The sequence below is a fragment of the Mycobacterium sp. E3339 genome (assembly GCF_001666915.1).
Lineage (GTDB): Bacteria > Actinomycetota > Actinomycetes > Mycobacteriales > Mycobacteriaceae > Mycobacterium.
In genome coordinates this window covers 1-44,339 of record NZ_LZIZ01000166.1, presented here as the reverse complement: position 1 = coordinate 44,339, position 44,339 = coordinate 1, and the positions used below count along the sequence as shown (strand labels likewise).

Below are 44,339 nucleotides of genomic sequence, written 5' to 3'. Positions count from 1 at the left end.
GTCCGCGGCCGCGTAGAACACCGAATGCGTGCCCGCGGGCAGGGTCAAAAAGTCACCCTTCTCCCATCCGACCAGCTCGCCGTTGACCGCCGCGAAACCCCGCCCGTAGAGCACGTAGTACAGCTGGGAGGTGGCGTTGGGGCTGGTGTCGACCCGTTCGCCGGGGCGGATGCGCACGAAATTGGCCAGCAGCGCGGGGCTGGTCGCCGCGCCGGTCTCGATCCGCAGCTCCTTGGACAGGTCCAGCGGGATCACACCGGTCGGCCGATCGGTGTAGACATCCGCGTCGAACCGGGTAATCGGCACCTGCGGGACGTGTCCCGAGCCGATCGGGTTGGCGGCCTTGGAGTACTCGAAGAATTCGGCGTCGCCGGTCCAGTCCTGGAAGCGGCCTTCGAACCCGTACTCGGCCACGTTGACCATCGGCGCGGGGACCGTCGGATCCAGGTTCGGGGTCAGGGTTTGTTCGGTGACGGACATTTGCACGGCTCCTGGGCTTCTTCGGCTCGTCTCATGTTTCTTTCGTATCTATCTTGTATCTCAGTTGTCGCCCTGTCAAGGGCTGCGGTGGTGTACCGTCACCACACTGCTGGGATACGACTTAGCTACCGGAAGGCTGCAGTGGCAACGAGCGAGCCGCGGCCGGGCACGGCCAAGGACCGGGCGCTGGACTACGTGAAGACGCGGGTGCTCACCGGCGCGTTCCCCGGGGGCGAGTTGATCAGCGAGGGGGATGTCGCGACGGCGCTGGGCATGTCGCGCACCCCGGTGCGCGAGGCGTTCCTGCGGCTGGAGGCCGAGGGGCTGCTGCGGCTGTACCCGCAGCGCGGCGCCCTGGTCGTCCCCGTCTCCCCGGACGAGGTTCGGTCGGTGATGGAGGCACGGCTGGTGCTCGAGCAGTTCGCCGCGACCAAGGTGGTGGGCCGCGGACCCGCCACGTGCGCAGCGGTTTTCGAGAAGATGTCGGCGGAGCTACGACGGCAGCGGGAAGCCGTCGACCGCTCCGATTGGCCCGAATTCCTCGACGCCGACCGCGCCTTCCACGCCATCACGCTGACGGAGTCGGGAAACACCATCCTGTCGGGCTTCTATGCGTCGCTGCGGGACCGGCAGATGCGGATGATCGGCGAATCGGCGCTGCGCGATCCCGACCGGGTGGCGGCGATCCTGGACGAGCATCGCGAAATCGCCGAGGCGCTGCGCGACGGCGACGGTCAGCGCGCGCTGCGTGCGGTGCAAACCCACCTGGCGGGCACGGTGCGCGCCATCGGGCTGGCGGCGGACCTGATCTGAGTTCCGCGCGAATTGTGTTAGAAGTTCCTCTTTTCGGGAAATCCTCTCGAAGATGGCGCCCACCCCGGGAGCCGTTATGACAGGAGCTGAAGTGATCACATCCATAATCCTCGCCATCGTCGTGGGCGCGATCATCGGTTTGGTCGCGCGTCTCGTGATGCCGGGTAAGCAGAACGTCGGCATGATCATGACCGTGGTGCTCGGCGCCGTCGGCGGTCTGATCGGGTCGTGGGCCGCCAGCCAATTCGGATACCACAACGCCAACGGTGGTGTGGCCTGGGTGCCGTTCTTCATCGGCGTCGGCGCCGCCATCGTCCTCATCGCGCTGTACGAGGCGCTGACGGGCCGCCGCACCGGCACCCGGCTCACCCGCTGAGCCGAAAGCTGCGCCGCCCGACCGGTTTTCGGTTGGGCGGCGTCAGCCGGCTATCAGCACCGCATAGCGCGGTTTGATGACGTCGTCGATGATGGCCAGCCGCTCGTCGAAGGGAATGAAGGCGGATTTCATCGCGTTGATGGTGAACCGCTCGAGATCACTCCAGCCGTAGCCGAAAGCCTCGACCAGGCGGCACATTTCAAGGCTCATCGTGGTATCGCTCATCAGCCTGTTGTCGGTGTTCACGGTCACCCGGAACCGGGTGCGGGCCAGCAGGTCGAACGGATGCTCGGCGATGCTGTTCACGGCGCCGGTCTGCACATTGGAGCTGGGGCACAGCTCCAGCGGAATCCGCTTGTCCCGCAGGATGGCTGCCAGGCGGCCCAGCCGGACCCGGCCGTCGCCGAGCACGTCGATGTCGTCGACGATGCGCACCCCGTGACCAAGCCGGTCGGCACCGCAGAACGCGATCGCCTCATGGATGGACGGCAGCCCAAACGCCTCGCCGGCGTGAATCGTGAAGCGCGCGTTATGGTCTCGCATGTACTCGAAGGCGTCCAGGTGCCGGGTCGGCGGATTGCCCGCCTCGGCGCCGGCGATGTCGAACCCCACAACTCCCTTGTCCCGGAACCGAATCGCCAGCTCGGCGATTCGGCGCGACACCGCGGCGTGCCGCATGGCGGTCACCAGCAGTCGCACCACGATCGGCCGGCCGGCGGCGGCGCAGGCCTTCTCGCCGTCGGCGAAGCCGGCCAGCACGGCCTCGACGATCTCGTCGAACGACAGCCCGCGGTCGATGTGTAGCTCCGGCGCGAACCGGATCTCGGCGTAGACAACGGAATCGGCGGCCAGGTCTTCGACGCATTCATAGGCGACGCGATGCAGTGCCTCGGGTGTCTGCATCACCGCCACGGTGTGCGAGAACGGTTCGAGGTAGCGCTCCAGCGACCCGCTGTGCGACTGGGTGCGAAACCAGGTGGCCAGCTCGTCCACGTCGGTGGTGGGCAGCCCGTCGTACCCCGTCTCCTCGGCGATCTCCACCACCGTCGACGGGCGCAACCCCCCGTCGAGGTGGTCGTGCAGCAGCGCCTTGGGCGCCTTCTTGATCTGCTCGAGGCCCAGCTTCATCGTCTAATTCAACCCCGTGGTCACGGTGCGATCCGATCGATGATCAGCGGGCGCGGCGCCGGTGGCGTGTCGCCGACGCTGAAGCCGCCGTCCAGTTCGGCCAGCGCGGCGCCGAGGCGCTCCGGGGTGTCGGTGTAGAGGGTGAACAGCGGCTCGCCGGCCGCGACCGGCTCGCCGGGCCGGCGGTGGATCCGGATACCGGCGCCGGCCTGCACCCGTTCGCCCGGACGGGACCTGCCCGCACCGAGCCGCCACACCGCCAGCCCCACCGCCATCGCGTCGATATCGCCCATTGTGCCGCCCCGGCCGGCGGTCACGGTGTCGGAATGCGCACCGATCGGCAACGGAACCGACAAATCACCGCCCTGGGCGGCGATCAGGCGGCGAAACCGGTCCATCGCGGTGCCGTCGCGCAGGGTCTCCGCCGGGTCGTGGCCGTCGACGCCCGCCAGTTCGAGCATCTCCCGCGCCAGCCGCACCGTCAGCTCGACGACGTCGGGCGGGTCGCCGCCGGCCAGCACGTCCAGTGATTCGGCGACCTCCAGGGCGTTGCCGACGGCCGCGCCCAGCGGGGCGTTCATGTCGGTCAGGAGCGCGCGCGTCGGCACCCCGTGCGCCTCGCCCAGCCCGACCATGGTGTGGGCCAGTTCGCGGCAGCGCTCCGGGGAGTCGAGCAGCGCACCGGAGCCGACCTTCACATCGAGCACCAGCGCCCCGGCCCCCTCGGCCAGCTTCTTGCTCATCACCGAGCTGGCGATCAGCGGCAGCGACTCGACGGTGGCCGTGAGGTCGCGCAGCGCGTACAGCTTGGCGTCGGCCGGCGCCAGCTCGCCGGCGGCGAAGATGGCCGCGCCCACGTCGCGGAGTTGGTCGCGCACCCGCCGGCTGGACAGGGCGGCGGTGAACCCGGCGATGGACTCCAGCTTGTCCAGGGTGCCGCCGGTGTGCCCCAGCCCGCGCCCCGACGCCTGGGGCACCGCGGTGCCGCAGGCGGCGACGACGGCCACCAGGGGCAGGGTGATCTTGTCCCCGACGCCGCCGGTGGAGTGCTTGTCGACGGTGGGCAGGTGCAGGTCGCGAAAGTCCAGCCGTTCACCGGAGGCCAGCATCGCCGCGGTCCAACCGGCGATCTCGCCGCCGTCCATGCCGCGCAGGAAGATCGCCATCAGCAGCGCCGACATCTGTTCCTCGGCCACCCGGCCGTGGGTGTAGGCGTCGACGACCCACTCGATGGCGGCGTCGGACAGCCGGCCGCCGTCACGCTTGGTGCGGATCACCGTCGGCGCGTCGAAAGCGTGGTCGGTCAACGGGGTTCCCGCGGCAGGTCCGCGCTGAAGGCGTCGGGCAGTAGCTCGCCGAGGCGGCGGGGCCCGGCCGGGTGGTCGATCAGCAGCTGCGGGCCGCCGTGCTCCAACAGCAGCTGGCGGCACCGCCCGCACGGCATGAGCGCGCGACCCTCGCCGTCGACGCAGGCCAGCGCGATCAGCCGGCCGCCGCCGCCGGCGTGCAGGGCGCACACCACGCCGCATTCGGCACAGAGACCAAGGCCATATGAGACGTTCTCCACATTGCAGCCGGTGACCACGCGGCCGTCGTCGACCAGGGCGGCGGCCCCCACGGGGAACCGCGAATACGGCGCGTAGGCCCCCGCCGCAGCGTCGATCGCCTTGTGGCGCAGCGCATTCCAATCGACATCTGCCATATCGCAACCCCGCTCAGCCATGGGCAATCAAGACCGCCAGCCTAACTCTGACACGAGCATTCGCCGGGCGGGCTGGTCGGCGCGGGCGGCGCCCCGCGCGGGTTAGGCTGAATTGCCCTCCCTTGATGTCAGAAGGCGGTGAGGACTGGGTGAGCACACAGACGACAACCGCGGATCCGGCAACGCAATCTGCACCCTTGCGCAAGCGGCGACCACCGCGGACCCTGTATCGGGGCGACCCGGGCATGTGGTCGTGGGTGTTGCATCGCATCAGCGGCGCGACGATCTTCTTCTTCCTGTTCGTCCACGTGCTGGACGCCGCGATGCTGCGGGTCAGCCCGCAGACCTACAACGCGGTGATCCACGACTACCAAACCCCGGTCGTCGGCCTGATGGAGTACGGGCTGGTGGCCGCGGTGCTCTTTCACGGGCTGAACGGGATCCGCGTCATCCTGATCGACTTCTGGTCCGAGGGCACCCGATACCAGAAGCTGATGTTCTGGATCGTCGGCGTCGTCTTCCTGCTGCTCATGGTCCCGGCCGGCGTGGTGACGGGCATTCACATCTTCGAGCACCTGCGATGAGCTCCCCCGACCTGCAGCTGGGCCGCGGCCAGGTGGCCCCGGTCCGCCAGCGCAGCCACGACCGGCCGGCCAGCCTGGACAACCCGCGCTCGCCGCGGCGCCGCGCGGGCATCCCCAACTTCGAGAAGTTCGCCTGGCTGTTCATGCGGTTCTCCGGCGTCGCGCTGATCGTCCTGGCCGTCGGGCACCTGTTCATCATGCTGATGTGGGACAACGGCGTTTACCGCATCGACTTCAACTACGTGGCGCAGCGCTGGGCCTCGCCGTTCTGGCAGTTCTGGGATTTGGCGCTGCTGTGGCTGGCGCAGCTGCACGGCGGCAACGGCCTGCGCACCATCATCGACGACTACAGCCGCAGCGACCGCACCCGGTTCTGGCTGAACAGCCTGTTGCTGTTGTCGATGGGGTTCACGTTGGTGCTGGGCACCTACGTGCTGGTGACATTCGACCCGAATATCGGAGCGTGACGCCGTGATCCAGCAACACCGATACGACGTGGTGATCGTCGGCGCCGGCGGTGCCGGCATGCGCGCCGCGGTGGAGGCGGGTCCGCGCGTCCGGACCGCGGTGCTCACCAAGCTCTATCCCACCCGCAGCCACACCGGCGCCGCCCAGGGCGGGATGTGCGCGGCGCTGGCCAACGTCGAGGACGACAACTGGGAATGGCACACCTTCGACACCGTCAAGGGCGGCGACTATCTCGCCGACCAGGACGCGGTGGAGATCATGTGCAAGGAAGCCATCGACGCGGTGCTCGACCTGGAGAAGATGGGGATGCCGTTCAACCGCACCCCCGAAGGCCGCATCGACCAGCGCCGGTTCGGCGGGCACACCCGCGAACACGGCAAGGCCCCGGTGCGCCGGGCGTGCTACGCCGCCGACCGCACCGGCCACATGATCTTGCAGACGCTCTACCAGAACTGCGTCAAGCACGACGTGCAGTTCTTCAACGAGTTCTACGCGCTGGACCTGGTTCTCACCCAGACGCCGAGCGGCCCGGTGGCCAGCGGCGTGGTGGCCTACGAGCTGGCCACCGGCGAGATCCATGTGTTCCACGCCAAGGCCGTGGTCTTGGCGACCGGCGGCTCGGGCCGCATGTACAAGACCACCTCCAACGCGCACACCCTGACCGGCGACGGCATCGGCATCGTCTTCCGCAAGGGACTTCCGTTGGAGGACATGGAGTTTCATCAGTTCCATCCGACCGGACTGGCCGGGCTGGGCATCCTGATATCCGAGGCCGTGCGCGGCGAGGGCGGCCGGCTGCTCAACGCCGACGGCGAGCGGTTCATGGAGCGCTACGCCCCGACCATCGTCGACCTGGCGCCGCGCGACATCGTCGCGCGGTCAATGGTTTTGGAGGTGCTGGAAGGCCGCGGCGCGGGCCCGAACAAGGACTACGTCTACATCGACGTGCGCCACCTCGGCGAGGACGTGCTCGAGGCGAAGCTGCCCGACATCACCGAATTCGCCCGCACCTACCTCGGCGTCGACCCCGTGCACGAGCTGGTCCCGGTCTACCCGACTTGTCACTACGTGATGGGCGGCATCCCCACCACCGTCACCGGACAGGTGTTGCGGGACAACACCGCCATCGTCCCCGGCCTGTACGCCGCCGGCGAGTGCGCCTGCGTGTCGGTGCACGGCGCGAATCGGCTGGGCACCAATTCGCTGTTGGACATCAACGTCTTCGGGCGCCGCGCCGGCATCGCCGCCTCCGACTACGCCGACGGGCACGACTTCGTGGACATGCCATCGAATCCCGAGGCGATGGTGGTCGGCTGGGTCCGCGACATCCTCAGCGAGCACGGCAACGAGCGCGTCGCCGACATCCGCGGCGCGCTACAGCAGTCGATGGACAACAACGCCGCGGTGTTCCGCACCGAGGAGACGCTCAAGCAGGCGCTCACCGACATCCACGCCCTCAAGGAGCGGTACTCCCGAATCACCGTGCACGACAAGGGAAAGCGCTTCAACAGCGACCTGCTGGAGGCCATCGAACTGGGCTTTTTGCTGGAGCTGGCCGAGGTCACCGTGGTCGGGGCGCTGAATCGCAAGGAATCCCGCGGCGGTCACGCCCGGGAGGACTACCCGAACCGTGACGACGTCAACTACATGCGCCACACCATGGCCTACAAGCAGGGCACCGATCTGCTGAGCGACATCGCGCTGGACTTCAAGCCCGTCGTGCAGACCCGCTACGAACCCAAGGAACGGAAGTACTGATGTCCGACAGCGTCGACGTCGAGGTGGACCGCGGACCGGAGCCGCCGTTGCCGCCCGTCCCCGAGGGCGCCGTGCTGGTGACCCTCAAGATCGCCCGGTTCAACCCCGACGACCCCGACGCCTTCGCGGAAACCGGTGGCTGGCAAAGCTTTCGAGTGCCCTGCCTGCCCAGCGACCGGCTGCTCAACCTGCTGATCTACATCAAGAGCTACCTGGACGGCACGCTGACCTTCCGGCGCTCCTGCGCGCACGGGGTGTGCGGCTCGGACGCCATGCGCATCAACGGCGTCAACCGGCTCGCCTGCAAGGTGCTGATGCGTGACCTGCTGCCCGAAAAGCCGGGCAAGCAACTCACCATCACGGTCGAGCCGATCCGCGGACTACCGGTGGAGAAGGACCTGGTGGTCAACATGGAGCCGTTCTTCGATGCCTACCGCGCGGTCAAGCCGTACCTGGTCACCAGCGGGAATCCCCCTACGCGCGAACGCATTCAGAGCCCCACCGACCGTGCCCGCTACGACGACACCACCAAGTGCATCCTGTGCGCGGCCTGCACGACGAGCTGCCCGATCTTCTGGCACGAGGGCAGCTACTACGGGCCGGCGGCGATCGTCAACGCGCACCGGTTCATCTTCGACAGCCGCGACGAGGCCGCCGCCGAGCGCCTGGACATCCTCAACGAGGTCGACGGCGTGTGGCGGTGCCGCACCACGTTCAACTGCACGGAGGCCTGCCCGCGCGGGATTCAGATCACCAAGGCGATTCAGGAGGTCAAGCGCGCGCTGATGTTCACGCGCTGATCACCTACGCGGGTCGCACAGCTCGTGATGACTGCTCCGGTTGCCGCCCAACCGCTTTGCCTCATACATCGCGGCATCGGCGGCGGTGACCAACTCCCCCAGCAGCGATTGCGGTTCCGAGGCGCTGTCGTCGAGGTGGGCGCAGGCCGTGCCGATGCTGGCGGTCACTCCGGCGGCCGACGCCGCGATGGCGCGACACATCCGCGCGGCCAGCGACTCGGCGTTGCACGCCTTGGCGGTGCCGGCCAGCAGGAACTCCTCACCGCCGCTGCGCGCCACCACCGAGTCCTCGGAGGCGGCCGACAGGGCCTGGGCGACCTGGACCAGCGCCCGGTCCCCCGCGGCGTGACCGTGCCGGTCGTTGATGTCTTTGAAGTGGTCGAGGTCGATCAGCATGACCACCAGGTGGGAGTCGATGCCCCGCCGGGCCAGGATCATGCCCAACGCCTCGTGCTGGAACGTGCGCCGGTTCAGCAGGCCCGTCAGCGGATCGCGGTCGGCCTGCAGCAGGTCCCCCGTCAGGGCGCGCATCAGAATCCGAATGGCCAGCGGCAGCGCGATGTTGACCTCGATCACCAACCACAGATCCACCCCGGCGAGGCTCGGGTGCCCGGACCTCGCCAGCGACAAGGCCTCCCACGACCCGACCGCGGCGGCCACCGCGAAGTTGTACAGCACGAATCCCGTGGTGTGGAAGAACGCCATGTACGCGCCGAAGGTCGCGAAGGCGATGCAGCCGATCAGCGCGGCCAGCGGGTTCGGATGCGCCAGGCAGGCCAGCGCGACGGAGGTGTTGCAAATCAGGGCGTACGCGAGGGACTGCCCGCGCGTCGGCCAGCGCCATGCCCACAGCAGAACGCCCGCCACCCCTCCGGTGACGGCCGTCCACATCATCGCCACGGGCACCGATCCGCGGGGACCGTCCGAGCCGGCCAGCAACGCGATGAGGCACAGCACCATCGACGCCGAGATGAGCGCCATCACGGCCCGAGTGGCCCCGCTGATGCCCCGCGACGCGAGATAGCCGGAGAGCCAGTCGTACTGATCGGCCCGCCGGCTAAACAGCGCGGTCACCGTTGACTCGCAATCGCCACCACCGCTCATCGACGTCGAAAGGCTAGCCGCATGCTACGGCTCTCCCGCCCTCCCCCGAGGCGGATTGCCGCGTCTGTGCGCGCGAGGCCGTCACACTTTCGCGTGCCATCCCGTCTGAGGGATATGACACAGAAAACGCGCATCGAGCCCCTGTCCCCCAACCGCGCCGGGCCGCTGACCCGCGCCATGTACCGGATCGCCAAGCGCCGCTACGGCCAGGTACCCGAGCCCTTCACCGTGACCGCCCACCATCGCAAGTTGATGGTCGCCGGGGCCGTGCACGAGACGATGCTCGACCGGGCGTCCAAGACGCTGCCGGTCGGCGTGCGCGAGCTGGCGGTGCTGTGGACCGCTCGCAGCATCGGCTGTTCCTGGTGCGTCGACTTCGGGTCCATGCTGCAGCGCCTGGACGGCCTGGACATCGAACGGCTCAAGGACATCGACAACTACGCCACTTCGACGGCGTTCACCGACGACGAGCGCGCCGCGATCCGCTACGCCGACGCGATGACGACCGATCCGCACACCGTCACCGACGAGCAGGTGGCCGACCTGCGCGCCCGGTTCGGCGACGCGGGCGTGATCGAGCTGACCTATCAGATCGGCGTGGAGAACATGCGGGCCCGGATGAACACCGCGCTGGGCATCACCGAGCAGGGCTTCAGTTCCGGGGACGCGTGCCGGGTTCCGTGGGCGGGCGACGATCGCGCGGCGGCTACCGGTCGCTGACCCCCGGGGCTACATTGGCGGCATGCGCGTCTGGGACTTGGGTCCGGGCCGGCTCTTGGTGGCAGGCGTGTTTTCCGACCTCGCCCTCCACCATCACCCCGCGGTTCAGGTCACGGTCGGCGGCCACGGGCCCGTGACGCTCACACGCGACGGCGACGGCCCGCAGGCTTGCCGACTGGTGGTGGTCGGCAGCGGAAAACGCCATGCGGTGCGATCGGATTCGGCCTCCGACGCGTTGACGCTGTACCTCGGGCTGCAGACGGTTGCGGGCTTCGCCCTGCACACGTTGAGCCACAACCGCGGTCGGGGCAGTTGGGTCGTAGACGACGGGGCCGGGCTGGCCGTGTCGACGGCGCGTGCGCTCAAGACGGACGGCCCGCATGCCGCGGCCGATTTCCTGGTCGACGGGCTGTGCGGGGCGGCGTGCCGAGGTGTTGGCGCCCCGGCGGCCATTCATCCCCAACTGCGTCGGGCGATCGAGGTCGCGTCGAGCCGAGTGCCGAACCGAGTCGACGTGGCATCGCTGGCCAATGCCGTTGCCCTGTCACCGGATTACCTCGGCCGGCTGTGCCGAGAGCAGACCGGGGCGTCGATGTCGGCCACCATCCGCTGGACGCGGCTGGTGACCGCGGTGGCCCACCTCGTCGCCGGCCGCTCGGTCACCGATGCCGCCCATCTGGCCGGGTTCGCCGACGGTGCGCACGCCAATCGGGTGTGCCGGGAGATGACCGGCGCGGCACCGCGCGAACTCGCCCGAGCGGTTCGCGCCGCGACCTGACGGATCCGTACAAGCGTTCCCTTCGCCGCCGATCCACGCTGAACATGTCGGCGAGCGAAGGGAGTCAATCATGGCCACGCCGTCGCGCATCCGCGTTCAGGCCGCGGCGATCCGCGCCGTCTTCGGGTTACCGGCACCGGCCCGACGGTTGTTGGCGGGCTCGCCCATCCGAATCGACGGGCAGCAGCTCGATCTCGACGCGCAGCTCGTCATCCGCCTCAAAAACCGTTCGGGCTCAGACGTTTTCACCGATCCGATCGATGCGGCCCGGGCGCGATACGACCAGCTGCCCCGGATCGTCCGGTACCGCACGCCCCGGCCTGTCGAGGTCCGCGAGGTCGCCATCCCCGCCGCGCACGGCGACATCCCGGCCACTCTGTACACCCCCGCGGACGCGCCGTCACCGTCCGGCCTGCTGGTCTACTACCACGGTGGCGGCTTCTCGGTCGGGTCACGCGTCAGCCACGACCCGGTGGCTCGATACCTGGCCCACCACGCGGGCGCGCGGGTGCTCTCGATCGAATACCGGCGCGCGCCGGAGCACCCATTCCCCGCCGCCGTGCACGACGCGATCGCCGCATTCGAATATGCGCTCGCATCGGCGGCGGAGCTGGGCGCGGCCCCCGACCGGATCGCGGTCGGGGGTGACAGCGCCGGAGGAAACCTCGCGGCGGTGACCACGCAGCACGCCGCGCAGCGCGGCGGCGGTATCCCGGCCTTCCAGCTGCTGATGTATCCGCCCACGGATCTCGCCGCGCGGCGACGCTCGCACGACCTGTTCGCCGACGGGTGCTCCACCTTCACCGACCGGAACCTGCGCTGGGCGCTGGGCAACTACGTCCCCCCGGCGGTCGACCGAAGTGACCCGCGCCTGTCGCCGCTGCGCGGTGACGTCACCCAGCTGCCACCGGCCTACGTCGCCAGCGCCGGTTTCGACCCGTTGCGCGACGACGCCGTGGCCTACGCGGACAGGCTGCGGGCCGGGGGCGTTGCGGTGACGCTCAGCCGGCAGCCCGACCTGCCGCACGCATACCTCAACTTCGTCGGGCTCGGGGGCCGGTTCGCCGAGGCCGCCGCCGAGGCCGCCGCGGCGCTGCGCCTCGGCCTGGCGGCCGCCGCAACCCGGAGCCGATGACCAGCGCTCCCCCGATCGACGGACCCGGGGTCGTCCGATGTGGGGAAGGCCGGCTCCCCCACCGCGGGGGCCGGACGGTGGAAAGACACGGCGCGGCCGAGCGGGGATAGTCATATGTGCCCGAAGACGGACGCCACCGGACTTGGAGAATCGACATGGACCAACTCGTTAGCTCCGATCGGTGGGCGCCGCAACGACGGCTCGGCGTCGTGGATGGGTTGGGCCCCCGCACCACCGCCCGGTTCTACGCGATGCTGTGCGAGAACCATCGGGCGCTGACGGGAGGTTCGTACCCGGACGTGGTCGTGCACACCATCGGTGTGCAGCGGCGCCTGGTGGACGCCACCACGGCCGGCTCGCCTCGGCCCGGGCACCAGGAAGCGTTGCGGGACCTCGTGACCCGGACCTCTCGCTCCCTCGCCGGAACCGGCGCGGACGTGATCGCCGTCGCGTGCAACGCCACCACGGTCGACCCCGCGCTAGGCGCACTGACATGCATCGGCATGGTCGAGGCGACCGGCCGGAAGCTGCAACGCCTGAACGTCCGCCGGGTCGGTCTCGTCGCGTCGAGCATCATGGTGTCCTCCGCGGCCTACGAGCGCGGCCTCGGCGAGGCCGGCATCGCCGTCGTCGCCCCGGCCCCGGGCGATCAGGAGATCGTCGACCGGTTCATCGAGTCGCTGCAATGGTCCACGGCTCCCGTCCCGGTCCCCGAGGAATTCCGCCGGGTCGTCGCCGGGCTCGCGGAGAATGTGGACGCGCTGATACTGGACTGCAATGAGCTCTACGGCGTCGTCGACGCCGAGATGGCGGGCAAGCCCGTCGTCGACAGCGTGACCGCGCTGGTCGAGGAAGCGTCCCGCCTACTGGTGGATCCGGTCGCCCGCGCAACCCCGCCGACCGACATTGAATCCATTGCCGCGGCGCGGCCGTCCCGCCGCTGGGCGCTGTCGCGTTGGCGGCCGCACCGGCCGCAGCGCGGCGCCGGCGAACTCATTCGAATCCGCGACATCGCTTAGGGCACAAGCCTTTTCGTTGCCCACGCCGATCGCGAGAGTTCGCGGCGGCAATCCTTGATGCCGGCCGCCGCCGTCGGGGGCCCCGGCAATCGCCCCCGTCCGGGCAGTGCGACATTGAAGGCATCGGCGCCCGCCGTCCCCGCGAAGAGGGCCGCGGATGAACTTCGGCAGAGTCGGTGAAAACCGCTCGCCCATCGTGATATACAGCCATTACTCCTGGGCTCGTCGCTAGTCATCGCTGGGTCGGCCACGGCGGACGGGGGGCCGGCTTGCCGGGGCATACAGGTTGCGGAACTGGGTGCGAAGCCAAACGGAGGGGTATGAAGTCGCCCTTGGACTGGTCGCTGATCGACTTCCCGGCGCAGGCGCTGATCGCCGTGTCGGTGCTCGGCCTTCTGGTCGCGCTGTTGTGCAGGCGGGGGCGCCAGTGGTGGCTACGGGCGGTGCCGCTGTGCGTGGCCATAGCGGTGGCGGTCGCGGCGGCCGGCTATTACACGGTGAACTACCGCTGGCATCCCTACCCCGACGTCATCCCGTGGACGCTCTTCGCCTGGGGCGGGGTCGCCGCCCTGGTGTTGTGCCTGTCGGCTGCCAGGATGCGCCGGTCCGGCTGGCCGGTGCGCGCGCTGATGGTGCTGGGCGTGCTGTGGTCGGTGGTGGTGATCGCCGCGCAGGCCAACATTCACTACGCGGCGTTCACCACCGCACGCAAGCTGGTGAACCCGCTGCTGCACCCCGTCGGCGACCTGTCCTCGGTCGCCTCGAGCCAGGCCAGCGCGGTGCGCGCCGCGGCGGGCAGCACGCTCGAACAGCTGTGGCAGCCGCCGGCGAACATGCCCGCGGACGGCCAGGTGGTGAAGGCGTCGATTCCGGCGTCCAGCCGGTTCAGCCCGCGTGAGGCGCTGATCTACCTGCCCCCGGCCTACCTGGCCACGCCGCGGCCCGAACTGCCCGTGCTCGTACTGCTTCCCGGCGACCCCGGAGCGCCGCGCGATTGGATCGACAAGGTGCACGTCGACGACGCGCTCGGCCAGTTCGCCGCGCGTCACAAGGGCCTGGCCCCGGTGGTGGTGATGGCCGACCAGCAAGGTGTCGCGGAAAACAATCCGAGCTGCGTGGACTCCGCCTGGGGCACGCCGCAGACCTACCTGGCCGAGGACCTTCCCCGCTGGGTATCGGCGAACCTGCAAGTGAGCCGGGACCACCGCCAGTGGGGGATCGGCGGCCTGTCGTCGGGCGGCACCTGCTCGCTGCTGGTAGGGCTTCGAGCCCCCGAGGCCTATGCCAACGTGGTGGACATGTCCGGCCAGCGGGAGCCGATCCTGACCAGCCACGCCGAAATCGTCGCCAAGTTGTTCAACGGCGACGAGGCCGCCTACAACAACGTCACACCAAAGGACATCATGGCCAAGCGGCAGTATCCGGACACCAACGCGCTGATCACGGCGGGCTCCGATGATGGGGTCTACAACCCCCAGCAGCGGGAGATCTACGCGGCCTGCCGGCAGGCCGGCATGAACGCACAGTGGCAGGAATTTCCCGGAGGACACACCTTCGCCGTGTTCCGGGCCTCGTTCGAAGCGGCGATTCCGTGGCTGGCGGCGCGCACGGGGCTGACCCAATGACCGCCGCGGTGCTCGACAAACCGACGACGGTGCTCGACAAGCGCGCCGTCGTTCAGCACAACGCGCGGCGGGCGTTCGCGCTGCTGCGACAGTCGCCCGTCACCGTCGGCCTGGTCGTCACGCTGTGGGTGCTCGGCGCGGTCACCCACGCGTGGTCGGTGTGGTCGAACAACACCGAGAATGCGCCGGGCATGCCCCACGGCCTGGTGACCAAGGTGGCCATCGGCACATCCCAGCTGGAGCGCGGCTTCTGGTGGACGCCGTTCACCGCGGGGCTGTGGAACGTGTCGCTGGCCGCCTACGTCGTCGCCACGCTGTTCACGGTGGCCGTGGGCGTCCCCGCCGAACGGTTGCTCGGTCCTCGCCGCACCGCCGTATTCCTGGTGACCGGCCAGGTGCTGAGCAGCCTGCTCGGTGTCGGCGCCGTCGCGCTGCTGTCACGCACCGGCGACTCCTGGTTGACCAACCTCGACAAGGAGGTCGCGGTCGGCACCACGCCGGCGCTGGTCTGCCTCGCGGTGGTGATGACGTTCAAGCTGTCGGCGCTGTGGCGCCGCCGGCTGCGGCTGTTGATGTTCAGCGGCGTGGTGGTGTTCGCGCTGTATTCGGGCACCCTGCTCGACGTCTTGCGGGTTTTCGGCGCGGTGGCCGGACTGCTGTTGGGCTGGCTGTTCTACCGGTCGGAGGCGCGCGCCGCCGTCTCGCCCCCCTCCCGCTCGGAGGCCAGGGTGCTGGTGGCCACGCTGGTCGCGGCGACGGCATTCGGCCCCCTGCTGACCCTGCTCGGTTCCACCGGCGCCTGGCTGGCCTACCCCGGCTACGGCCCGCTGCGAATCTTGCAGTCCCTGTTCGCCTCTCCCGCCGAGGACAGCGAGCGCATGCGGCAGCTGTGCGTCGATCCCGGGTTGAGCGAGGCGTGCCGGCTGGCGGTCTCGCAGACCCTCGGGACCGGGGTGGGTTCGGCGATCACCTCGGTGGGGCCGGCGCTGCTGCTGCTCGCGGCCGCGGTCGGATTGCGCCGGGGGCGCCGCTTCGCTTGGTGGCTGGCGTTGCTGCTGAACGCGGCGCTGGTCGCGGGCAGCGCCTGGTTCGCCGTGCTGTGGACCCGCGACGCGGCCGACGCGGGATCTTTCGTGCACGACGCGGACGACACATACTCGTTCGCCCACGATACGTTGATTCTCATCGCCCCAATCGTGGTGCCCTGCTTGATGATTGCGCTGTTGTTGTTCACCCGGCCCTTGTTCACGGTGACCGCGCCGCGCGCCACCTATCTGCGGCTGGGGCTGGGCCTGGCGGCCACCGCGTTGCTCACCGCCGGCGGCTATCTGCTGGTTGCATTTTGGGAGCGCAAGGAATTCGATCCCCCGCCGAGCCTCGCCCAGCTGGTCTCCGACCTGCCCACCCGCTACCTGCCGCCGGCCTACGAACTGGCGCACAGCGCAAAGTTCCTGCCCAACAGCGGGCTTGCGCTCCTGGCCTGGGAGTTCTGCGGCGCGGTGTTCTGGGTGATGCTGCTGGCGGGGTTGGTGGTCAGCTTCTGGCGGGCGAGCGTCGTAGTCGACGACGAGGCGGCGACCCGGGCACGAAACCTGATGGTGGCCAACAGCGGATCCTCGCTGGCGTACATGAGCACCTGGCCGGGCAACGCGTATTGGTTCACCGATGACGGACGGGCGGCGTTCGCCTACCGCGTGGTGGCCGCGGTCGCGCTGACCACCGGCGGCCCGCTGGGCGACCCCGGCGCGCAGGACGACGCGATCCGCGGGTTCGAGCGGTTCTGCGACCGTAACGGCTGGACGGCCTGCATGTACAGCATCACCGAGGACGTGCGCGACCGCGCGCTGGCGCTGGGCTGGTCGGCGGTGCAGGTGGCCGAGGACACCGTGGTGCCGTTGGCCGAGCTGGAGTTCAAAGGCAAGAAGTGGCAAGACATTCGGACCGCGCTGAACAAGGCGGCCAAGGAGGGCATTCGCGCCGAGTGGACGAGCTATCCGGAGGCGCCATTGTCGATACGCGACCAGGTGCGGGTGATCTCCGAGGAATGGGTCGCCGACAAGGGCATGCCCGAAATGGGTTGGACGCTGGGCGGTTTGGACGAGCTCGACGACCCGGACGTGCGCTGCCTGATCGCCGTGGACGAGCAGTGGATCGTGCACGGCATCACCAGCTGGTTGCCGGTCTACCGGGACGGGCAGACGGTCGGCTGGACGCTGGACTTCATGCGCAGGCGGGGCAGCAGCCCCTTCAAAGGCGTGATGGAGTTCTTGATCGCCTCTGCCGCACAGAGCTTTCGGGAGGAGGGCGCGGAGTTCCTCAGCCTGTCCGGCGCCCCGCTGGCCCGGCTGGCCCGGGGCAACGAGGTCACGGCGTTGGACCGCATCCTCGACGTCACCGGCAAAGCCCTGGAGCCGGTATACGGCTTCCGCTCGCTGCTCAGCTTCAAGGCCAAGTTCCAGCCCGAGTACCAGCCGCTGTACATGGCCTACCGCGACCCGTCGTCGCTGCCCGCGATCGCCAACGCGATCAGCCGCGCCTACCTACCGAACCTCACCGCGCGCCAAGGGATCCGGCTGGCGCGCAAACTCGCCCGCAGATAGTCGCCCGCCATGGCGACTCCGGCGTCAGGGGCGCCGCAGCGGAGAGCCGGTGAACTTGTCCGGGTTGGCGATATCCCATAGGGCGCTGACCTTCCCGTCGCGCACCGTCACCGCCGTGATCCGCGGCAGCATCTCGCGGTACCCGTCGGCCGCGGGCAGCCCGGCGGTGTAGATGCCCAGCTCGCCGTTGACCAGCCCCAGCTCGTACGAGGTGAACATGCCCGGGCCGTAGCGCTGCGCCAGGCCCAGCATGAACCGGACCACCTTGTCGGGGCCGCGGATGGTCTGAACGGCCGTGGGCGCCTTGCCATTCGAATCGCCGGTGAAGGTGACGTCGGGATGCAGCAGCGAGACCACGGCGTCCAGGTCGCCGGCGGCCATGGCGGCCATCAGCCGGCCCACCACCTCGTCGTGCGAGGGGTCGGGCCTGGGCGGCGGCTCGGCCGTCACGGCCTTGCGGGCCCGCGACGCCAGCTGCCGGGCGCCGGCCTCGGTGGTGCCCAGCGCCTCGGCAACCTCCGCGAAGGGCACCGCGAACCCGTCGTGCAGCACGAACGCGACCCGCTGATCCGGCGACAGCCGCTCCAGCACCACCATCGCCGCGAACCGGGCGTCCTCTCGGGCCACCACGGCCGACAGCGGGTCGGTCCGGTCGAAACCGGTGACCACCGGTTCCGGCAGCCAGTTGCCGGTGTAGGTCACGCGCCGGTGCGCCGCCGAGCGCAACTTGTCCAGGCCCAGGCGGCTCACCACGGTGGTCAGCCAGGCCCGCAGGTCGTCGATCTGGCTGCCCTGCCCGTCCCAGCGCAGCCAGGCCTCCTGCACGATGTCCTCGGCGTCGGCCACGGTGCCGGTGAGCCGGTAGGCGACCGCCATCAGGTGCGGTCGCAGGGCTTCGAATTGTGAGACCTGTTCGGTCCCGGTCATATCGCGAGCCTAGCGCGGCGACGGCGAGCGCCGAAACGGCGCGAGTAAGGAGCCACGCCATCAGACCTAGCGCGGCCGAAACGGCGCCAGAAAGGAGCCGCGCCAACGGACCGGCGCGGCTAGTCTCGCAGACACCATGACAGAACACCTGTGGCTGCACTTCGCCCGGCACGGCGCCGGAATCAACCCGCCGGTCATCGTCCGCGGCGACGGCGTGACCATTTTCGACGACCGCGGCAAGAGCTACCTCGACGCCCTGTCCGGGCTGTTCACGGTGCAGGTCGGGCACGGCCGCACGGAACTCGCCGAGGTCGCCGCGCGGCAGGCCAGCACGCTGGCGTACTTCCCGCTGTGGGGTTACGCCACCCCGACCGCGATCGAGCTCGCCGAGCGGCTCGCCCACGACGCCCCGGGCGACCTGAACCGGGTGTTCTTTACCACGGGCGGGACCGAGGCCGTCGAGACCGCGTGGAAACTGGCCAAGCAGTACTTCAAGCTGACCGGCAAACCCGGTAAGCACAAGGTGATTTCGCGGTCGATCGCCTACCACGGCACCACCCAGGGCGCCCTGGCCATCACCGGCCTCCCGTCGTACAAGGCGCCCTTCGAACCGGTGACGCCGGGCGGCTTCCGGGTACCCAACACGAACTTCTACCGCGCGCCCGAGCCATTCGCCAACGACCCCAAGGCGTTCGGGCGATGGGCCGCCGACCGGATCGCCGAGGCGATCGAGTTCGAGGGCCCGGAGACCGTCGCCGCCGTGTTCCTCGAACCGGTGCAGAACGCGGGCGGTGCCATCCCCCCTCCCCCGGGCTATTTCGAGCGGGTGCGCCAGATCTGCGACGAGCACGACGTGCTGCTGGTGTCCGACGAGGTGATCTGCGCCTTCGGCAGGATCGGCTCGATGTTCGCCTGCAGTAGTGAGCTCGGGGACTTCGGCTACGTGCCCGACATGATCACCTGCGCCAAGGGCCTGACGTCGGGCTACTCACCGCTGGGCGCGATGATCGCCAGCGAGCGATTGTTCGAGCCGTTCAACGACGGCGCCACCGTCTTCCCGCACGGCTATACCTTTGGCGGACACCCGGTTTCGACGGCCGTCGGGCTGGCCAACCTCGATATCTTCGAGCGCGAGGGCCTCAACGATCGGGTCAGGCAACACGCGTCCGCGTTCCGCGCCACCCTGGAGAGGTTGTACGACCTGCCCGTCGTCGGCGACGTCCGCGGCGAGGGCTACTTCTACGGCATCGAGCTGGTCAAGGACAAGGCGACCAAGGAGACGTTCAGCGCCGCGGAATGCGAACGGGTGCTGCACGGCTTCGTGTCCCCCGCGCTTTTCGAGGCGGGCCTGTACTGCCGCGCCGACGACCGCGGCGATCCGGTCGTGCAGGTGGCGCCGCCACTGATCAGCGGTCAGGACGAATTCGACACCATCGAATCGATCCTGCGCGACGTGCTCGGCAAGGTGTAGCCGCCTTTTCCGAGCGCGGGCAAACATAACGATTAGCGGAAATACAAGTCGCCGCCGGCCGCCGGAGGTGTACGTTCGCCGCGATGGGCGCTCTTGGCCGAACCTCTTAAAGGAGCCGCGGCAGGGTGAAGAACGGACCGGGGGCCAGACCGGCTGGCAAAGCGCCGTTGCTGCCGCGGACGATCACCCGTCTCGCGGTGCCGATCGTGCTGTTGTGGCTGGGGCTCACCGCGATCCTCAATATCGCCGTCCCGCAGTTGGAGGCGGTCGGCAAAACCCACTCGGTGTCGCTGAGCCCGAAGGACGCGGCCGCGGTTCAGGCGATCAAGCACATCGGCCAGGTGTTCGGCGAGTTCGACTCCAACACCGCGGTGACGATCGTGCTGGAAGGCGACAAGCCCCTCGGTAGCGACGCGCACCGGTTCTACGGCGAGCTGATACGCAAGCTGTCGGCGGACACCTCGCACGTCGCGCACATTCAGGATTTCTGGAGCGATCCGCTGACCGCGGCGGGATCCCAAAGCGCGGACGGCAAGGCCGCGTACAGCGTCGTGTACCTCGTCGGCAACAACGAAACCCAGGCGTACAACTCGGTTCACGCGGTCCGGCGCATCGTGAACGGCACACCGGCGCCCCGCGGGGTCAGGGCATACGTCACCGGCCCGTACGCGCTGATCGCCGACCAGACCGAGGCCGGCGACAAGAGCGTCGCCAAGGTCACCCTGATCACCACCCTGGTGATCGCGGCGATGTTGCTCTTCATCTACCGATCCGTGGTCACCATGGTTTTCGTCCTGGCCATGGTCGGCGTCGAGCTGGGGGCGATCCGCGGGGTCGTCGCGTTTCTGGCCTCCCACAACGTCGTCAGCCTGACGACCTTCGCGACGAACCTGTTGACCCTGCTGGCCATCGCCGCCAGCACGGACTACGCGATCTTCATGCTCGGCCGCTACCACGAGGCGCGTCACCTCGGTGAAGACCGAAAGACGGCCTTCTACACCATGTTTCACGGCACCGCCCACGTGATTCTGGGCTCGGGCCTGACGATCGCCGGCGCCATGTACTGCCTGAGCCTGGCCCGGCTCCCGTATTTCAAGACGCTCGGGGCCCCTTGTGCCGTCGGCATGTTGGTGGCCGTGCTGGCCGCGCTCACGCTCGGCCCGGCGGTGCTGAGTGTGGCCGGCTTCTTCAAGCTGCTGGATCCCAAGCGTCGGCCGAACACTCGGTGGTGGCGGCGGGTGGGCACCGCGATCGTCCGCTGGCCCGGCCCGGTGCTCGCCGCCACGTGCGCGGTGGCGTCCGTCGGCCTGCTGGCCCTACCGAACTACAAGACGACGTACGATCTGCGCGGATTCATGTCGCCGGACATGCCGTCGCTGGTCGGGGACCGGGCCGCGGGCCGGCACTTCTCGCAGGCCCGGCTGAATCCCGAGGTGCTGTTGATCGAGACCGATCACGACATGCGCGACCCGGTCGACATGCTGGTGCTGGACAAGATCGCAAAGGCCATCTTTCACAGCCCCGGTGTCGCACAAGTGAAATCGATAACCCGGCCGCTGGGGACCCCCATCAAGCACACCTCGATCCCGTACATCCTCAGCATGCAGAACGTGGTGAACGACGAGAACACGCAGTTCATGAACGGCCGGCTGGAGGACATGGTGGTGCAGGAGCAGGCCATGGACGCATCGATCGCGGCGATGCAGCGCATGTATCAACTCATGGGCGAGATGATCGACGACACCACGGATATGGATCACCTCACCCACGACATGTCGGCCATCACCGACACGATCAGGGATCACTTCGCGGACCTCTCGGATTTTCTTCGGCCGATCGGCAGCTATTTCTATTGGGAGAGGCACTGTTTCGACATCCCGGTCTGCTGGGCGTTGCGAGCGATATTCGACACGTTCGACAACGTGGACCAGCTGAGCGAGAAGCTGCAATTCCTCGCCAAGGACATGGACGTCCTGATCAGGCTGTTGCCCCAGATGCGCGCGCAGATGCTGCCGATGCTGTCGACGATGACCATCATGCGAGACGTGTTGGTGGTTTGGCACGGCACCCTCGCGTCCTTCAACAAGGAACAGGAGATGAACAGCAAAGACCCCGGCGCGATGGGCCGGGTCTTCGACGCCGCCAACGTCGACGAGTCGTTCTATCTGCCCCAATCGGCCTTTGACGCACCGGGTTTCAAGCGGGTGCTGAAGTTGTTCGTGTCGCCGGACGGCAAGGCGGCCCGCTTCATCATCTCGCTGGACGGGGATCCCGCTACGCCCGAGGGCATTTCCCGCGTCGAGCCGATTCAGCAGGCGGCCAAGGAGGCCATCAAGGGCACGCCGCTGCAGGGCGCCGTGATCTCGATGGGCGGCGTCGCGGCGACGTTCAAGGACCTGCAAGAGGGCGCCCTCTACGACCTGCTGATCGCCGTCGTCGCCGCGATCAGCCTGATCTTGATCATCATGATGATCGTCACCCGAAGCATCGTCGCCGCCGCCGTCATCGTCGGGACGGTGCTGCTGTCCCTGGGCTCGTCGTTCGGCCTGTCCGTCCTCGTCTGGCAGGACATTCTCGGCATCGACCTGTACTGGCTGGTGTTGGCGATGTCGGTGATGCTGCTGCTGGCGGTCGGATCGGACTACAACCTGTTGCTGACCTCCCGGCTCAAGGAGGAGATCTACGCCGGGCTGAACACCGGGATCATCCGCGCGATGGCCGGCACCGGCGGGGTGGTCACCGCGGCGGGCATGGTGTTCGCCGTGACGATGTCCCTCTTCGTGTTCAGCGATCTGCGGATCATCGGTCAGATCGGGACCACCATCGGCCTGGGCCTGCTGTTCGACACGCTGATCGTGCGCTCGTTGATGACGCCGTCGATCGCCGCGGTGCTCGGGCGCTGGTTCTGGTGGCCGCAACCGGTGCGCCCGCGCCCGGCCAGTCAGATGCTGCGGCCGTACGCGGCCCGCCGGTTGGTGCGCGCCCTGCTGCTCACGCCCGTCGAGCGGTCGCCGCGGGCGGACCCGCGCTAGGCGGGCACCGCCGCACTCCGTGGCTGCGACGCGGGCGCGCCCAGCGCCGCAACGGCGGCGGCGACGGCCAGGACCACGACGACGGCCAGCGGCCAGATCGCGGAGCGGTTCTGCGCGATGCCGCCGAAAGCGCCGCCCAACGCCGTGGTTTCGAGGGCGAGCAGCGTCGAGCAAAATGCGATGAGCGTTCCGCGGTGGGGTTCGGCGGCCACCACGCTGATCCACGAAATCGCCGCGGCGAAGACGGCCAGGGCGGCGACCGTCGCCAAGAAGAAGGCCGTGCCGTAGGCCCACATGTGGGTCCACTGGCCGCACGATTGGGCCGCGATGGACAGCGCGCCTGCGGCGGCGCTGAGCAGGGCGCTGCCCAGCATCATGCCGCGCACCCCGAACAGCTGGTGAACCTTGTGCCACAGCGCGGAACCGATGACCATGCCGGTGGTGGACAGGAACACCAGCACCCGCAGATTGCCGCTCTGTTGCGCGGTGCGCAGCGCATAGAAGGTGGTGCCCAGCGTCACCGGAGCGAACAGCAGGAAGGTGACCACGTACCGGCGAAACCACGGCTGGGTGCGGGCGACCTCGATGCCCTGCCGGTAGGTCTCGCGCACGGACGTCCTCGGGGCGGTCGAGGCGGACCGTACCGGGCCGACGAACAGTGCGGCGAAGCCGGAGGCGGCCAGGCCGAACGCGCCCAGGCACAGCAGGTCGCGGTGCAGCGTCGCCTTGTCGCCGGTGGCCAGCCCGGGCACCACCAACAGCGCGGCGACCGTGGCCACCACCGACGCGATGGTCCCCTGGACCATGAGCAGCTTCAGCGCGGACAGCTTGCCGGAGGCCATGTCCGGGTAGGCGACGTTGGAGACCGCGACCAGGACGCCCCCGCCGGCGCTCGTCAGCAGGAATATCGCCGCCGCGAGCACGCCGTTCCAGGCGATCACCGAGTCGCACAAGATGAGCGCGGCCGCGCCGGCCGCCATCGCCGCCAGCATCAGGTGCCGCATCTGGCCCACTCGCCGCAGGACCGCGGGCGACACCGAATTGCCCACGATTGATCCGAGGCCGTACGCCGGAAACAGCAGCGCGGCCAGCCAGGTCAGGCCCAGGTGCGCGCAGATGAACGGCAGCACCACCGCGCCGTTGCTGAACTGCATTCCGGCGGTGTAGAACGCGCCCTGGGAGGGCATGCGCGGGAACGGGTTCGTCTGGGCTGCGACCCCGTCCGGTACTACGGCCATGACGAGGACGTTATGCGCGCTGAGCAGGCAGAACTATCCTCCGATCGGACGGGACCGGACGAATTGCGCGTCCCCCGATCGGGGGAACGGGTGGCGGGTCAGCCGGCCGCGAGGATCCGATTCACCTCGTAGGCGGCCAGCGCCAGCTCCCGGGACCGGGGGGTGGTCGGCTCGTTCTGGAATCGCGCGACCGCGTTGCACAGCCAGGCGAGCGCGGAACGCAGGTCGGCATCCGAGGTGGTGTCACGATGCGCCTTCAACTCGGTCAGCACCTGGTCGAGCCCGGAGCGGCGGACCTGCGTCGCCTTCTCGACCTGCTTGATCAGGTTTTTCAGCGGCCGGGGGCCGGGTGCGCCGGCGCCATCGCCGGAACCCCGCAGCCGAGACCACAACCCACCGTTTGGAATAGCCGCCAGTGTAGGGGGTGGACGCGGCCGTCGCGCGGCGGGCCACTCGCAACTTGTGCCCCACCAGTCACAGCGCGGCTCACCGGAATCGGGGCCGCGATCGCCTAGTCTGCACAGATAATGAGCCTCTTACGTTCCGTATCGTGCCTGGCAGCGGCGGTTTTCCTGACGGCCGCGCCGGTCGCGCTGCCCACGGCGAGCGCCGAGCCCAACGCCGCGCCGCCGAGCTGCCCCTTCAAGGTGAACACCCCACCGGCGGTCGATTCGTCGGAGGTTCCCCAAGCCGGCGACCCGCCGATCCCGCTGGCGGTGCCGCCCAAGCCGGTCGGCGGCGAGGCGCTGGCCAGCTGCGGGATCGTCGCCGCCCCGGACACGCCGCCGCTGCCCACCGACGTCTCCGCCGACGCGTGGCTGGTGGCGGACCTGGACAGCGGCGCGGTGATCGCGGCCAAGGACCCGCACGGCCGGCACCGCCCCGCCAGCATCATCAAGGTGCTGGTCGCCATGGCGTCCATCAACGCGCTCAACCTGAACAAGGCGGTCCCCGGCACCGCCGACGACGCGGCCGCCGAGGGCACCAAGGTGGGCGTGGAAGAGGGCGGGGTGTTCACGGTCAACCAGCTGCTGCACGGCCTGCTGATGCACTCGGGCAACGACGCCGCGCACGCGCTGGCCATGCAACTCGGCGGCATGCAGCAAGCGGTGGAGAAGATCAACGTGCTGGCCGCCAAGCTCGGCGGCAAGGACACCCGGGTGGCGACGCCGTCCGGGCTGGACGGCCCCGGCATGAGCACCTCGGCCTACGACATCGGCCTGTTCTACCGATACGCCTGGCAGAACCCGACTTTCGCCGACATCGTCGCGACGCGCACGTTCGACTTCCCCGGCCACGGCGACCACCCCGGTTACGAACTCGAGAACGACAACCAGCTGCTCTACAAGTACCCGGGCGCACTGGGCGGCAAGACCGGTTACACCGACGACGCCGGCCAGACGTTCGTGGGCGCGGCCAACCACGATGGGCGCCGCCTGATGGCGGTGCTGCTGCACGGGACGCGGCAGCCGATCGCCCCGTGGGAGCAGGCGGCGCACTTGCTGGACTACGGGTTCGGCACGCCGCGGGGCACGCAGGTCGGCAACCTGATCGAGCCCGACCCCTCGCTGGCGCCCGCCAAGCGCGACACCGCCGCCGACCGGCAGGCCAACGGCGCCCAGGCCGCCGACCTGCTGCCCTCGGCCGACGCGTTGCCGGTGCGGGTCGGCGTCGCGATCATCGGCGCCATCATCGTGTTCGCGTTGATCATGGTCGCGCGGTCGATGAACCGCCGGCCGCAACATCAGCATCGTTGACCGCGGAAGTTTGCTGTGGCACCGTCTTGCGGATGAGCGAAGCCTTGTATGAGGACTCCGGCCTCCGGCTCGACGAGGACGGAATCACTATCCGCCGCTACTACTTCCCATTGGCCACCCCGAAGCGGATCCCCTACAGCAAGATCCAGGGCGTCAAGACCGAGCAGATGACCTGGAACAGCGGCAAGGGCCGGATCTGGGGAGCGGGCGACCCGCGCTACTGGTTCCCGCTGGACGTCCGGCGGGGCCGCAAGCAAACGCTCCTTGTGCTCGAGCTCGGGCGCCAGGTGCGGCCGTGCATCAGCCCCGACGACCCCGAGCGCGTTATCGAGCTGCTGCGCGATCGGCTGCGGACCGGCGGCGCCACATAACGATTAGCCGAAAGCCCCGATGATTTAGCGCGTCGCCGGTAGCCTCTAACTCGCTAACGCAACAAAACATCGAATTGTTATTGCGACCCGGTGACCAAGCACGGGGGTAAAAATGATTTCGGTTACCCGAGTCGTCAAGCGAATGTGGTTGTTGCTGGCCGTCATCACCATCGTTTGTGTCGCGGCGTTCGGTATTTACCGCCTGCACAGCATGTTCGGCGTCCACGGACACCCGACCGTGAGGGTCAAGGCCGACCTCGAAGATCCGTTGTTCGACCCGAAACACGTGACGTACGAAGTCTTCGGTCCCGCCCCCACCGCGAGAATCGCCTATTTGGATCCCGACGCGCGCGTGCAACGGCTGGAAAACATTCCGCTGCCTTGGTCGGAAACGCTGACGACGACGCTGACTTCCGTCACGGTCAACCTATTGGCTCAAAGCAGCGGCAGCGAGATCGGGTGCCGAATCAAGGTGAACGGAAAGACCGAGGACGAAAGATCCGAGACGGGCCCGAAAGCCCTGACCTTCTGCCAGGTGAACGCCGGATGAGCGAAACGGCCCCCGCTTCCCGTCCGCCTTTAATGCCACAATTGATCCGCCGGTTCGCGGTGCCCATCGTCCTGTTATGGCTGGCGCTCACCGCAATTCTCAACCTCGCCATCCCCCAACTGGAAGCGGTCGGCAAAGCGCATTCGGTTTCGATGAGCCCCGCGGGCGGCGCGTCGATTCAGGCGCTCAAGCGCGTCGGCCGGGTGTTCGGGGAAACCGGATCCGACAACGTGGCCACCATCGTGCTGGAAGACAGCAAACCCCTGGGCGACGACGCCCACCGGTTCTATAACGCTCTGCTGCAACGCCTTTCGGCCGACACCAAACACGTGGCGCACATCCAGGACTTCTGGAGCGATCCGCTGACCGCGGGGGGATCCCAAAGCCCCGACGACAAGGCCGCTTACGTCGTGGTGTATCTCGCCGGCAAGAGCGAAACCGCCGCGTACAACTCGGTTTACGCCGTGCGCCATATCGTGGACACCACGCCCCGGCCGCCCGGCCTCAAGGCCTACGTGACCGGAGCGACGGCGATGATCGCCGACGAATCGGAGGCCGGCGACAAAAGCATCATGAGGGTCACCCTGATCACCGGGGTGGTGATCGCGGCCATGCTGCTCTTCATCTACCGGTCCGTGGTCACCATGATCCTCGTCCTGCTCATGGTCGGGATCGAGCTGGGGGCCATTCGCGGAGTGGTCAGTTTTCTGGTTGCCCACAACGTCTTCGGCCTTTCGACCTTCGCCACCAACCTGCTCACCCTGCTGGCCATCGCGGCCTGCACCGACTACGCGATCTTCATGCTCGGCCGCTACCACGAGGCGCGCTACGAGGGCAGGGATCGAGAATCCGCCTTCTTCGCCATGTTTCACGGGACCGCCCACGTGATCCTGGGCTCCGGCCTGACGATCGCCGGCGCCATGGCTTGTCTCAGCTTCGCCCGGCTGCCGTACTTCAAGTCGCTCGGCCCGCCGTGCGCGGTGGGCATGCTGGTCGCGGTCCTCGCCGCGCTGACGCTCGGGCCGGCGGTGCTGACCGTCGCCAGCTTCTTCGCGTTCTTCGACCCCAAGCGGCGGATGGCCACTCGGCGGTGGCGCCGGGTGGGCACGGCCATCGTTCGTTGGCCCGGCCCCGTTCTCGCGGCGACCTGCGCGGTGGCGTTCATCGGCCTGCTGGCGTTGCCGAGCTACCGGACCACCTACGATCTGCGCGGGTTCATGCCGGCGAGCATGCCGTCCCTGGTCGGCGACAGGGCCGCGGGCCGGCACTTCTCGCAGGCCCTGCTGAACCCGGACGTGCTGTTGGTCGAGACCGATCACGACATGCGCACGCCGGTTGACATGCTGGTGTTGGACAAGATCGCGAAGACCATTTTTCACAGCCCCGGCATCGCGCAGGTGAAATCGATTACCCGGCCCCTGGGAACGTCGCTCAAGCACACCTCGATTCCATTCATCATCAGCATGCAGAGCGTCGCGAATGCCGAAAACATGGGATTCATGAAGGACCGATTGGACGACATGGTGGTGCAGCAGCAGGCCATGGACGTGTCGATCGCAACGATGAAGCACATGTACGAGCTGATGGGCCAGATCGTCGACAACACCGTCGACATGGATCACCTCACCCATGACATGTCGGCCACCACCGACACGATCAGGGATCACCTCGCGGACCTCTCGGATTTCCTTCGACCGATCGGCAGCTATTTCTATTGGGAGAGACACTGTTTCGACATCCCGGTGTGCTGGGCGATCAGGTCGGTATTCGACACGTTCGACAACGTCGACCAGCTGAGCCAGAAGCTGCAATTCCTCGCCAAGGATCTGGATGTGCTCACCAAGCTGCTGCCCGAAATGCGCGCGCAGATGCTGCCGATGATTTCGACGATGACGATCATGCGGGACATGCTGGTGGTCTGGCACGGCACGCTCGTCTCGCTCTACAAAGAGCAGGAGATGAACAGCAAGGACCCCGGCGCGATGGGCCGGGTATTCGACGCCGCCAACGTCGACGATTCGTTCTATCTGCCCCAATCGGCGTTCGACAACCCGGATTTCAAGCGGGGCCTGAAGATGTTCGTGTCGCCGGACGGCAAGGCGGCCCGCTTCATCATCGGCCTGGACGGCGACCCGTCGACCCCCGAGGGGATTTCCCGCGTTGAGCCGATTCAGCAGGCGGCCAAGGAGGCCATCAAGGGAACACCGCTGCAGGGCGCCGCGATCTCGATGGGCGGCACGGCGTCGACGTACCGGGACATCCAGGAGGGCGCCTTCTACGATCTGCTGATCGCCGGGGTGGCGGCGATCAGCCTGATCTTGATCATCATGATGATCGTCACCCGGAGCCTGATCGCCGCCGCCGTGATCGTGGGGACCGTGCTGCTGTCGCTGGGCTCCTCGTTCGGCCTGTCCGTCCTTGTCTGGCAGGACCTTCTCGGCATCGACCTGTATTGGCTGGTGTTGGCGATGTCGCTGATCCTGCTGCTGGCGGTGGGATCGGACTACAACCTGCTGCTGATTTCGCGGCTGAAAGAGGAGATCGGCGCCGGCCTGAACACCGGCATCATCCGCGCGATGGCCGGCACCGGCGGGGTGGTGACCGCCGCCGGGCTGGTGTTCGCGGTGACGATGTCGCTGTTCCTGTTCAGCGATCTGCGGATCATCGGTCAGATCGGCACCACCATCGGCCTGGGCCTGCTGTTCGACACGCTGATCGTCCGCGCGTTCATGACGCCGTCCATCGCCGCGTTGCTCGGGCGGTGGTTCTGGTGGCCGCAACGCGTGCGCCCCCGACCGGCCAGCCGGATGCTGCGATCCTCCGGACCCCGCCGGCTGGTGCGCGCGCTGCTGCTGCCGCCGCCGCCCGAGAAAGCGCCGGAGCCGATGCGGCCCTAGGCCGCCTGCAGGCAGGGCGCCGGCGCCACCGCCGAGCGGTCCGGGCCGGCGACCCGAAGCTCGACCGCCCGCCGCTTCTCCGGCGCGGGCGCACCCAGCGCCGCGATGGCGGCCGCGATGGTCAGTATCAGCAGGAAGACGTCCGGCCACACCGTGCCGCGCATCTGGGCGATCGCGCCGAGCGCGGCCCCCAGCACCGCGGTCGCGACGTTGAACACCGTCGAGGCGAACCCGATCAGCGTCCCGCGGTGCTCTTCGGCGGCGAGGACGCTGATCCACGAGACGCCCGAGGGGAAGATGGCCTGGGCGGCCACCGTCGCCATGAAGAACGCCGTGCCGTACGCCCACGCGTGGGTCCACTGGCCGCTCGACTCGGCCCCGATGCACAGCACGACGGCGGCGACGCTCAGCAGGGCGCTGCCCAGCAGCATGCCCCGCACGCCGAACACGCGGTACAGCTTGCGCCACAGCGTGGAGCCGATAACGAGGCTGATGCTGGACAGGACGATCAGCACCTGCAGGCTGCCATGGTGGTGGGCGGCGCGCAGGGTGTAGAAGAAGGTGCCCAGGTTGACGGGGGCGAACAGCAGGTAGGTCAGCACGTAGCGGCGGAACCACGGCTGGGACCGGGCCACCGCGAAGCCCTGCCGGTAGGTGTCCCGCACGGACATCCGGGTGGTGATCGAGGCGGACCGCATCGGGCCGACGAAAAGCGCCGCGACGGCCGACGCGGCCAGGCCGATGGCGCCCAGCCACAGCAGGTCGCGGCGATACGCCATCTGGTTGCCGTGGGCCAGCACCGGCACGACCAACAGCGTGACGCCGGTGGCCAGCACCGAACCGATGGCCCCCTGGATCAGCAGCAGCTCGCCGCGCCGCGCCGCCGCCAGCTTGTTGGACACCAGGTCGGGGTAGCCGACGGTGCCGATCCCGACGACCACCCCGCTGACCACGCACGTCAGCAGAAACACCGCGGCGGTCAACATGCCCGTCCAGGGAATCAAGGCGTCAAGCAGAAGCATCGAGGCCGCCGTCGCCCCGACCGCCGCCAGCAGCAGGTGGCGCGCCCGCCCGGACCGTGCCAGGACCGCCGGCGAGATCGAATTGCCCGTCAGCGCGCCCATCCCGTACGCCGGAAAGATCAGCCCGGCCGCCCAGCTGAGGCCCTGGTGCGCGCAGATCACGGGCAGCACGACGGCGCAATTGCTCAGTTGCATCCCGGCGGTGTACAGCGTGCCCTGGGACAGCAGCCGGCCGAACGGGCTTTTCTGCGCCGGGGCGGTGGGCAACAACGTGACGGACATAACAAATGAATGTAGGTCCGGTGAAGAGTGGGATACATCCGCCGATCGGACACCGGGGGTGGAATTGTGTGTCCCCCGATCGGGGGACAACGCCCTCGCCGCGGGGCGTCACTACACTCACCCAGATGACTGAAGCCGGCCGGCTGAGCGGTGCACGCATTGGCCTGACCGCCGCCAGTATCGGCGTCATCTACGGCTACGACCTGTCCATCATCGCCGGGGCGCAGCTGTACGTCACCGAGGACTTCGGGCTGTCCACCCGCCAGCAGGAACTGCTGACGACGATGGTGGTCATCGGCCAGATCGTCGGGGCGCTCGGCGCGGGCAAGCTCGCCAACGCGATCGGGCGGCAGAAGTCGGTGGTGCTGCTCCTGGCCGCCTACGCGGGGTTCGCGTTGCTGGGCGCCCTGTCGGTGTCATTCCCGATGCTGCTGACGGCGCGGCTCCTGCTCGGGCTGACCCTGGGCGTGGCGGTGGTGGTCGTGCCCGTCTACATCGCGGAATCGGCTCCGACGGCGGTGCGCGGCTCGCTGCTGACGGCCTATCAGCTGGCTATCGTCAGCGGGCTCATCGTCGGCTACCTCTCCGGTTATCTGCTGGCCGGCACCCACAGCTGGCGCTGGATGCTGGGGCTGGCCACGGTGCCGGCAATGTTGTTGCTGCCGTTGCTGATTCGAGCGCCGGACACGGCGCGATGGTACGTCCTCAAGGGCCGGCCCGACGAGGCGCGGCGGGCGCTGCTGCGCGTGGAGCCCACCGCCCGGGTCGAGGAGGAGCTCGCCGAGATCGGTGACGCCCTGAGCGAAGGGGGCGGCGGCTGGTCGGAAATGCTGCGACCGCCGTACGCGCGCGCCACCGCCTTCGTCGTCACGCTCGGCTTCTTGATCCAGATCACCGGCATCAACGCGATCATCTATTACAGCCCAAGGATATTCGAGGCGATGGGCTTCACCGGCAACTTCGCGCTGCTGGCGCTGCCGGCCGTGGTCCAGGTCGCCGGGCTGGCGGCCGTGGGCGCCGCGCTGCTGCTCGTCGACCGGGTCGTCCGGCGCCCGGTGCTGCTGTCCGGCATCGCCATGATGATCGCCGCCGACGTCGTGTTGATGGGTGTGTTCGGGCGCGGCATCGGCGGCGCGGTGCTCGGATTCGCCGGCATCGTGTTGTTCATCTTCGGCTACACCATGGGGTTCGGCTCGCTGGGCTGGGTGTACGCCAGCGAGAGCTTCCCGTCGCGGCTGCGGTCCATCGGGTCGAGCACGATGCTCACCTCCAACCTGGTGGCCAATGCGATCATCGCCGCGGTGTTCCTCACCCTGCTCCATTCCCTCGGCGGCGCGGGGACTTTCGCGGTGTTCGCGGCGCTGGCGGTGGTCGCGTTCGTCGTCGTGTACCGGTACGCGCCGGAGACCAAGGGGCGCCAGCTCGAGGAGATCCGGCACTTCTGGGAGAACGGCGGCCGATGGTCGTGATCGCCGCGGGCACCGCGGTGCTCGACGGGACCGTCAGCGGGCCGGGCTGGCTCGAGACGGACGGCGAACGGATTCGGGCCTGCGCCGCGGGCGCCCCGCCCCGCCCGCCCGACGCCGACTTTCCCGACGGCATCGTGGTGCCCGGTTTCGTCGACATGCACGTGCACGGCGGCGGCGGGTCGTCCTACACCGACGGCGGCGCCCGCGCGGCCGCGGACTTTCACGCGCGGCACGGCACCACGACGACGCTCGCCAGCCTGGTGACCGCCTCGCCCGAGGAGTTGCTGACCGGGGTGCGCGCGCTGGCCGAAGCCACCCGCGACGGCGTCGTCGCGGGCATTCACCTGGAGGGGCCGTGGCTGAGCCGGGCCCGGTGCGGGGCGCACGACCCGGCCCTCATGCGCGACCCGGACCCGGCCGAGATCGACGCCCTGCTGGGCGCCGGCGGCGGCGCGATCCGGATGGTCACCCTGGCGCCCGAGCTGCCCGGGGCCGACGACGCGATCCGGCGCTTCCTCGATGCCGGAGTCGTTGTGGCACTGGGGCACACGGACTGCACCTACGAGCAGGCCGAACGCGCCATCGGCCTGGGCGCCACGGTCGGCACCCACCTGTTCAACGCGATGCCGCCGCTGCACCATCGCGAGCCCGGCCCGGCGCTCGCCCTGCTCCGCCATCCCGCGGTCACCGTGGAGGTGATCGCCGACGGCGTGCACGTGCACCCGGCCGTCGTGCGGGCGGTGGTCGAGGACGCCGGGCCGGGGCGGGTCGCCGCCGTCACCGACGCCATCTCCGCCGCCGGCCGCGGCGACGGGGCGTTTCGCATCGGCGCGGTGGACGTCGACGTCGCGTCCGGAGTGGCGCGGGTGCGCGGCACGCCGACGATCGCGGGCAGCACCGCCACCATGGACCAACTCTTCCGCAACGTGCACGCTGGAGCGGGACTGGCCGCCGCCGCGCAGACGACCTCGGCGACGCCCGCGCGCGCCCTCGGCCTGCGAGGGGTGGGCAGCCTGCGCGCCGGCTACGCCGCCAATCTCGTTGTGCTGGATCGCGATCTGCGGGTGGCCGCGGTCATGGTGGCCGGGCGTTGGCGGGTGGGCGGCTAGCGCAGCCGCCGGATGATACGGGAAAGGGTCAGCGCCCCAAGGGCTCCCATCGCCATCGCGGTCAGCGTCTGCCGCGTGCCGATCCCCTCGTCGGGCTGCACGCGCGGCGCGATGATCGCCGGCGGCGGCGGGGGGACGTGACGCGCGCGCGGGTGATCGGACGCCGTCGCGGCCCACGCCGTGCAGAAGAGCACGAGATAGGCGGTGATGTACGCGAACACCATCAGACCCAGCACCGGGCCGAAGGTGGCGCCCGCCGGGCTGCGCAGCACCACCCGCAGATAGACGGACCCCACCTGTTTGAACACTTCGAACCCGACCGCCGCCATCAGCGCGGCCCGCATCGAAGCGCTCAGGCTGACCTTCTCGCGGGGCAGGCGCGCGATCATCCAGGTGAACAGCAGCCAGGACACGGCCGTCGAGATCACGATCGACAACAGCCAGAAGAACCAGTCGAACACCGAAAGCTGCGGCACGCCAAGCCATCTCAGCAGCGCGGCAAGCGGCGCGTCATGACCGAGCGTGGTCAGACCGACGGTGGCCATGATCACCGCGAACGTGCCCAGCATCGCCAACAGATCGGAGAGCTTGTTGTGCACGAAACCCGGCGACTCGATCCGCTCGTCCCACCACATCTCGGTCAAGGCCTGGCGCAGATGCGATATCCAGCCCAGCCCCGCCCACACCGCGGTGGCCAGGCCGATGACACCCACCGACGTCCGCGCGGCGATCGCCGAGTTCATCAGGTCCAGCAGCTGATCCCCCAGCGCACCGGTCACCTGCGACCGGATGTGGTCGTCGATCGTTTTCAGCAGCTCGGGCCGGCGCGCCAGCACGAACCCGAAGGCCGCGAAACCGACCATCAGCAAGGGAAATAACGCGAAGATCGTGTAGTAGGTGAGGCCGGCGGCGAAGAATCCGCCGCTGCGGTCGTCGAAGCGCCGGTAGGCGCGCAGGACGTGGTCGAGCCAGCCGTGCCGGGCCCGCAGCCGATCGAGAATTCCGGGCTTGGCAGCTTCGGTCATGAGGGGACTTCACCTGCCTGCCGGGCCCGTGGGCCGTCCCGCGCCGTCGCGGCCCAGGCGGTGCTGTACAGCACCAAGAGCCAGGTGACGTACGCGAACGCCAACAGACCCAGCACCGGGCCGAAGGTGGCGCCGGCGGCGCTGCGCAGCACGAATTTCAGGTAGAGCGATCCCAACAGCTTGAACAACTCGAAACCGGCGGCCGCGATCAAGCCGGCCTCCATCGACGTGACGACGCCAACCGACTCGCGCGGCAATCGCACGATCACCCAGCTGAACACCACCCACGACACCACGAACGCCGTCAACACCGAAACGACCCGAAAGACCCAATGGAACACCGAGAGTTCCGGCAGCCCAAGCAGTTTCAACGCCGCTCGCAACGGTTTCTGGTGACCCAGTGCGGACAGCCCCATGCTGACCACGATCACCGCGAACGTGCCCACCACGGCGGCCAGATCGGACAGTATCGTCCGCACGAAACCCACGGAGTCCATTGGGTGATCCCAGATTCGGCCCAGCGCCTCCCGGAGGCGATACATCCACGTCTGGCCCAGCCAGGCCGCGACGACCAACCCGATCACACCGACGGACGTGCGGGCCGCGACCGCCGAATGGATCAAGTTGACCAGATGCTGCCCCAACTCGGGGGACACCCAGGACCGGACGTGGTTGTCGATTGTGTCCAATCGCTCGGGATGATGCGACAATCCGAAGCTACCCAGCGCGAAACCGACCATCAGCAAGGGAATTAGCGCGATCAGCGTGTAGTAGGTGAGGCCGGCCGCGAGCAGATTGCCGTTGCAGTTCCGGAAGTGAAAAAAGGCGCGCAGGACGTGGTCGAGCCAGCCGTGCCGGGCCCGCAGCCGATCGAGGACACTCGGCTTGGCCGGCTCGCCCATGTGCGACTCATCCCCGTTGCGGAAGGAAACCTAACCGATCGTAGACCCGCCGAACGGTTTTCCCGGCGACGTCCTCGGCGCGCTCCGCGCCCGCCGTGAGCACCGACTCCAATTCGGCTGAATCGGCCAGCAATTCGTCGACGCGGGCCTTGATGGGGCTGACGAACTCGACGACGGCCTCGGCGGTGTCCTTCTTCAGATCCCCGTAACCCCGTCCGGCATAACCCTCCACGAGCGTGTCGATCGCGGCGCCGGTGACCGCCGACTGGATGCTCAGCAGGTTGGACACCCCCGGCTTGGCGTCGGTGTCGAAGCGGATCTCGCGCTCGCTGTCGGTCACCGCCGAGCGGATCTTCTTCGCCGACGCGGCGGGATCGTCGAGCAGGTTGATCAGGCCCGCGTCGGTGGCCGCGGATTTGCTCATCTTCGACGTGGGGTCTTGCAGGTCGTAGATCTTCGCGGTCACCTTGGGGATCATCACGTCGGGGACCACGAACGTGTCGGGGAACCGGCTGTTGAACCGCTGCGCCACGTCGCGCGCCAGTTCGAGGTGCTGGCGCTGGTCCTCGCCCACCGGCACCAGCTCGGTGTCGTAGGCCAGCACGTCGGCGGCCTGCAACACCGGATAGGTGAACAGGCCGACGGTGGTGGAGTCGCCGCCCTGGCGGGCCGACTTGTCCTTGAACTGCGTCATCCGCGAGGCCTGCCCGAAGCCGGTGAAGCAGCCCAGCACCCAGGCCAGCTGGGAGTGGGCGGGCACGTGGCTCTGCACGAAGACCGTGCTGCGGGCCGGGTCGATGCCCAACGCCAGGTACTGGGCGGCCGTGACCAGGGTGCGGCGGCGCAGCGCCTCGGGATCCTGCGGGATGGTGATGGCGTGCAGGTCGACCACGCAGAAGAAGCAGTCGTGATCGTCCTGCAGCCCGACCCATTGGGTGATGGCACCCAACGCGTTCCCCAGGTGGAGCGAATTGGAGGTGGGCTGCACGCCGGAGAAGATCCGGCCGGATCGGGTGCTCATGATGCACCGATCTTTTCACGCGGGCCGTGCCGGGCATGCGCCACCGCCGAGTGTGCGGCTAGCTTCATCCTCGCCGCCGAGTGTGCGGCCAGCCGCACACTCGCGAGCGAGCGGGCCCCCAGGCGATCGCGCCGCGGGTCACACTCGCTTGCGGTACCGGCGGTACCGCCTTTAGTGTCGGGGCTATGGGGAGCAGCACGAACAGCAGCGCGGGGACGCGGCCACCGATTCACCTGGGTTCTGGAGAGCCGGTCCTGTTGCTGCACCCGTTCCTGCTGTCCCAGGCGGTTTGGCAGGACGTCGCCCAGCGGCTGGCCGACACCGGGCGCTACGAGGTGTTCGCCCCGACGATGGCCGGCCACAACGGCGGCCCGCCCGCGGGGACCTGGTTCTTGTCCTCGGCGGTGCTCGCCGACCACGTGGAGCGCCAGATGGACGAGCTGGGCTGGAAGACCGCGCACATCGTGGGCAACTCGCTGGGCGGTTGGGTCGCGTTCGAGCTGGAGCGGCGCGGGCGCGCGCGCAGCGTGATGGGCATCGCCCCGGCCGGCGGATGGACCCGATGGAGCCCGGCCAAGTTCGAGGTGATCGCCAAGTTCATCCTGGGCATTCCGCTGCTGATATTGGCCGCGCTGTTCGGCCCGCGGGTGATGGGGCTGCCGTTCAGCCGCCACCTGGCCACCTACGCGATCAGCGCGACGCCCGACGGGGTCAGCCACGAGCAACTGCTGGGCTGCATCGACGACGTCGCGCACTGCCCGGCCTACTTCCAGCTGCTGGTCAAGTCGCTGCTGCTGCACGGACTGCGGGAGCTGGCCGAGAACGCCGTCCCGGCGCACCTGGTGATCTGCGAGAAGGACCGGATCGTGCCCGCCCCCAGGTTCAGCCGGCATTTCACCACCCATTTGCCCGACGACCACCAGGTCACCGAGCTCGACGGCGTGGGCCACATCCCGATGTTCGAGGCGCCCGAGCGCGTCACCGACGTGATCATCGGCTTCCTCGACGAATGCGTCGACCCGGCGCGGCGCCGCGCGAACCCCTCGGCTAGTTAGCCAGCTCCTTTTCCAGGTTTTCGGCGATCGAGTTGAGGAACTCCTCGCTCTGCTGCCATTCCTGGTCGGGGCCGACGAGCATGGCCAGGTCCTTGGTCATCTTCCCGCTCTCGACCGTCCCGACGACCACGTCCTCCAGCCTCTGCGCGAACTCGATCACCCCCGGGGTGCCGTCGAGCTTGCCGCGGTGGGCCAGCCCGCGCGTCCAGGCGAAGATCGAGGCGATCGGATTGGTCGAGGTCGGCTTGCCGGCCCGGTACTGCCGGAAGTGCCGGGTGACGGTGCCGTGCGCGGCCTCGGCCTCCACCGTCTTGCCGTCGGCGGTCATCAGCACGGACGTCATCAGCCCCAGCGAGCCGTAGCCCTGGGCGACGAGGTCGGACTGGACGTCGCCGTCGTAGTTCTTGCACGCCCACACGTAGCCGCCCTCCCACTTCAGGCACGCGGCGACCATGTCGTCGATGAGCCGGTGCTCGTAGGTGAGCCCCTCGGCCTCGAACTTGTCCTTGAATTCCTCGTCGTAGATGCGCTGGAACTCGTCCTTGAACATGCCGTCGTAGGCCTTGAGGATCGTGTTCTTGGTGGACAGGTACACCGGCCATTTGGCGTTGAGGCCGTACTTGAACGACGCGCGCGCGAAATCCCCGATGGAGTCCTTGAAGTTGTACATCCCCATCACGACGCCGCCGTCGTCGGGGATGTCCACCATCTCGTGCACGATCGGCTCGCTGCCGTCGGACGGGGTGAACGTGATCGCCACGGTGCCCGGCTTGTCGATCTTGAAGTTGGTCGACCGATACTGGTCACCGAACGCGTGGCGCCCGATGACGATCGGCTTGGTCCAGCCGGGAACCAGCCGGGGGACGTTCGAGATGACGATCGGCTCGCGGAAGATGGTGCCGCCCAGAATGTTTCGGATGGTGCCGTTGGGTGAGAGCCACATCTTCTTCAGGTTGAATTCTTGGACGCGGGCCTCGTCGGGGGTGATGGTGGCGCACTTGACGCCTACCCCGTGTCTCTTGATGGCGTACGCGGCGTCGATGGTCACCTGGTCGTTGGTGCGGTCGCGGTTTTCGATGCCGAGGTCGTAGTACTCGAGGTTGACGTCGAGATGCGGCAGTATCAGCATCTCCTTGATCAGTTTCCAGATGACGCGGGTCATCTCGTCACCGTCGAGCTCGACGACCGGCCCCCGGACTTTGATCTTGCGGTCGCCTGACATCTTCGGACCTTACGAACCTTGCGAGGCTGTCAGCGCTTCGTTGAACGTCTTGCTCGGCCGCATCACGGCGGTCGTCTTCTCGCTGTCCGGGTAGTAGTAGCCACCGATGTCCACCGTCTCGCCCTGCGCCTCGGCCAGCTCGCCGACGATGGTGTCCTCGTTCTCGCCCAGCGACTCGGCCAGCGCGGCGAAGTGCTTGGAAAGCTCCTCGTCGTCGGATTGCGCGAGTTCCTGCGCCCAGTACAGCGCCAGGTAGAACTGGCTGCCGCGGTTGTCGAGTTCGCCGGCCTTGCGCGACGGACTCTTGTTGTTCTCCAGCAGCTTGCCGATCGCGGCGTCCAGCGTCTTGCCCAGGATCTTGGCGCGCTCGTTGTCCGTCTTGATGCCGATGTCCTCGAAACATGCTCCGAGAGCGAGGAATTCGCCGAGGGAATCCCAGCGCAGGTGGTTCTCCTCGAGGAGCTGGTGCACGTGCTTGGGCGCCGAACCGCCCGCCCCGGTTTCGTACATGCCGCCGCCGGACATCAGCGGCACGATGGACAGCATCTTGGCGCTGGTGCCCAGCTCGAGAATCGGGAACAGGTCGGTGAGGTAGTCGCGCAGGATGTTTCCGGTCGCGGCGATGGTGTCCTGGCCGCGGATCGCGCGCTCGATCGTGTACCGCATGGCCCACACCTGCGGCATGATGTTGATGTCCAGGCCCTCGGTGTCGTGTTCCTTCAGATACGCCTTGACCTTCTTGCGCAGCTCGACCTCGTGCGGCCGCTCGGTGTCCAGCCAGAACACCACCGTCATGCCCGAGTTGCGCGCCCGCGTGACGGCCAGCTTGACCCAGTCGCGGATCGCCTCGTCGGTGACGATCGGCATCCGCCAGATGTCGCCCTCCTCGACGTTCTGGGTCAGCAGCACCTCGCCGCTGTCAATGTCGACGATGTTGGCGACCCCGTCCTCGGGGATTTCGAACGTCTTGTCGTGCGAGCCGTACTCCTCGGCCTGCTGCGCCATCAGGCCGACGTTGGGCACGGTCCCCATGGTCGTCGGGTCGAACTGCCCGTGGGTCTTGCAGAAGTTGATGATCTCCTGGTAGATCCGCGAAAAGGTCGACTCGGGGTTGACGGCCTTGGTGTCCTTCTGCCGCCCGTCGGCGCCCCACATCTTGCCGCCCGCCCGGATCATCGCCGGCATCGACGCGTCCACGATCACATCGCTGGGCGAGTGAAAGTTGGTGATGCCCTTGGCCGAATCGACCATGGCCAGCTCGGGGCGGTGTTCGTGGCAGGCGTGCAGGTCGCGGATGATCTCCTCGTGCAGCGAGGCGGGCAGCGACTCGATCTTGTTGTAGAGGTCGACCAGTCCGTTGTTGACGTCGACGCCGAGCTCGTCGAACAGCTCCTGGTGCTTGGCGAAGGCGTCCTTGTAATAGACCTTCACGGCGTGGCCGAAGACGATGGGATGCGAGACCTTCATCATGGTCGCCTTGACGTGCAGTGAGAACATCACGCCGGTCTCGTAGGCGTCCTCCATCTGCTCTTCGTAGAACTCGACCAGCGCCTTCTTGCTCATGAACATGCTGTCGATGACGTCGCCCTCGCGCAGCTCGACCTTGTCTTTGAGCTCGAGGGTCTTGCCACTCTTGGTTTCCAGCACCATCTTCACGTTGCGCGCGCGGTCCAGCGTCATCGACTTCTCGCCGTGGTAGAAGTCGCCCTTGCGCATGGTCGCGACGTGGGTGCGCGACGCCGGCGACCACTCCCCCATGCTGTGCGGGTGCCTGCGGGCGTACTCCTTGACGGCCTTCGGCGCGCGCCGGTCCGAGTTGCCTTGTCGCAGTACCGGGTTGACCGCGCTGCCCAGGCATTTGCCGTAGCGGGCGCGGATTTCCCTGTCCTCGTCGGTCTTCGGGCTCTGCGGAAAGTCCGGAATCTTGAAGCCCTTGCCCTGCAGCTCCTTGACGGCGGCGACCAGCTGGGGCACCGAGGCGCTGATGTTCGGCAGCTTGATGATGTTGGTGTCGGGCAGCTGCGTCAGCTTGCCCAACTCGCCCAGGTTGTCGCCGACCCGCTGCTCCTCGGTCAGGTCGTCGGGGAATTCGGCCAGGATGCGCGCGGCCACGGAGATGTCGCTCGTCTTGATCTCGATGCCCGCCGGCTCGGCGAACGCGCGCACGATCGGCAGGAACCCGTAGGTCGCCAGCAACGGCGCCTCGTCGGTCAGTGTGTAGATGACGGTCGGCTGTTCGGCGCTCACGGTCCCTCTCCCGGCGTGGAAAATCTTCGAATATTCGGTCAGATCTCTGGGGGGCTCAGCGTTCTTCCTGCCACGTTATCAAGGGCGTTTGGGCAGGTGTCGACCTGCCATTGGCACACAGTCGGCACAGTAAGATAGTCTCCGTATTGGTCATGAGCGCCAGCATCAAGCCCCGGCTTGCTGGCCGGCAACCCTCCAACCGCGGTGGGGTGCCCCGGGTGATGACCAGGTTGAGTAGCCAAGCACCGGCTATCCGGCAAGCGCGGGTCCGCCATGACGGGCCCCTGAGCCAGACAGGGAAGCTTCCATGAGCGATGCCACCAACAGCGACGACACCGATCCGAGCGCCCACTGGTCGTTCGACACCAAGCAGGTGCACGCGGGCCAGCGGCCGGACCCGGCCACCAACGCCCGCGCCCTGCCGATCTACCAGACCACGTCGTACACGTTCGACGACACCTCGCACGCCGCCGCCCTGTTCGGGCTGGAGGTGCCGGGCAACATCTACACCCGGATCGGCAACCCCACCACCGACGTCGTCGAGCAGCGGATCGCCGCGCTCGAGGGCGGCGTGGCAGCGCTGTTCCTCAGCTCCGGGCAGGCCGCTGAGACCTTCGCCATACTCAACCTCGCGTGTGCCGGGGATCACATCGTGTCCAGCCCGCGGCTCTACGGCGGCACCTACAACCTGTTCCACTACTCGCTGGCCAAGCTCGGCATCGAGGTCAGCTTCGTCGACGACCCCGACGACCTGGATTCCTGGCAGGCCGCGGTGCGCCCGAACACCAAGGCGTTCTTCGGCGAGACCATCTCCAACCCGCAGATCGACCTGCTGGACATCCCCGGGGTCGCCGGCGTCGCCCACGCCAACGGGATACCGCTGATCGTCGACAACACCATCGCCACGCCCTACCTGATCCGGCCGTTCGAGCACGGCGCCGACGTCGTGGTGCACTCGGCCACCAAGTACCTGGGCGGGCACGGCTCGGCGATCGCCGGCGTCATCGTCGACGGCGGCACCTTCGACTGGACGCAGGGGCGTTTCCCGGGATTCACCACACCCGACCCGAGCTACCACGGCGTGGTGTTCGCCGAGCTCGGGCCGCCGGCCTACGCGCTCAAGGCGCGCGTGCAGCTGCTGCGCGACCTGGGTTCGGCCGCCTCCCCGTTCAACGCTTTCCTGGTCGCCCAGGGCATCGAAACGCTGAGCCTGCGGATGGAACGCCACGTCGCCAACGCGCAGCGGGTCGCCGAATTCCTCGAGGGCCACGACGGCGTTGTGTCGGTGAACTACGCCGGGCTGCCCAGTTCGCCGTGGCACGAGCGCGGGAAGAAGCTGGCGCCCAAGGGAACCGGCGCGGTGCTGGCCTTCGAGCTGGCTGGCGGCGTCGAGGCCGGCAAGGCGTTCGTGAACGCGCTCAAGCTGCACAGCCACGTCGCCAACATCGGCGACGTGCGATCGCTGGTGATCCACCCCGCGTCGACCACGCACGCCCAGCTGAGCGCCGCCGAGCAGCTGGCGACCGGCGTGACGCCCGGCCTGGTGCGGCTGGCCGTCGGCATCGAGGGCATCGACGACATCCTGGCCGACCTGGAGCTGGGCTTCGCCGCGGCGCGCAAGTTCGGCGCCGAGGCGGCCGACCCGCAAGCCGTGGCGGCGTTCTGAGGGGCCGGCCATGACGATCTCCGACGTCGGAACCCAGACGCTGCCGGCCGAAGGCGAGATCGGCCTGGTCCACATCGGCTCGCTGAGGACCGAGGGCGGCGCGGTGATCGACGATGTGTGCATCGCCGTGCAGCGATGGGGCGAGCTGTCGCCGACCCGCGACAACGTGGTGGTGGTGCTGCACGCGCTCACCGGTGACTCGCACATCACCGGTCCCGCCGGGCCGGGGCATCCCACCGGTGGCTGGTGGGACGGGGTCGCCGGCCCGGGCGCGCCCATCGATACCGACCGCTGGTGCGCCGTCGCCACCAACGTGCTGGGCGGTTGCCGCGGCTCCACCGGCCCCAGCTCGCTGGCCCGCGATGGAAAGCCCTGGGGCTCAAGGTTTCCCATGATCACCGTGCGCGACCAGGTGGAGGCCGACATCGCCGCGCTGGCCGCGCTGGGAATCAATGAGGTCGCCGCGGTTGTTGGTGGTTCCATGGGCGGCGCACGGGCTTTGGAATGGATGGTCGGGCACCCCAGTCGGGTGCGGGCGGGGCTGCTGCTGGCGGTCGGCGCGCGCGCGACCGCGGACCAAATCGGCACGCAGACCACGCAGATCGCGGCCATCAAGGCCGACCCGGACTGGCAGGGCGGCGACTACCACGACACCGGCCGCACACCGGACACCGGCCTGGCCATCGCCCGCCGCTTCGCCCACCTGACCTATCGCGGCGAAGCGGAGCTCGACACCCGCTTCGGCAACGACAAGCAGGGCGGCGGGGACAGCCGCTACGCGGTGCAGAGCTACCTCGAGCATCAGGGCGACAAGCTGTTGGCCCGCTTCGACGCAGGCAGCTACGTGGCCCTGACCGAGTCGCTGAACAGCCATGACGTGGGCCGCGGCCGCGGAGGGGTGCGCAAGGCGCTCCGCGGTTGCCCGGTGCCGGCGGTGGTCGGCGGCATCACGTCCGACCGGCTTTATCCGCTGCGGTTGCAGGAGGAGCTCGCCGAGCTGCTGCCGGGCTGTAGCGGACTGCAGGTCGTCGAGTCCATCTGCGGGCACGACGGCTTCCTGGTGGAGTCCGAGGCGGTCGGCGAGCTGATTCGCGAGACGCTCGACCTAGCTGAGAGTGAAGGCGCGTGCCGGCGGTGACGCGCTCCGGGCAGGACCGCTCTTTGTCGTTCGGCTCGGCGGCTGCTGCCTATGAGCGGGGACGCCCCTCTTATCCCCCGGAGGCGATCGACTGGCTGCTGCCGCGCGGCGCGCGCCAGGTGCTGGACCTGGGTGCCGGCACCGGAAAGCTGACCACCCGGCTGGTGGAACGCGGGCTGGACGTGGTGGCCGTCGACCCGATCCCCGACATGCTGGAGGTGTTGCGCAGCTCGCTGCCGGAGACCCGGGCGCTGCTGGGCACCGCCGAGGGAATTCCGTTGCCGGACAACAGCGTCGACGTCGTGCTGGTGGCGCAGGCGTGGCATTGGGTGGATCCCGAACGCGCCATTCCCGAGGTGGCCCGCGTGTTGCGGCCGGGCGGCCGGCTGGGTCTGGTGTGGAACACGCGCGACGAGCGGCTGGGCTGGGTGCGGGAGCTGGGCGAGATCATCGGCTCCGACGGTGACCGCGGCCGCTTCGACGTCACGCTGTCCGAGTCGTTCACCTCACCGGAGCGCCACCAGGTCGAGTGGACGAATTACCTTACGCCCCAAGCCTTGATCGACCTGGTCGCATCGCGCAGCTACTGCATCACCTCACCGACCGAGGTCCGCACCAGGACCCTGGACCAGGTGCGCGAGTTGCTCGCCACCCATCCGGCACTGGCGAATTCGACCGGGCTGGCGCTGCCCTACGTCACCGTGTGCATCCGGGCGACGCTGGCCGGGTAATCACGCCGCGTCGTCGTCATCATCGTCATCCCGGAGCAGTTTTTCGGGGTGGTGGAAGATGTTGGTGCGGGGGCGGCCGCGGTCGTGGTGGGGGGGGGGGATCCAGACGGTGTCACC

General features: G+C 68.5%; 35 protein-coding genes, 3 pseudogenes and 1 riboswitch. Of the genes and pseudogenes, 24 read left to right on the top strand and 14 right to left on the bottom strand.

The genetic code is table 11. The annotated features are described in order from the left end of the window. A pseudogene (locus A5702_RS15360) lies at positions 1-480 on the bottom strand (cupin); the annotation flags it as partial. 141 nt (positions 481-621) lie between these two features. Here A5702_RS15360 and A5702_RS15355 point away from each other — a divergent pair. Together A5702_RS15355 and A5702_RS15350 are read left to right on the top strand one after the other, a co-directional pair. Continuing rightward, positions 622-1,293 (top strand): GntR family transcriptional regulator, encoded by a 672-nt coding sequence (locus tag A5702_RS15355; RefSeq protein ID WP_068221731.1) that lies wholly within the window; start codon positions 622-624, stop codon positions 1,291-1,293. Between the two features lie 91 nt (positions 1,294-1,384). Continuing rightward, a complete protein-coding gene (locus A5702_RS15350) occupies positions 1,385-1,669 on the top strand; it encodes a GlsB/YeaQ/YmgE family stress response membrane protein (RefSeq protein WP_055402930.1) in 285 nt (94 codons plus the stop codon). Positions 1,670-1,711: 42 nt separating this feature from the next. Here the strand turns inward: A5702_RS15350 and A5702_RS15345 are convergent, their stop codons facing one another. The 3 genes from A5702_RS15345 to A5702_RS15335 are packed head-to-tail and all read right to left on the bottom strand — an operon-like array spanning position 1,712 to position 4,499. After that, positions 1,712-2,797: an adenosine deaminase gene (locus tag A5702_RS15345; RefSeq protein ID WP_067819362.1), complete on the bottom strand. Its 1,086-nt coding sequence runs from the start codon at positions 2,795-2,797 to the stop codon at positions 1,712-1,714. 20 nt (positions 2,798-2,817) lie between these two features. Further along, a complete protein-coding gene (locus tag A5702_RS15340; RefSeq protein WP_068221729.1) occupies positions 2,818-4,104 on the bottom strand; it encodes a thymidine phosphorylase in 1,287 nt (428 codons plus the stop codon). Next, positions 4,101-4,499: a cytidine deaminase gene (locus tag A5702_RS15335; protein WP_068221727.1), complete on the bottom strand. Its 399-nt coding sequence runs from the start codon at positions 4,497-4,499 to the stop codon at positions 4,101-4,103. The genes A5702_RS15340 and A5702_RS15335 overlap by 4 nt, the downstream gene beginning before the upstream one ends. A gap of 245 nt (positions 4,500-4,744) precedes the next feature. Here A5702_RS15335 and sdhC point away from each other — a divergent pair, with 245 nt between their 5' ends. From sdhC to A5702_RS15315, 4 genes are read left to right on the top strand one after another with little or no spacing between them, the layout of a single operon-like run. After that, the gene (gene sdhC / locus A5702_RS15330) at positions 4,745-5,083 is read left to right on the top strand and encodes a succinate dehydrogenase, cytochrome b556 subunit (RefSeq protein WP_067819368.1); all 339 of its coding nucleotides are present in this window, start codon (positions 4,745-4,747) and stop codon (positions 5,081-5,083) included. Beyond that, positions 5,080-5,550 (top strand): succinate dehydrogenase hydrophobic membrane anchor subunit, encoded by a 471-nt coding sequence (locus A5702_RS15325; RefSeq protein ID WP_055402940.1) that lies wholly within the window; start codon positions 5,080-5,082, stop codon positions 5,548-5,550. The genes sdhC and A5702_RS15325 overlap by 4 nt, the downstream gene beginning before the upstream one ends. Positions 5,551-5,554: 4 nt before the next feature. Then, positions 5,555-7,309 carry a succinate dehydrogenase flavoprotein subunit gene (gene sdhA / locus A5702_RS15320; protein WP_068221725.1) on the top strand — a complete coding sequence of 585 codons (1,755 nt, stop codon included), beginning with the start codon at positions 5,555-5,557 and terminating at the stop codon, positions 7,307-7,309. Continuing rightward, positions 7,309-8,109, top strand: coding sequence for a succinate dehydrogenase iron-sulfur subunit (locus tag A5702_RS15315; RefSeq protein WP_055402944.1), 801 nt, complete (start codon positions 7,309-7,311; stop codon positions 8,107-8,109). Before sdhA ends, A5702_RS15315 begins: the two co-directional genes overlap by 1 nt. Here A5702_RS15315 and A5702_RS15310 read toward each other — a convergent pair whose 3' ends face one another. Next, positions 8,110-9,183 (bottom strand): diguanylate cyclase, encoded by a 1,074-nt coding sequence (locus tag A5702_RS15310; RefSeq protein WP_055402946.1) that lies wholly within the window; start codon positions 9,181-9,183, stop codon positions 8,110-8,112. A 111-nt stretch (positions 9,184-9,294) separates the two neighbouring features. Between A5702_RS15310 and A5702_RS15305 the strand changes: the two are divergent. The 6 genes and pseudogenes from A5702_RS15305 to A5702_RS15280 all read left to right on the top strand — a co-directional run. Next, positions 9,295-9,933, top strand: a pseudogene (locus A5702_RS15305) (carboxymuconolactone decarboxylase family protein); the annotation flags it as partial. A gap of 22 nt (positions 9,934-9,955) precedes the next feature. Beyond that, positions 9,956-10,711 (top strand): helix-turn-helix transcriptional regulator, encoded by a 756-nt coding sequence (locus A5702_RS15300; RefSeq protein ID WP_068221719.1) that lies wholly within the window; start codon positions 9,956-9,958, stop codon positions 10,709-10,711. A gap of 70 nt (positions 10,712-10,781) precedes the next feature. Beyond that, complete coding sequence (locus A5702_RS15295) at positions 10,782-11,846, top strand: alpha/beta hydrolase (RefSeq protein ID WP_055402952.1); 1,065 nt, start codon at positions 10,782-10,784, stop codon at positions 11,844-11,846. 155 nt (positions 11,847-12,001) lie between these two features. Further along, a complete protein-coding gene (locus tag A5702_RS15290) occupies positions 12,002-12,865 on the top strand; it encodes an aspartate/glutamate racemase family protein (RefSeq protein ID WP_055402954.1) in 864 nt (287 codons plus the stop codon). A 320-nt stretch (positions 12,866-13,185) separates the two neighbouring features. Further along, the gene (locus A5702_RS15285) at positions 13,186-14,490 is read left to right on the top strand and encodes an esterase family protein (protein WP_068221717.1); all 1,305 of its coding nucleotides are present in this window, start codon (positions 13,186-13,188) and stop codon (positions 14,488-14,490) included. Then, on the top strand, positions 14,487-17,090 hold the full coding sequence (locus tag A5702_RS15280) for a phosphatidylglycerol lysyltransferase domain-containing protein (protein ID WP_068221715.1): 2,604 nt from the start codon (positions 14,487-14,489) through the stop codon (positions 17,088-17,090). Before A5702_RS15285 ends, A5702_RS15280 begins: the two co-directional genes overlap by 4 nt. Positions 17,091-17,114: 24 nt before the next feature. Here the strand turns inward: A5702_RS15280 and A5702_RS15275 are convergent, their stop codons facing one another. After that, on the bottom strand, positions 17,115-18,017 hold the full coding sequence (locus A5702_RS15275) for a sigma-70 family RNA polymerase sigma factor (protein WP_068221713.1): 903 nt from the start codon (positions 18,015-18,017) through the stop codon (positions 17,115-17,117). Positions 18,018-18,132: 115 nt separating this feature from the next. Between A5702_RS15275 and A5702_RS15270 the strand changes: the two are divergent. Together A5702_RS15270 and A5702_RS15265 are read left to right on the top strand one after the other, a co-directional pair. After that, positions 18,133-19,488, top strand: a pseudogene (locus A5702_RS15270) (aspartate aminotransferase family protein); the annotation flags it as partial. Between the two features lie 125 nt (positions 19,489-19,613). Beyond that, a complete protein-coding gene (locus A5702_RS15265; RefSeq protein ID WP_068221709.1) occupies positions 19,614-22,520 on the top strand; it encodes an RND family transporter in 2,907 nt (968 codons plus the stop codon). On the opposite strand, the gene A5702_RS15260 is transcribed toward A5702_RS15265, so the two are convergent. Both A5702_RS15260 and A5702_RS15255 read right to left on the bottom strand, forming a co-directional pair. Continuing rightward, a complete protein-coding gene (locus A5702_RS15260; RefSeq protein WP_156669638.1) occupies positions 22,517-23,758 on the bottom strand; it encodes an MFS transporter in 1,242 nt (413 codons plus the stop codon). The genes A5702_RS15265 and A5702_RS15260 overlap by 4 nt on opposite strands. Positions 23,759-23,856: 98 nt before the next feature. Then, the gene (locus A5702_RS15255; protein WP_197281341.1) at positions 23,857-24,093 is read right to left on the bottom strand and encodes a hypothetical protein; all 237 of its coding nucleotides are present in this window, start codon (positions 24,091-24,093) and stop codon (positions 23,857-23,859) included. A 192-nt stretch (positions 24,094-24,285) separates the two neighbouring features. On the opposite strand from A5702_RS15255, the gene A5702_RS15250 reads away from it, so the two are divergent. From A5702_RS15250 to A5702_RS15235, 4 genes are all read left to right on the top strand, one after another. After that, positions 24,286-25,515: a D-alanyl-D-alanine carboxypeptidase family protein gene (locus A5702_RS15250; RefSeq protein WP_067819403.1), complete on the top strand. Its 1,230-nt coding sequence runs from the start codon at positions 24,286-24,288 to the stop codon at positions 25,513-25,515. A gap of 32 nt (positions 25,516-25,547) precedes the next feature. Then, complete coding sequence (locus tag A5702_RS15245; RefSeq protein WP_055405505.1) at positions 25,548-25,886, top strand: hypothetical protein; 339 nt, start codon at positions 25,548-25,550, stop codon at positions 25,884-25,886. Between the two features lie 112 nt (positions 25,887-25,998). Beyond that, positions 25,999-26,436 (top strand): MmpS family transport accessory protein, encoded by a 438-nt coding sequence (locus A5702_RS15240; protein ID WP_055405506.1) that lies wholly within the window; start codon positions 25,999-26,001, stop codon positions 26,434-26,436. Continuing rightward, complete coding sequence (locus tag A5702_RS15235) at positions 26,433-29,333, top strand: RND family transporter (protein ID WP_068221705.1); 2,901 nt, start codon at positions 26,433-26,435, stop codon at positions 29,331-29,333. Before A5702_RS15240 ends, A5702_RS15235 begins: the two co-directional genes overlap by 4 nt. Here A5702_RS15235 and A5702_RS15230 read toward each other — a convergent pair. Beyond that, a complete protein-coding gene (locus tag A5702_RS15230) occupies positions 29,330-30,637 on the bottom strand; it encodes an MFS transporter (protein ID WP_068221704.1) in 1,308 nt (435 codons plus the stop codon). The genes A5702_RS15235 and A5702_RS15230 overlap by 4 nt on opposite strands. Before the next feature lie 125 nt (positions 30,638-30,762). Here A5702_RS15230 and A5702_RS15225 point away from each other — a divergent pair, with 125 nt between their 5' ends. Next, complete coding sequence (locus A5702_RS15225; protein WP_068221702.1) at positions 30,763-32,106, top strand: sugar porter family MFS transporter; 1,344 nt, start codon at positions 30,763-30,765, stop codon at positions 32,104-32,106. Continuing rightward, positions 32,097-33,215, top strand: coding sequence for an N-acetylglucosamine-6-phosphate deacetylase (gene nagA / locus A5702_RS15220; protein ID WP_068221700.1), 1,119 nt, complete (start codon positions 32,097-32,099; stop codon positions 33,213-33,215). The genes A5702_RS15225 and nagA overlap by 10 nt, the downstream gene beginning before the upstream one ends. Here the strand turns inward: nagA and yhjD (A5702_RS15215) are convergent. The 3 genes from yhjD (A5702_RS15215) to trpS are packed head-to-tail and all read right to left on the bottom strand — an operon-like array spanning position 33,212 to position 36,163. Beyond that, a complete protein-coding gene (yhjD, locus tag A5702_RS15215) occupies positions 33,212-34,240 on the bottom strand; it encodes an inner membrane protein YhjD (RefSeq protein WP_068221698.1) in 1,029 nt (342 codons plus the stop codon). The genes nagA and yhjD (A5702_RS15215) overlap by 4 nt on opposite strands. Beyond that, positions 34,237-35,142: an inner membrane protein YhjD gene (gene yhjD / locus A5702_RS15210; protein ID WP_068221697.1), complete on the bottom strand. Its 906-nt coding sequence runs from the start codon at positions 35,140-35,142 to the stop codon at positions 34,237-34,239. The genes yhjD (A5702_RS15215) and yhjD (A5702_RS15210) overlap by 4 nt, the downstream gene beginning before the upstream one ends. A gap of 7 nt (positions 35,143-35,149) precedes the next feature. Next, positions 35,150-36,163 carry a tryptophan--tRNA ligase gene (gene trpS, locus A5702_RS15205; RefSeq protein ID WP_068221695.1) on the bottom strand — a complete coding sequence of 338 codons (1,014 nt, stop codon included), beginning with the start codon at positions 36,161-36,163 and terminating at the stop codon, positions 35,150-35,152. Between the two features lie 254 nt (positions 36,164-36,417). On the opposite strand from trpS, the gene A5702_RS15200 reads away from it, so the two are divergent. Continuing rightward, positions 36,418-37,218, top strand: a complete 801-nt coding sequence (locus A5702_RS15200) for an alpha/beta fold hydrolase (protein ID WP_055405026.1) — start codon at positions 36,418-36,420, stop codon at positions 37,216-37,218. Here the strand turns inward: A5702_RS15200 and A5702_RS15195 are convergent. Then, positions 37,211-38,440: an NADP-dependent isocitrate dehydrogenase gene (locus A5702_RS15195; RefSeq protein ID WP_055405018.1), complete on the bottom strand. Its 1,230-nt coding sequence runs from the start codon at positions 38,438-38,440 to the stop codon at positions 37,211-37,213. The genes A5702_RS15200 and A5702_RS15195 overlap by 8 nt on opposite strands. A gap of 9 nt (positions 38,441-38,449) precedes the next feature. Next, positions 38,450-40,687: an NADP-dependent isocitrate dehydrogenase gene (locus A5702_RS15190; protein ID WP_068221692.1), complete on the bottom strand. Its 2,238-nt coding sequence runs from the start codon at positions 40,685-40,687 to the stop codon at positions 38,450-38,452. 148 nt (positions 40,688-40,835) lie between these two features. After that, positions 40,836-40,956, top strand: a riboswitch (SAM riboswitch). A 38-nt stretch (positions 40,957-40,994) separates the two neighbouring features. Here A5702_RS15190 and A5702_RS15185 point away from each other — a divergent pair. From A5702_RS15185 to A5702_RS15175, 3 genes are read left to right on the top strand one after another with little or no spacing between them, the layout of a single operon-like run. Continuing rightward, positions 40,995-42,353, top strand: a complete 1,359-nt coding sequence (locus tag A5702_RS15185) for a bifunctional o-acetylhomoserine/o-acetylserine sulfhydrylase (protein ID WP_068221690.1) — start codon at positions 40,995-40,997, stop codon at positions 42,351-42,353. 10 nt (positions 42,354-42,363) lie between these two features. After that, complete coding sequence (locus A5702_RS15180) at positions 42,364-43,491, top strand: homoserine O-acetyltransferase (protein ID WP_055405015.1); 1,128 nt, start codon at positions 42,364-42,366, stop codon at positions 43,489-43,491. Next, positions 43,488-44,222 (top strand): class I SAM-dependent methyltransferase, encoded by a 735-nt coding sequence (locus A5702_RS15175; protein ID WP_067818015.1) that lies wholly within the window; start codon positions 43,488-43,490, stop codon positions 44,220-44,222. The genes A5702_RS15180 and A5702_RS15175 overlap by 4 nt, the downstream gene beginning before the upstream one ends. Positions 44,223-44,339: the final 117 nt, after the last annotated feature.

Excerpts from the sequence above, each read along its gene's own strand:
- A5702_RS15345 (WP_067819362.1), bottom strand. The coding sequence starts at position 2,797 with ATGAAGCTGGGCCTCGAGCAGATCAAGAAGGCGCCCAAGGCGCTGCTG.
- A5702_RS15335 (WP_068221727.1), bottom strand. The coding sequence starts at position 4,499 with ATGGCAGATGTCGATTGGAATGCGCTGCGCCACAAGGCGATCGACGCT.
- sdhC (WP_067819368.1), top strand. The coding sequence starts at position 4,745 with ATGTGGTCGTGGGTGTTGCATCGCATCAGCGGCGCGACGATCTTCTTC.
- A5702_RS15325 (WP_055402940.1), top strand. The coding sequence starts at position 5,080 with ATGAGCTCCCCCGACCTGCAGCTGGGCCGCGGCCAGGTGGCCCCGGTC.
- A5702_RS15315 (WP_055402944.1), top strand. The coding sequence starts at position 7,309 with ATGTCCGACAGCGTCGACGTCGAGGTGGACCGCGGACCGGAGCCGCCG.
- A5702_RS15300 (WP_068221719.1), top strand. The coding sequence starts at position 9,956 with ATGCGCGTCTGGGACTTGGGTCCGGGCCGGCTCTTGGTGGCAGGCGTG.
- A5702_RS15295 (WP_055402952.1), top strand. The coding sequence starts at position 10,782 with ATGGCCACGCCGTCGCGCATCCGCGTTCAGGCCGCGGCGATCCGCGCC.
- A5702_RS15290 (WP_055402954.1), top strand. The coding sequence starts at position 12,002 with ATGGACCAACTCGTTAGCTCCGATCGGTGGGCGCCGCAACGACGGCTC.
- A5702_RS15285 (WP_068221717.1), top strand. The coding sequence starts at position 13,186 with ATGAAGTCGCCCTTGGACTGGTCGCTGATCGACTTCCCGGCGCAGGCG.
- A5702_RS15280 (WP_068221715.1), top strand. The coding sequence starts at position 14,487 with ATGACCGCCGCGGTGCTCGACAAACCGACGACGGTGCTCGACAAGCGC.
- A5702_RS15275 (WP_068221713.1), bottom strand. The coding sequence starts at position 18,017 with ATGACCGGGACCGAACAGGTCTCACAATTCGAAGCCCTGCGACCGCAC.
- A5702_RS15260 (WP_156669638.1), bottom strand. The coding sequence starts at position 23,758 with ATGGCCGTAGTACCGGACGGGGTCGCAGCCCAGACGAACCCGTTCCCG.
- A5702_RS15250 (WP_067819403.1), top strand. The coding sequence starts at position 24,286 with ATGAGCCTCTTACGTTCCGTATCGTGCCTGGCAGCGGCGGTTTTCCTG.
- A5702_RS15245 (WP_055405505.1), top strand. The coding sequence starts at position 25,548 with ATGAGCGAAGCCTTGTATGAGGACTCCGGCCTCCGGCTCGACGAGGAC.
- A5702_RS15240 (WP_055405506.1), top strand. The coding sequence starts at position 25,999 with ATGATTTCGGTTACCCGAGTCGTCAAGCGAATGTGGTTGTTGCTGGCC.
- A5702_RS15235 (WP_068221705.1), top strand. The coding sequence starts at position 26,433 with ATGAGCGAAACGGCCCCCGCTTCCCGTCCGCCTTTAATGCCACAATTG.
- A5702_RS15230 (WP_068221704.1), bottom strand. The coding sequence starts at position 30,637 with ATGTCCGTCACGTTGTTGCCCACCGCCCCGGCGCAGAAAAGCCCGTTC.
- A5702_RS15225 (WP_068221702.1), top strand. The coding sequence starts at position 30,763 with ATGACTGAAGCCGGCCGGCTGAGCGGTGCACGCATTGGCCTGACCGCC.
- nagA (WP_068221700.1), top strand. The coding sequence starts at position 32,097 with ATGGTCGTGATCGCCGCGGGCACCGCGGTGCTCGACGGGACCGTCAGC.
- yhjD (WP_068221698.1), bottom strand. The coding sequence starts at position 34,240 with ATGACCGAAGCTGCCAAGCCCGGAATTCTCGATCGGCTGCGGGCCCGG.
- yhjD (WP_068221697.1), bottom strand. The coding sequence starts at position 35,142 with ATGGGCGAGCCGGCCAAGCCGAGTGTCCTCGATCGGCTGCGGGCCCGG.
- trpS (WP_068221695.1), bottom strand. The coding sequence starts at position 36,163 with ATGAGCACCCGATCCGGCCGGATCTTCTCCGGCGTGCAGCCCACCTCC.
- A5702_RS15195 (WP_055405018.1), bottom strand. The coding sequence starts at position 38,440 with ATGTCAGGCGACCGCAAGATCAAAGTCCGGGGGCCGGTCGTCGAGCTC.
- A5702_RS15185 (WP_068221690.1), top strand. The coding sequence starts at position 40,995 with ATGAGCGATGCCACCAACAGCGACGACACCGATCCGAGCGCCCACTGG.
- A5702_RS15180 (WP_055405015.1), top strand. The coding sequence starts at position 42,364 with ATGACGATCTCCGACGTCGGAACCCAGACGCTGCCGGCCGAAGGCGAG.